This window comes from Rhizobium phaseoli (assembly GCF_003985125.1).
GTDB classification, from domain to species: domain Bacteria; phylum Pseudomonadota; class Alphaproteobacteria; order Rhizobiales; family Rhizobiaceae; genus Rhizobium; species Rhizobium phaseoli.
This window is the reverse complement of the sequence record NZ_ML133570.1, coordinates 112466-167944: the sequence shown is the minus strand read 5'-3', so window position 1 is coordinate 167944 and position 55479 is coordinate 112466. Positions and strand designations below refer to the sequence as shown.

General features: G+C 62.0%; 56 protein-coding genes and 1 pseudogene (2 of these 57 only partly in view). 24 read left to right on the top strand and 33 right to left on the bottom strand.

All coding sequences use genetic code 11. The annotated features are described in order from the left end of the window. Positions 1-522 carry the 3' portion of a KpsF/GutQ family sugar-phosphate isomerase gene (locus tag EFD56_RS12690; protein WP_004677791.1) on the top strand. The gene continues 474 nt to the left of window position 1, outside the view, so 522 of the gene's 996 nt are visible here — the last part of the coding sequence; the start codon falls outside the window, past its left edge; it ends in the stop codon at positions 520-522. Between the two features lie 14 nt (positions 523-536). Here the strand turns inward: EFD56_RS12690 and EFD56_RS12685 are convergent, their stop codons facing one another. From EFD56_RS12685 to EFD56_RS12635, 11 genes are all read right to left on the bottom strand, one after another. Continuing rightward, positions 537-992, bottom strand: a complete 456-nt coding sequence (locus EFD56_RS12685) for an NfeD family protein (protein ID WP_010018737.1) — start codon at positions 990-992, stop codon at positions 537-539. Between the two features lie 3 nt (positions 993-995). Beyond that, positions 996-2024 (bottom strand): SPFH domain-containing protein, encoded by a 1029-nt coding sequence (locus EFD56_RS12680; protein ID WP_012485187.1) that lies wholly within the window; start codon positions 2022-2024, stop codon positions 996-998. Between the two features lie 171 nt (positions 2025-2195). Next, a complete protein-coding gene (gene hemH, locus EFD56_RS12675) occupies positions 2196-3230 on the bottom strand; it encodes a ferrochelatase (protein ID WP_126905427.1) in 1035 nt (344 codons plus the stop codon). 124 nt (positions 3231-3354) lie between these two features. Next, positions 3355-5268 (bottom strand): bifunctional metallophosphatase/5'-nucleotidase, encoded by a 1914-nt coding sequence (locus EFD56_RS12670; RefSeq protein ID WP_126905426.1) that lies wholly within the window; start codon positions 5266-5268, stop codon positions 3355-3357. 166 nt (positions 5269-5434) lie between these two features. Then, positions 5435-5752 (bottom strand): hypothetical protein, encoded by a 318-nt coding sequence (locus EFD56_RS12665; protein WP_126905425.1) that lies wholly within the window; start codon positions 5750-5752, stop codon positions 5435-5437. Between the two features lie 29 nt (positions 5753-5781). Further along, positions 5782-6156 (bottom strand): outer membrane lipoprotein Omp10, encoded by a 375-nt coding sequence (omp10, locus tag EFD56_RS12660; RefSeq protein ID WP_126905424.1) that lies wholly within the window; start codon positions 6154-6156, stop codon positions 5782-5784. A gap of 171 nt (positions 6157-6327) precedes the next feature. Further along, positions 6328-7779 carry a homospermidine synthase gene (locus EFD56_RS12655; RefSeq protein ID WP_126905423.1) on the bottom strand — a complete coding sequence of 484 codons (1452 nt, stop codon included), beginning with the start codon at positions 7777-7779 and terminating at the stop codon, positions 6328-6330. A gap of 190 nt (positions 7780-7969) precedes the next feature. Further along, the gene (locus EFD56_RS12650; protein ID WP_126905422.1) at positions 7970-8254 is read right to left on the bottom strand and encodes a YciI family protein; all 285 of its coding nucleotides are present in this window, start codon (positions 8252-8254) and stop codon (positions 7970-7972) included. Between the two features lie 2 nt (positions 8255-8256). Further along, entirely contained in the window at positions 8257-8886 is a 630-nt protein-coding gene (locus EFD56_RS12645) for an aminotransferase class IV family protein (protein ID WP_126905421.1), read from the bottom strand. Then, positions 8883-9989: an aminodeoxychorismate synthase component I gene (locus EFD56_RS12640; RefSeq protein ID WP_245440585.1), complete on the bottom strand. Its 1107-nt coding sequence runs from the start codon at positions 9987-9989 to the stop codon at positions 8883-8885. The genes EFD56_RS12645 and EFD56_RS12640 overlap by 4 nt, the downstream gene beginning before the upstream one ends. A 185-nt stretch (positions 9990-10174) precedes the next feature. Next, positions 10175-12028 (bottom strand): M3 family oligoendopeptidase, encoded by a 1854-nt coding sequence (locus EFD56_RS12635; RefSeq protein WP_126905419.1) that lies wholly within the window; start codon positions 12026-12028, stop codon positions 10175-10177. Positions 12029-12235: 207 nt separating this feature from the next. On the opposite strand from EFD56_RS12635, the gene EFD56_RS12630 reads away from it, so the two are divergent. The 3 genes from EFD56_RS12630 (at position 12236) to EFD56_RS12620 (ending at position 16532) form a co-directional block, all read left to right on the top strand. Next, on the top strand, positions 12236-13777 hold the full coding sequence (locus tag EFD56_RS12630; RefSeq protein WP_126905418.1) for a sigma-54-dependent transcriptional regulator: 1542 nt from the start codon (positions 12236-12238) through the stop codon (positions 13775-13777). Positions 13778-13955: 178 nt separating this feature from the next. Next, positions 13956-15794 (top strand): peptidoglycan L,D-endopeptidase MepK, encoded by a 1839-nt coding sequence (locus EFD56_RS12625; RefSeq protein ID WP_126905417.1) that lies wholly within the window; start codon positions 13956-13958, stop codon positions 15792-15794. A gap of 189 nt (positions 15795-15983) precedes the next feature. Continuing rightward, the gene (locus EFD56_RS12620) at positions 15984-16532 is read left to right on the top strand and encodes a GNAT family N-acetyltransferase (RefSeq protein WP_245440583.1); all 549 of its coding nucleotides are present in this window, start codon (positions 15984-15986) and stop codon (positions 16530-16532) included. 57 nt (positions 16533-16589) lie between these two features. Here EFD56_RS12620 and EFD56_RS12615 read toward each other — a convergent pair whose 3' ends face one another. From EFD56_RS12615 to EFD56_RS12605, 3 genes are all read right to left on the bottom strand, one after another. Beyond that, complete coding sequence (locus EFD56_RS12615) at positions 16590-16853, bottom strand: DUF2312 domain-containing protein (RefSeq protein ID WP_003585771.1); 264 nt, start codon at positions 16851-16853, stop codon at positions 16590-16592. 88 nt (positions 16854-16941) lie between these two features. Continuing rightward, positions 16942-17247: a DUF1244 domain-containing protein gene (locus tag EFD56_RS12610; protein WP_037118048.1), complete on the bottom strand. Its 306-nt coding sequence runs from the start codon at positions 17245-17247 to the stop codon at positions 16942-16944. A gap of 15 nt (positions 17248-17262) precedes the next feature. Continuing rightward, entirely contained in the window at positions 17263-18051 is a 789-nt protein-coding gene (locus EFD56_RS12605) for an N-formylglutamate amidohydrolase (RefSeq protein WP_126905511.1), read from the bottom strand. 200 nt (positions 18052-18251) lie between these two features. Here EFD56_RS12605 and EFD56_RS12600 point away from each other — a divergent pair, with 200 nt between their 5' ends. From EFD56_RS12600 to EFD56_RS12590, 3 genes are all read left to right on the top strand, one after another. Next, positions 18252-18737, top strand: coding sequence for a DUF1036 domain-containing protein (locus EFD56_RS12600; protein WP_012485172.1), 486 nt, complete (start codon positions 18252-18254; stop codon positions 18735-18737). After that, positions 18737-20176 carry a pyruvate kinase gene (gene pyk / locus EFD56_RS12595; RefSeq protein WP_126905416.1) on the top strand — a complete coding sequence of 480 codons (1440 nt, stop codon included), beginning with the start codon at positions 18737-18739 and terminating at the stop codon, positions 20174-20176. The genes EFD56_RS12600 and pyk overlap by 1 nt, the downstream gene beginning before the upstream one ends. A gap of 124 nt (positions 20177-20300) precedes the next feature. Beyond that, complete coding sequence (locus EFD56_RS12590) at positions 20301-20936, top strand: LysE family translocator (protein WP_064818958.1); 636 nt, start codon at positions 20301-20303, stop codon at positions 20934-20936. A 2-nt stretch (positions 20937-20938) separates the two neighbouring features. Here the strand turns inward: EFD56_RS12590 and EFD56_RS12585 are convergent, their stop codons facing one another. From EFD56_RS12585 to EFD56_RS12575, 3 genes are read right to left on the bottom strand one after another with little or no spacing between them, the layout of a single operon-like run. After that, positions 20939-21490: a DUF4865 family protein gene (locus EFD56_RS12585; protein ID WP_126905415.1), complete on the bottom strand. Its 552-nt coding sequence runs from the start codon at positions 21488-21490 to the stop codon at positions 20939-20941. After that, the gene (locus EFD56_RS12580; RefSeq protein WP_126905414.1) at positions 21487-21891 is read right to left on the bottom strand and encodes a cupin domain-containing protein; all 405 of its coding nucleotides are present in this window, start codon (positions 21889-21891) and stop codon (positions 21487-21489) included. The genes EFD56_RS12585 and EFD56_RS12580 overlap by 4 nt, the downstream gene beginning before the upstream one ends. Beyond that, entirely contained in the window at positions 21888-22307 is a 420-nt protein-coding gene (locus EFD56_RS12575) for a tautomerase family protein (protein ID WP_126905413.1), read from the bottom strand. Before EFD56_RS12575 ends, EFD56_RS12580 begins: the two co-directional genes overlap by 4 nt. Positions 22308-22424: 117 nt before the next feature. On the opposite strand from EFD56_RS12575, the gene EFD56_RS12570 reads away from it, so the two are divergent. Further along, complete coding sequence (locus EFD56_RS12570) at positions 22425-23318, top strand: LysR substrate-binding domain-containing protein (RefSeq protein WP_126905412.1); 894 nt, start codon at positions 22425-22427, stop codon at positions 23316-23318. A 108-nt stretch (positions 23319-23426) separates the two neighbouring features. Here EFD56_RS12570 and EFD56_RS12565 read toward each other — a convergent pair whose 3' ends face one another. From EFD56_RS12565 to EFD56_RS12530, 8 genes are all read right to left on the bottom strand, one after another. After that, positions 23427-24401, bottom strand: a complete 975-nt coding sequence (locus tag EFD56_RS12565) for a threonine ammonia-lyase (protein WP_126905411.1) — start codon at positions 24399-24401, stop codon at positions 23427-23429. A 119-nt stretch (positions 24402-24520) separates the two neighbouring features. Further along, on the bottom strand, positions 24521-26257 hold the full coding sequence (ggt, locus tag EFD56_RS12560) for a gamma-glutamyltransferase (protein WP_126905410.1): 1737 nt from the start codon (positions 26255-26257) through the stop codon (positions 24521-24523). 73 nt (positions 26258-26330) lie between these two features. Then, positions 26331-27419: an alpha/beta fold hydrolase gene (locus tag EFD56_RS12555; protein ID WP_085743214.1), complete on the bottom strand. Its 1089-nt coding sequence runs from the start codon at positions 27417-27419 to the stop codon at positions 26331-26333. Positions 27420-27538: 119 nt separating this feature from the next. Next, positions 27539-28153, bottom strand: a complete 615-nt coding sequence (locus EFD56_RS12550; RefSeq protein ID WP_064822718.1) for a tetratricopeptide repeat protein — start codon at positions 28151-28153, stop codon at positions 27539-27541. Between the two features lie 109 nt (positions 28154-28262). Then, positions 28263-28388 carry a type B 50S ribosomal protein L36 gene (gene ykgO / locus EFD56_RS12545; RefSeq protein WP_003582204.1) on the bottom strand — a complete coding sequence of 42 codons (126 nt, stop codon included), beginning with the start codon at positions 28386-28388 and terminating at the stop codon, positions 28263-28265. A 165-nt stretch (positions 28389-28553) separates the two neighbouring features. Beyond that, entirely contained in the window at positions 28554-29630 is a 1077-nt protein-coding gene (locus EFD56_RS12540) for a 5-(carboxyamino)imidazole ribonucleotide synthase (RefSeq protein ID WP_126905409.1), read from the bottom strand. Then, positions 29627-30121, bottom strand: a complete 495-nt coding sequence (gene purE, locus EFD56_RS12535) for a 5-(carboxyamino)imidazole ribonucleotide mutase (RefSeq protein WP_004679370.1) — start codon at positions 30119-30121, stop codon at positions 29627-29629. Before purE ends, EFD56_RS12540 begins: the two co-directional genes overlap by 4 nt. Positions 30122-30159: 38 nt before the next feature. Further along, entirely contained in the window at positions 30160-30363 is a 204-nt protein-coding gene (locus EFD56_RS12530; protein ID WP_010028538.1) for a YdcH family protein, read from the bottom strand. Between the two features lie 228 nt (positions 30364-30591). On the opposite strand from EFD56_RS12530, the gene EFD56_RS12525 reads away from it, so the two are divergent. Beyond that, entirely contained in the window at positions 30592-30765 is a 174-nt protein-coding gene (locus EFD56_RS12525; RefSeq protein WP_008533139.1) for a YdcH family protein, read from the top strand. A gap of 300 nt (positions 30766-31065) precedes the next feature. Here the strand turns inward: EFD56_RS12525 and EFD56_RS12520 are convergent, their stop codons facing one another. Both EFD56_RS12520 and EFD56_RS12515 read right to left on the bottom strand, forming a co-directional pair. After that, positions 31066-31326 carry an ArsR/SmtB family transcription factor gene (locus tag EFD56_RS12520; protein ID WP_126905408.1) on the bottom strand — a complete coding sequence of 87 codons (261 nt, stop codon included), beginning with the start codon at positions 31324-31326 and terminating at the stop codon, positions 31066-31068. A 154-nt stretch (positions 31327-31480) separates the two neighbouring features. After that, positions 31481-32245: a sulfite exporter TauE/SafE family protein gene (locus EFD56_RS12515; protein ID WP_126905407.1), complete on the bottom strand. Its 765-nt coding sequence runs from the start codon at positions 32243-32245 to the stop codon at positions 31481-31483. Positions 32246-32352: 107 nt separating this feature from the next. Here EFD56_RS12515 and EFD56_RS12510 point away from each other — a divergent pair, with 107 nt between their 5' ends. Beyond that, entirely contained in the window at positions 32353-33006 is a 654-nt protein-coding gene (locus EFD56_RS12510; protein ID WP_126905406.1) for a thiamine phosphate synthase, read from the top strand. 10 nt (positions 33007-33016) lie between these two features. Further along, positions 33017-34099 carry a tetratricopeptide repeat protein gene (locus EFD56_RS12505; protein WP_126905405.1) on the top strand — a complete coding sequence of 361 codons (1083 nt, stop codon included), beginning with the start codon at positions 33017-33019 and terminating at the stop codon, positions 34097-34099. A 33-nt stretch (positions 34100-34132) separates the two neighbouring features. On the opposite strand, the gene EFD56_RS12500 is transcribed toward EFD56_RS12505, so the two are convergent. After that, the gene (locus EFD56_RS12500; protein ID WP_206513417.1) at positions 34133-35878 is read right to left on the bottom strand and encodes a chemotaxis protein; all 1746 of its coding nucleotides are present in this window, start codon (positions 35876-35878) and stop codon (positions 34133-34135) included. Positions 35879-36221: 343 nt separating this feature from the next. Here EFD56_RS12500 and EFD56_RS12495 point away from each other — a divergent pair, with 343 nt between their 5' ends. From EFD56_RS12495 to EFD56_RS12455, 9 genes are all read left to right on the top strand, one after another. Continuing rightward, positions 36222-36551, top strand: a complete 330-nt coding sequence (locus EFD56_RS12495; RefSeq protein ID WP_126905403.1) for an STAS domain-containing protein — start codon at positions 36222-36224, stop codon at positions 36549-36551. Further along, positions 36548-36916, top strand: a complete 369-nt coding sequence (locus EFD56_RS12490; protein WP_004679388.1) for a response regulator — start codon at positions 36548-36550, stop codon at positions 36914-36916. Before EFD56_RS12495 ends, EFD56_RS12490 begins: the two co-directional genes overlap by 4 nt. Next, positions 36913-38958 carry a chemotaxis protein CheA gene (locus EFD56_RS12485; RefSeq protein WP_126905402.1) on the top strand — a complete coding sequence of 682 codons (2046 nt, stop codon included), beginning with the start codon at positions 36913-36915 and terminating at the stop codon, positions 38956-38958. Before EFD56_RS12490 ends, EFD56_RS12485 begins: the two co-directional genes overlap by 4 nt. Continuing rightward, the gene (locus tag EFD56_RS12480; RefSeq protein WP_010001317.1) at positions 38955-39464 is read left to right on the top strand and encodes a chemotaxis protein CheW; all 510 of its coding nucleotides are present in this window, start codon (positions 38955-38957) and stop codon (positions 39462-39464) included. The genes EFD56_RS12485 and EFD56_RS12480 overlap by 4 nt, the downstream gene beginning before the upstream one ends. A 32-nt stretch (positions 39465-39496) precedes the next feature. After that, complete coding sequence (locus EFD56_RS12475) at positions 39497-41206, top strand: methyl-accepting chemotaxis protein (RefSeq protein ID WP_126905401.1); 1710 nt, start codon at positions 39497-39499, stop codon at positions 41204-41206. A gap of 459 nt (positions 41207-41665) precedes the next feature. Beyond that, complete coding sequence (locus EFD56_RS12470; RefSeq protein WP_126905400.1) at positions 41666-43474, top strand: methyl-accepting chemotaxis protein; 1809 nt, start codon at positions 41666-41668, stop codon at positions 43472-43474. Positions 43475-43476: 2 nt separating this feature from the next. After that, positions 43477-43953: a chemotaxis protein CheW gene (locus tag EFD56_RS12465; protein WP_004679403.1), complete on the top strand. Its 477-nt coding sequence runs from the start codon at positions 43477-43479 to the stop codon at positions 43951-43953. Between the two features lie 29 nt (positions 43954-43982). Then, complete coding sequence (locus EFD56_RS12460; protein WP_126905399.1) at positions 43983-44840, top strand: CheR family methyltransferase; 858 nt, start codon at positions 43983-43985, stop codon at positions 44838-44840. A 131-nt stretch (positions 44841-44971) separates the two neighbouring features. After that, positions 44972-46069 (top strand): protein-glutamate methylesterase/protein-glutamine glutaminase, encoded by a 1098-nt coding sequence (locus EFD56_RS12455; RefSeq protein ID WP_126905398.1) that lies wholly within the window; start codon positions 44972-44974, stop codon positions 46067-46069. A gap of 174 nt (positions 46070-46243) precedes the next feature. Here the strand turns inward: EFD56_RS12455 and EFD56_RS12450 are convergent, their stop codons facing one another. The 5 genes and pseudogenes from EFD56_RS12450 to EFD56_RS12430 all read right to left on the bottom strand — a co-directional run bounded on the left by EFD56_RS12450 (position 46244) and on the right by EFD56_RS12430 (position 51921). Beyond that, on the bottom strand, positions 46244-47992 hold the full coding sequence (locus tag EFD56_RS12450) for an acetyl/propionyl/methylcrotonyl-CoA carboxylase subunit alpha (protein WP_126905397.1): 1749 nt from the start codon (positions 47990-47992) through the stop codon (positions 46244-46246). A gap of 26 nt (positions 47993-48018) precedes the next feature. Further along, complete coding sequence (locus tag EFD56_RS12445; RefSeq protein WP_126905396.1) at positions 48019-49620, bottom strand: 5-oxoprolinase subunit B/C family protein; 1602 nt, start codon at positions 49618-49620, stop codon at positions 48019-48021. 7 nt (positions 49621-49627) lie between these two features. Further along, positions 49628-49714: pseudogene (locus EFD56_RS12440) on the bottom strand (DUF1445 domain-containing protein); the annotation flags it as partial. A gap of 162 nt (positions 49715-49876) precedes the next feature. Further along, the gene (locus tag EFD56_RS12435; protein ID WP_126905395.1) at positions 49877-50641 is read right to left on the bottom strand and encodes a LamB/YcsF family protein; all 765 of its coding nucleotides are present in this window, start codon (positions 50639-50641) and stop codon (positions 49877-49879) included. Between the two features lie 11 nt (positions 50642-50652). Then, complete coding sequence (locus tag EFD56_RS12430; RefSeq protein ID WP_126905394.1) at positions 50653-51921, bottom strand: NRAMP family divalent metal transporter; 1269 nt, start codon at positions 51919-51921, stop codon at positions 50653-50655. Positions 51922-52277: 356 nt separating this feature from the next. Between EFD56_RS12430 and EFD56_RS12425 the strand changes: the two genes are divergently transcribed. The 4 genes from EFD56_RS12425 to EFD56_RS12405 all read left to right on the top strand — a co-directional run. Beyond that, positions 52278-52952 carry a GntR family transcriptional regulator gene (locus EFD56_RS12425; RefSeq protein ID WP_126905393.1) on the top strand — a complete coding sequence of 225 codons (675 nt, stop codon included), beginning with the start codon at positions 52278-52280 and terminating at the stop codon, positions 52950-52952. 363 nt (positions 52953-53315) lie between these two features. Beyond that, positions 53316-54116, top strand: coding sequence for an inositol monophosphatase family protein (locus EFD56_RS12415; protein WP_012485142.1), 801 nt, complete (start codon positions 53316-53318; stop codon positions 54114-54116). A gap of 112 nt (positions 54117-54228) precedes the next feature. After that, entirely contained in the window at positions 54229-55332 is a 1104-nt protein-coding gene (locus tag EFD56_RS12410) for a MotA/TolQ/ExbB proton channel family protein (RefSeq protein WP_037118095.1), read from the top strand. Between the two features lie 3 nt (positions 55333-55335). Then, positions 55336-55479: the 5' portion of a peptidoglycan -binding protein gene (locus EFD56_RS12405; RefSeq protein ID WP_126905392.1), read on the top strand. It continues 888 nt past the right edge of the window; only the first 144 of its 1032 coding nucleotides appear in the window; its start codon is at positions 55336-55338; the stop codon falls past the right edge of the window.

Genomic DNA, 55479 nt, shown 5'->3' with positions numbered 1-55479 from the left:
TGCCCCAACGGTCTGGCGCCGACGACCTCGACGCTGATGCAGCTTGCGCTTGGCGACGCCTTGGCAGTGGCGCTTCTGGAGGCACGCGGCTTTACCGCCACCGATTTCCACGTCTTCCATCCCGGCGGCAAGCTCGGCGCCAGCCTGACGCATGTCGCCGACATCATGCATACCGGCGAGCGGTTGCCGCTCGTTGCCAAGGGCACGCCGATGCCGGAGGCGATCACCGTGCTGTCGCGCAAGCATTTCGGCTGCGTCGGCGTGCTCGACGAGGAGGGACGGCTCTGCGGCATCGTCACCGAAGGTGACATGGCGCGCAACCTGACCCGCAATCTCGCCGAGCTTGCCGTCGACGACATCATGACGAAGACGCCGAAGACGGTGAAGCCGACGATGCTGGCGACCGCCGCCCTCGCGCTGCTCAATCAGCACAGCATCGGCGCGCTGATCGTCATCGACGACGACAGACGGCCGCTCGGGCTGGTGCATTTCCATGACCTGCTGCGGATCGGCGTCGCCTGATCAGCACCGTTTGATTAGATCGGTTCGACCCGGAGGTCGCGACCGTTGCTCGCCACGACCTTGACCTGCGTCCCCACCGGCAGATCAGGCCCCATCACCTGCCAGAGCGTATCGTCGAGACGGATGCGGCCGCGGCCTTCGCGGATCGGCTCGTGCAGCGTCGCGGTACGGCCGACGAGGCTCGCGCCGCGCTGATTGAGGAAGGGTTCGTCGGTGGCGGCGTTGCGCAGCATCAGGCGGCGGCCGGCAAAGGTCGTGGCAACGGCGAGCAGCGCAAAAAGGATTGCCTGCAACTCCCAGACCCAGAAGGCGCTGTCCCAGAAGAGCAGCGACAATGCGCCGACGATCAAGGCGGCAAGGCCGATCCACACCAGGAAGAAGCCGGGCACGATCATTTCCGCGGCGAGCAGAACCAGGCCAACAACCCACCAGCTCCACGGACCGAGTTCGGCGATGATCTTCGCCAGCATGGCTCAGCGCTCCGGATCGGGGTTGAAGGGATTGGGGTTCGGCGGATTGATCGGCGGCGTCGAGCGGACCGGCGCGGGACGCGGACGCGGCGGCGGAGGCGGCGGGTTGCCGGCGTCGCCGAAGACCTCGCGGGCAATGGCGCCGATACCGCCGAGGGAGCTGAGAATAGACGAGGCTTCCATCGGCATCAGCACGATCTTGGAGTTCGGCGCCGAACCGACCGAGGCGAGTGCTTCGGTGTATTTCTGCGCGACGAAGTAGTTGATCGCCTGAACGTCGCCGGCGGCAATCGCCTCGGAGACCATCCTCGTCGCCTTGGCTTCGGCCTCGGCTAGCCGCTCGCGGGCTTCGGCGTTTCGGAAGGCGGCTTCGCGCTGGCCTTCGGCTTGCAGGATGGCGGATTGTTTGGCGCCCTCGGCTCTCAGGATCTGGGCATTGCGCGCGCCTTCGGCTTCCAGGACCTGGGCGCGCTTTTCACGCTCGGCCTTCATCTGGCGGGCCATGGCATCGACGAGGTCACGCGGCGGCTGGATGTCCTTGATTTCGACGCGGGTGACCTTGATGCCCCAGGGCTGCACCGCCTCGTCCACGACGCGCAGCAGCCGGTCGTTGATCGCATCGCGGTTGGAAAGCAGTTCGTCGAGATCCATCGAGCCCATGACCGAGCGGATATTGGTCATGGTGAGGTTGAGGATGGCGTTTTCGAGGTTGGAGACCTGGTAGGCGGACTGGGCAGCGTTCAGCACTTGATAGAAGGCGACGGCATCGGCCGATACCGAGGCATTGTCCTTGGTAATCACTTCCTGGGTCGGCACGTTCAGCACCTGCTCCATCACGTTTAACCGGGCGCCGACGCGCTCGATGAAGGGGGTGATGAGGTTGAGGCCCGGCTCCAGCGTGCGGGTATAGCGACCGAAGCGCTCGATCGTGTAGCGGTAGCCCTGCGGCACCGTCTTGATCCCGGCGAATAGGACCAGGATGACGAAGATGACCAGCACGATCACGACGATATCGAAACCGCCCAACAGCATGAAAAATCCCTCCCATTGGCGCATGCGCCCACACACTGATGTGGTGAGTTAGCATGTTCTTTGCGAGGAAGAAATGACCCGCGGATGCACCACCTCCGAGGGAAATAGAATGTGGGGTCTCGGCAGGATTCATCCTGGCGACCCGTCGGATGATGGGTCCGCGAAGGTCTCTCAGACCCAGCCTTGCAATTCGCGTCGGACGACCTTTTCCAGCACCTTCATGCCGTCTTCACTGTCGTTGAGGCAGGGAATGTGGGCAAACTTCTCGCCGCCGTTTTCATGGAAGGAGTGCGCGGCCTGTTCGGCGATCTCCTCGAGCGTTTCCAGACAGTCGGAGACGAAGCCGGGATTGATGACGGCGATGCGCTTGACGCCGTCGCGGGCGAGATTCTCCACCGTCTTGTCCGTATAGGGTTGCAGCCATTCCTCCGGCCCGAAGCGGGACTGGAAGGTGACCATGAAGTTTTCCTGGGTGAGGCCCAGGCGCTCGCGCAGCAGCCGGCCGGTCTTCTGGCACTGACAGTAATAGGGGTCGCCCTGCTTGAAATAGGACATCGGAATGCCGTGGAAGGAGGCGATCAGCATGTCTGGCTTCCAGTCGAGCGACGAAAGATGCTTTTCGACGGATTGGGCGAGCGCGTCGATATAAGTCTCGTCGTCATGATAATCTGGCACGGTGCGCAGCGCCGGCTGCCAGCGCATCGAAAGCAGCTTCTGGAAGGCCTTGTCGTTGACGGTTGCGGTCGTGGCCGCCGCATATTGCGGATAAAGCGGGAAGAGCACAATACGATCGCAGCCCTCCTGCTTCAGCGCCTCGATGCGCGAGGCGATCGACGGCGTGCCGTAGCGCATCGCCCAGTCGACCTTGACGTTATCAACATCCTTCAGCCGTTCGGCCATCAGTTCCGACTGATTGCGGGTATAGGTACGGAGAAAACTTTCGTTTTTCTCCTTGTTCCAGATCAGCTCGTAGGCCTTGCCGACCTTCTGCGGCCGCCTGTTGAGCACGATGCCGAACAGGATCGGATACCACTTCCAGCGCGACCATTCGATGACGCGGCGATCGGTCAGGAACTCCCTGAGATAGCGGCGCATCGAGGTGTAGTCGGTTCCATCGGGCGTGCCGAGATTGACCAGCAGGACGCCGACCTTGCCTGACTTGACGGCCGGATGATCGGCCGGACGGAGTGAAATATCTGCTGTCATTCTGGCCCCAACACTCATTGTCTCGTCGGCTCATACGCAGCCTCGAGATCATGGTTCACCCTATAGAAAGAAAAGCCGGCCCGGGAAACCCCCGGGCCGGCCGATGACATCGAGACAAATCGTCTTACTTGGCGGGAACCTGGATCTCCTTGCCGACCATCAGGTGATGCGGGTTCGGCTTGCCGTTGGCTTCCGAAAGCTTCCGCCACAGCGTACCGTCGCCATAGAAGGTCACCGCGAGATCCCAGAAGGTGTCGCCCGCGGCGATCACATGGGTCGATGGCGTCGTTGCTGCCGGCGCGGTGGCTGGGGCGGGTGCCGACGGCGCGGCAGGAGCAGGTTCGGCGGTTGGCGCCGGCGTTGCCGGAGCCGCGGGGGCGGGAGCAGGTTGGCTGGTTGGCGCCGGTGCTGCGGCCTGTGCCTGTGCGACAGTTGCGCCGATTTCGGTAACGCGGCCATCGGTATAGGGCTTATAGGGCGAGTGGGCAGCCAGATATTCGGCGGTCACGTCGGCGAGATCCGGGCCGAAATCATAGGCGTTCTTGCCGTCCTTGAAGATCGAATAGCCGTCACCGCCAGCCCGCATGAAGTTGTTGGTGGCGAGCTTGTAGGTCTTGGCTTGGTCGATCGGAGCGAAGTTGTCGCCGTCCTTGACCTGGACATCGCTGACGCGGCTGCCGACCGGCTTGGACTGGTCAAACGAGAATTTCAGGCCGGCGACCTGCGGAAAGCGGCCGGCGCCCTGATCAATCTGGCTGACGCCGTTTTCGAGCGCCTTGACGATGTCGGCGCCGGTGGCCTCGAACGTGGCGAGCGTGTTCTGGAAGGGCAGGACGGTGATGACCTCGCCCTGGGTAACGTCGCCGCCATCAATCGACGCGCGCAGGCCACCGCCGTTCTGAACGGCGATGGTGACGCCCTGGTTCTTCGTACGGTCCAGCATGGCGTCGGCTACCAGATTGCCCATCGAGCATTCCTTGACGCGGCAGACCTTGCGATCGCCCTCGATCGGGCCTTCGGAGGAGCCGATCACCTTTTTGCGCAATTCCTCGATCGGTTTTGCGAGTTCGGTGACGCGGGTGACGACTGCCGGATCGGGCGTGAAGGATGAGTCGATCAGGATCGGGTCGCCCTTGGCATCCTTGACGACGCCGTTATCGTCGAAATTGACGACGATATCACCGAGATATTTGCTGTAGGAGGCGGCCTGGACGACCGGCACTTTGTAGCCGCCGGGATTGTCGACCATCGTCGGGTATGGGCCTTCGGCCTTCGGATCGGTGTTGGACAGCAGGCTGTGGGAATGGCCGCCAACGACGACATCGACATCCGGAATCTTGGCGATGAAAGCGAGGTCGCGGGGATAACCGACATGGGTCAGCGCAATGATCTTGTTGACGCCCTGGCCCTTCAGATCCTGAACCGCTGAAGTAATCGACTGGACGTCATCGCCGATCGTGACGTTCGGGCCGGGCGACGACAATTCCGGCGTATCGTTGGTGACGGCGCCGACGATGCCGATCTTCTGGCCGCCGACATCGATCACCAGTGACGGCTTGATGCGGTCGCCGAGCTTGGAGGCAGCCGTCGCCTTGACGTTCGCCGTCACGACGGGGAATTGCACCTTGTCGAGGAAGGTGGCAAGCCCGTCTTCGCTGTCGTCGAATTCATGATTGCCGACGGTCATGGCGTCGAACTTCATCATGTTCAGGAATTCGGCTTCGGCTGCGCCCTTATAGGTGGTGTAGAAGAGCGAACCCTGGAAATTGTCGCCGGCATTCAGCAGAAGGACATTCTTGCCCGATAGCGCCTGGCGGCGCTGGTCGATCGCGGTCTTCAGACGGGCGGCACCGCCGAAGCATTCCTTCTTGCCTTCCTCTTCGGCCGAGCAGGTGGAATCGAACTTGTTGATCGATTCGATGCGGGAATGGAAATCGTTGATATGAAGAATATTGAGTTCGTAATCCGCAAATGCGGCACCCGCGCTCAGCGCCAGCATGGACGCGGTCAAAAGACCGAAGCTGAAAGACTTCGTCATCCCTGTTCTCCTGATTGAGGCGAAAGATCCCCCTCGCCGATCCCTTCCATAGTCCGCCGGGGCGGTACCCGGCATGCCGATGTTCCATGACACGACATATGACTGCAAGGGAAAGCTGGGCCAGACGGCACTCTTTCCAAGAGGGACGGGACAAAAAAGCCGGCTGCTATTCCCGGCATTCGCCGACGTTGTTTCGGTGGAGTTCGTGCACCGCGGCGACAATGTTCGGAACCGCGGAGAGTGCTGTAATCAGGCAGAGAAGGGAAACGAGGCGATGAAAGCGTCGCCCGGCTCGATAGAGAAGGAGTGCACCGACGCCATAGATCAGCACGACCGGCAGGGCGAAGATCAACACCTGCAGCGCTCCGTCGCAATCGGGGGCATCGATGCCCTGGGGGCGATAGACGTTGGCCAGCAAAACGACGGCCAACGCGGCAAGCGGCATTGCGAGCAGCAGGATGAGGTAACCGGCGACGGCCCGCATGGCGTGCTTTCGGCCTATCGCCTCACCCTTCAGCCGCGGCGGGAAAGGGTGAACTGGGACCCTGTTGCGGTGGTGCAATTAAGCTGGCTTGGGCTAATGAGGGCGCAATTGACGAGAGAGCTTGTCTTTTTCACATTCGAATAAAGGTTAATCTGAATAATTTGATCAGCTCCGACCGTATAAGTTCCCGATGCCATCTGCGTGTTTGTTCCGTCGCTTGTGCGCGTTACAAACTGCCCACCTGTGAAGGTGGAGGTTAAGCCATTGGCATCCGTCCATTCGCCTTCAACAGAATTCTTAACGGGTGGGGCGACTGCAATCGCCCTCTGTCGCGGCTCCGGTGAAACGCAGGCGGCAAGAGCGGCCGCGGCACCGACAAGAACGAGACCAGTTCTGATTTTCATAAGGCTTCTCCCGGCGATTCGGCGTGGCGGTCACCCGCCAAGTTCGGGCAAAACATGGCGTGCGCCCGCCATGATGGCAAGGCTTGGCGCGGCCGGGACGCCATTTATACAGCCAGCGTTACAAAAATGCCCGCCTTGCGGCGGGCATCATCGAGCTTATGCTGAGCACTCTCAGCGAACGAGAATGTTGCGGAACTGCCAGGGATCCTTGGTGTCGATGTCCTCGGGGAAGAGGCCCGGACGGCCGTCGAGCGGAGTCCAGTCGGTGTAATGGCCTTCGACCGGGCCGAGATAGGGCATCTGCACTTCGAGGCAGCGCTTGTAGTCGATCTCGTCGGCTTCGACGATGCCGGCCGTCGGGTTTTCCAGCGCCCAGACCATGCCGGCGAGAACAGCAGAGGTCACCTGCAGGCCGGTGGCGTTCTGATAAGGCGCGATGCGGCGGGTTTCTTCGAGCGACAGTCGCGAGCCATACCAGTAGGCGTTCTTCTCATGGCCGTAGAGCAGGACGCCGAGTTCGTCGATGCCGTCCTCCAGTTCGTCCTCGTCGAGAACGTGATGGACCGGCTGCGGCGTACCGCCATTGCCGAACATCTCGTGCAGGGAGAGCACAGCGTCATTGGCCGGATGGTAGGCGTAGTGGCAGGTCGGGCGGAAGGTCACTTCGCCGTCCTTGTCGCGGACCGTGAAATAGTCGGCGATCGAAATCGACTCGTTATGGGTGACGAGGAAGCCGTATTGCGGGCCGGGCGTCGGGCACCAGGTGCGAACGCGGGTGTTGGCGCCCGGCTGTTCCAGGTAGATCGCCGCCTTGTTGCCCTTCTTGTGCTTCTTGGCGTTCTTCGGCATCCATTCTTCATGCGTGCCCCAGCCGAGTTCGGCCGGCTGCATGCCTTCGGAGATGAAGCCTTCGACGGACCAGGTGTTCCAGAAGACGTCGAGCGGCTTCGGATGCTTGGTGCGCTGGGTGTCGCGTTCGGCGATATGGACGCCCTTGACGCCGAGCTTCTTCATCAGCTTGGCCCAGCCTTCGCGATCGTGCTGGTCCGGCTCGTCGAACTTGAGGCCAATGTCATTGGCGAGGTTGACGAGAGCCTGTTTGACGAACCAGGAGACCATGCCCGGATTGGCGCCGCAGGTGGAGACGGCGGTGGCGCCGCCCGGGTTCTTCGCCTTTTCCTTGCGCACGGTTTCGCGCAGCGCATAGTTGGTGCGGTCGGCGTTGCTCATGCCCTTGTCGAAGTAGAAGCCGAGCCAGGGCTCGACGACGGTGTCGATGTAGAGAACGTCGAGCTTGCGGCAGAGCTTGATGATGTCGAGCGAGGAGGTGTCGACCGAGAGGTTGACGCAGAAACCCTGGCCTTCGCCTTCCGTCAGGAGCGGCTTCAGCAGCTCCTTGTAATTGTCCTTGGTGACATATTCCTTGATGTGGCGGACGCCGTGCTTCTTCAGGATCTCCATGTCGGAGGGCTCTTCGCGCGGGTCGATGACGACCATCCGGCTCTTGTCGAATTTGAAGTGGCGCTCGATCAGCGGCAGGGTGCCGCGGCCGATGGAGCCAAAGCCGATCATCACGATCGGACCGGTAATTTCGGCATATACCGGGTGGTTCTTGTCCGTCATTCTTTTCTCCTGTGGAAGGGGACGAAGGCGATCAGCCTGAAGAATTCTTTTGAAATTGCCGCAGAAATTGCGAGGTGACCGGCTCTAACCACAAAACGCCGTCACAATAAAGAGCGTTGACCGGGAAAGGTCAAATATCGGGCGGGTGAGACCGGCAGGCGATGGATCATCCGTCCCGCCTCTGCAAAAATCAGCGTTTCAGGATTTCCAGCCCTTCGACCGTCGTCGTCACGGCAAGCTCGGTGATGTCATATTCGGCGACGCCATGGATGGTGAACGGATCGGCGGCGACATAGGCCTCGATCGCGGCGCGGTCGCCGATTGCGAGGATCGCGCCGCCGGTGCGCGGCACTTTTCGCCCGGAGGCGAGGAACCACCCTTTGGCATACCCCTCTTTCACCCAGGCCATGTGCGGCTCCATGTACCTGTCGGCTTCGTCATTGGATTTGCGATAGGTGAGGGAGAGAATGAACATGATCACGTCCTGACGAGATTGGCGCGGATCAGGCCGCGCAGCGAGTTGCCGATGTAAAGCGTGCCGGTATCGAGATCAGCAACTGTGAGGCGGCCGACACGCGCCTTGCGCGCGCAAATGAGCTCGGTGCGCAGCACGCCGGCAAGCAGGCCGCAGGATATCGGCGGAGTGCGCAGCATACCGGTCCCGTCATCGAGGAAGACGGAAGTAATGGTACCCTCGCAGACCTCGCCGCGCTCGTTCAACAGCATGACTTCATCGGCCTCATCGGGCGCATATTCGGCGCGCGCCGTCTCGTAGACGGCGCGGCGCGTGGTCTTGTGGCGCAGCAGCCTGTTGGTGGAATCGAGGCGGGTCTCGGCGATGCGGATCGTCCAAATCGTCTCCGGCGCCAGCGGCACGAAAGCCGCGCGCGTTACCTCGATGCGGCCCTGCCCGTCGGAGGCCAGTCGGATGCGCAGCGGACCGGCAGAACCAGCAACGGCGTGCTCGAGCTTGGCCGCCGCCTCGATCGGCTGCGGGAAGCCAAGGCGACGGGCGGAACGGGAAAGCCGGGCGAGATGCAGCCGCAGGCGGATGAAGCCGTCGCCGGGCTCCCAGCGCAGCGTCTCGATCAGCGAAAAATCGGTCATCGCGCGATCCATTGGTCACCGACGGCGAAGCGGGCCTTGAGTAGACATTCCTCATATTCGGCCTCGGCGGTTGAATCGAAGACGATGCCGCCGCCGACATTGAAGACGGCCCTGCCGCGCTCAAAAAGCGTGATGGTGCGGATCGCGACGGAAAAACGCATGGCGCCGCTCGGCGAGATTATGCCGATCGCGCCGCAATAGGCATCGCGGGGAGCATCCTCCAGCGCGTGGAGGATTTCCATCGCTCGCATCTTCGGTGCGCCGGTGATCGAGCCGCAGGGAAATAGGGCGGAGAAGATGTCGCGGATCGAAAGGCCGGGGCACAGCCTTGCCTGCACATGGCTGACCATCTGGTGGACGGTCGGATAAGTCTCGACATCGAAGAGCTTCGGGACATCGAGCGTGCCGACCTCGGTGATGCGGGAGATATCGTTGCGCAGGAGATCGACGATCATGCGGTTTTCGGCTTGCGTCTTGATGTCGTTGCGCATGGCCTCGATGATTTCGGCATCCTCGGCGGCGGTGGCGCCGCGTTTGGCCGTGCCTTTCATCGGATGGGTCTCGATCCAGCGTTGCTCATCGGTGCGGAAGAACAATTCGGGCGAGCGTGACAGGATGACGGGGCCGCCGAGATCGACCAGCGCACCGTATTTGACCGGCTGGCGTTCGATCAGCGACCAGAAGGCAGCGCGAGGATCGCCGTTCCAGCGAGCCTCCACCGGCATGGTGAGGTTCGCCTGATAGGCGTCGCCGAGCCTGAGATGCTCGTGAAGCCGGTCGAAACGCTCTTTATATATAGGGAAATCCCAGGCGGCTTTCGGGGCCGTGAGGAATTCCTCGTTTTCGAGACGTTGTTTCGGCTGGACAAGCGGGTGTGTGTCCGGCTGCGGAGCGTCGAAGACGCCGAAAAGGAGAAGCGGTGTTTCGCGGTTTTCGTCGGCGAAAGAGGCGAGTTTTTCCTCGAAGAGATATCCGGCCTCGTAGGCCATGTAGCCCGCAAGCCATTTGCCTGCGGCCTTGGCCTCTTCCATTCTGATAAGGCCGGCAAAGAATTCGGCGCTCGTTCGCGCGACAATGATGTCCGCCGGCTCAGCGAAAAGCATCACCTGGCCGGTCGTATCATCTCGGAAGAGGATATAGGGTTGGTCAGCCACGCAACGCTTTCAGTTTTGCTCCTGAGGGCGGGGTCTACTGTGCCGCCCCCTCATCCGCCTGCCGGCACCTTCTCCCCGCTGGGGAGAAGGAGACTCGTTGCGGCGGACTGCTCCAGTCCTATTCGAAACGAATTTCAGCCCTTATCCAGAGCTTCCAACTCGTCGATCAGCCCTTCGATCATCGACAGACCCTGGCTCCAGAACGACGGATCGGTGGCGTCGAGGCCGAAAGGCTTCAAAAGTTCCGAGTGATGCTTGGTGCCGCCGGCCTTCAGCAGCTCGAAATACTTCTCCTGGAAACCCTTCTCGGCCTTCTGGTAGACGGCATAGAGCGAATTCACCAGGCAATCGCCGAAAGCATAGGCGTAGACGTAGAAGGGCGAGTGGATGAAGTGGGGGATATAGGCCCAATAGGTCTCGTAGCCCTCGGAAATGCTTATCGCCGGCCCGAGGCTTTCGGACTGGACCGAGAGCCAGAGTTCGCCGATGTCGTCGGCGGTCAGCTCGCCTGATTTGCGGGCAGTGTGCAGCTTGCGCTCGAATTCGTAGAAGGCGATCTGGCGCACGACCGTGTTGATCATGTCCTCGACCTTCTGGGCGAGCATCGCTTTGCGCTCACGCCTGTCGGTGGTCTTTTCGAGAAGCGCGCGAAAGGTCAGCATCTCGCCGAAGACGGAGGCGGTTTCGGCAAGTGTCAGCGGCGTCTGGCACATCAGTGCCCCTTGCGCGCCAGCGAGAACCTGGTGCACGCCGTGGCCGAGTTCATGGGCAAGCGTCATCACGTCACGCGGCTTCCCCATATAGTTGACGAGCACATAGGGATGGGCCGAGGGGACCGTCGGATGGGCGAAGGCGCCGGGCGCCTTGCCGGGACGGACCGGAGCATCGATCCATTGCTCGTCGAAGAAGCGCCTGGCGATATCAGCCATCTCGGGGGCGAAATTGCCGTAGGCCGACAGCACCGTGTCCTTCGCGTCGGACCAGGAGATGACGGCGCTGGAGGTTTCCGGAAGCGGCGCGTTGCGGTCCCAGAAGTTCATCTGCTCCATGCCGAGCCATTTCGCCTTCATTTTATAATAGCGGTGCGAAAGGCGGGGATAGGCTTCCCGGACGGCGGCAGCGAGCGCATCGACGACCTCGCGCTCGACACGGTTGGCGAGGTGCCTGGAGTCGGCAATGTCCTCGAAGCCGCGCCAGCGGTCGGAGATATCCTTGTCCTTGGCAAGCGTGTTGGTAATCAGCGTGAAGATGCGGATATTGGCCTTGAAGGTTTCGGCGAGCGCCATGGCGGCCTTGCGGCGGACCTCCGGGTCCTTCTCCTGCAACATGTTCAAGGCCACTTCGAGCGGCACTTTCTCGCCATCGATCTCGTAGCGGAGTTCCGCCATGGTTTCGTCGAACAGGCGATTGAAGGCGGCGGCCGATGTCATCGACTTTTCGAGGAAGAGCTGCTCCAGCCTGTCGTCGAGCTGATAGGGCTTGTCTTTCCTGAGGTCGATCAGCCAGGGGCGATAATGGCCGGCATCGGGGTCGTTGGCGATGCAGGCGTCGATGACCGCGTCGTCGATGCGGTTCAGCTCCAGCGCGAAGAACAGGAGATGACCCGAGAATTCGGTGATCTTGGCCTGCACGTCGCCGTAGAGCTTGCCGTTGACCGGGTTTGTGGTGTCGGAGAAATAAGTGAGGCCGGCAAAGGAGCCGAGGCGGCCCATGATGTCGTCAAGCGCCTCATATTCCTTCAGCGCCGCGCCGATGCCCTCAGCGCCGGTTTTCGTCGCGGCGTCGGCGAGTTTGCCCTTCCACCTTTCCTCGAAGGCGATCGCGGCCTTGCCGGCCTTTTCCATGTCGGCGACGAAGGCGGTCGACGTGGCGGAGGGGTAAAGATCCTGCAGCTTCCAGACCGGCAGATCGCCGAGCGCCGGATCGGCAGGCCCCGCTGGCGCTGCAGGCGACAAACGAAGGCTGGCGTGCTGGAGCTTGATTTTCATAAACGCAATTCCTCTCCACTTTATAACAGATCTGTTTGAATAAGCGTGAGAAGGCGCCGCATCAAGGGCCTTTCGGCCCATCAAAGGCCTCGCTTCGGCACGAAAAACGGCCGTCGCAATCGTTAAAATGCAATTGTTTCTCAAAACTGGATGTTCAAGCCTTTCTGCCAGAGTGCCCTCCATGGTTTCGCATGAAGTGAGGCGACAATGACCGGTTACAATGAGCTCAAGGGAGCAGGGCAAATCCTCGTGGTCGAGGACGACCCGGTGCAGCGCCGCCTGCTCAAAAACGCAATCGAGCGTCACGGCCATGTCGTGCACCAGGCGGAAAACGGCCGGATCGGCCTTGAAATGGTCAAACGCGACAGCGGCCTTTTCAACGTCATCGTGCTCGACCTGATGATGCCCGAGATGACCGGCCTCGAATTCCTCGACGCGCTTCACGAATTCGGCACGCAGATCCCGGTCATCGTGCAGACGGGTCAAGGCGGCATCGAGACCGTCGTGCAGGCGATGCGCGCCGGCGCCTTCGATTTCGTCGTCAAGCCGGTTTCGCCCGAACGCATCGCCACGTCGATCTCCAATGCGATGAAGCTCGACCAGCGCGAGGTGAAGGCACGGGCCGGACGCCGGTCGCGTTCGGGCTCCGTCGGCTTCGACGATATCGTATCGGCCAGCCCGGCAATGATCCGTGTCATCGATCTTGCCCAGCGGGCGGCGCAATCCAACATTCCCGTCGTGCTCGAAGGTGAATCCGGCGTCGGCAAGGAACTGGTGGCGCGCGCCATCCAGTCCGGCGGCGAGCGCTCGAACAAGCCGTTCGTCACCGTCAATTGCGGGGCGATCCCGCACAACCTCGTCGAGAGCATCCTCTTCGGCCATGAGAAGGGCGCCTTCACCGGCGCGACCGAACGTCACATCGGCAAGTTCATGGAGGCCGACGGCGGCACCATCTTCCTCGACGAGATCGGCGACCTGCCGCTCGAAGTGCAGGTGAAGCTGCTGCGCGCGGTGCAGCAGGGCGAGATCGAGACCGTCGGTGCGCGCACCGCCCAGAAGGTCAATGTCCGGCTGATCTCGGCAACCAACAAGGACCTGATCGAAGAAGTCAAGAACGGTCATTTCCGCGAAGATCTTTACTATCGCCTCAACGTCTTCCCGATCACCATCCCGGCGCTGCGCAAGCGCAAGGAAGACATTCCGCACCTGGTGCGCGTCTTTGCCGACCGCTTCTCCGGCGAGCAGAAGAACGGCCGCCGCATGACTGTCAATTCAGGCGCGTTGGCGCTGCTGACCGCCTACGACTGGCCGGGCAATATCCGCCAGCTCGAAAACGCGATCTTCCGCGCGGTTGTTCTCGCCGAAGGGCCGGAGCTGACCGAGGCGGACTTCCCGCAGATCGCCGCCCAGCTTCCGGAATATGAAGTGGTGGATCACCTGGCGCTCGTCGCCGACAATACCGGTCTCGACGCGGACGAGGCATATAGCGAAGAATACCGGGCGCCGCCGGAGGTTCACCATCACCGCCTGTCCGAGGCCTTAGAAAATGCAATCGCCAGCGTCAACCCCTCGGGCGATGTGCGCAAGCTTGCCGATGTCGAGGAGGAACTCATCCGATTCGCGCTCAAATTCTATCGCGGACAGATGAGTCAAGTGGCGCGCAAGCTTGGCATCGGACGATCCACACTTTATCGCAAACTCAAAGATTACGGCATAGACCCCGATAATCCCCAGAAAGATGCGGCTTAAGCCTTATTTATTAAGACTCAGGCAACCACGATTTGTTACTGATCATAAACCACTTGTTAGTGGCTCGTTCACTATGTAAAGAAAAGGTTGATCATGTGTGGCATTTTTGCCATCGTGTGACCGCATTTGACAGTCATCTGAGACAGTACGGGACATTGTCTGTCTGACGGGGATCGAGTTGCCGAATCTGAATGGGATTTCCAAGCCTTCGCGCTTGAGCTGGCGTTCTTTGTGCGCCGACATCTGCGGAAAGGCAGTGAGGACGGCGGCGGCCGCCCTTCTTGCGCTTGCGGTTTCCTCGCCGGCATTCGTCAGTACGCCTTCCGAGGCCGCGGGCGAAACCCGCAGCCTCAAGCTCTATTTCATCCATACCGGCGAAAAGGCTGTCATCACTTACAAGCGTAACGGCAAGTTCGATCCCAAGGGTCTGGAGCAGCTGAACCGCTTCCTCCGTGACTGGCGCAAGAACCAGCCGACGAAGATGGATCCGCGCCTGTTCGACCTGATCTGGGAGGTCTATCGCCAGAGCGGTTCACGGGACTACATCAATGTTGTCTGCGGCTTCCGCTCGCCGGCGACCAACGAGATGCTGCGCGGGCGCTCGCGCAATTCCGGCGTCGCCGAGAAGAGCCAGCACATGCTCGGCAAGGCGATGGATTTCTTCATTCCTGATGTCAAGCTCGCAACCTTGCGCGGCATCGGCATGAAGATGCAGGTCGGCGGCGTCGGCTTCTATCCGAAATCCGGCTCGCCCTTCGTGCACATGGATGTCGGCGGTGTTCGCGCCTGGCCGCGCATGAGCCGCGACGAGCTCGTCCGGCTGTTCCCGAACGGCAATACCATCCATATTCCGGCCGACGGTAAGCCGCTGCCGGGCTATCAGCAGGCGATGGCCGACTACAAGCGCCGCGTCAGCGGCACACAGATCGAGATCGCCAGCGCTTCCGAATCGGCGCCGAAGCACAAAACGCTGTTTGCGGCGCTCTTCGGCGGCGGCGCGGACGAGCAGGAAGACGATACCGACGATTCGGCCCCGGTCGCCGTCGCCAAGGCGACGCCGCCGAAGGCCGAGCCTGCCCCTGCCGAGCCGCAACAGACTGAGGTCGCCGATGTCAACGCGCCGGTGCCGCAGGTTCGTCCGGCATTCAGCAATCAGCCGGCCGGTAGCGAAGTGGCAAGCGCCCTGGTGGCGCCGCCTTCGGGTAATGCCGCGCAGCAGGCCTTGGCCGCGCTCCCGGTCGATCAAGCCCAGCCGCAGCAATTCGCTGATCTCAGCGCCTACAGTATCCCGGTCCCCTCGCTTCTTGGTCAGCGCCGCGCGCCCGGCGATGCCGAAGTTGCGTCGACCGACCCCGCCATGCTGAGCGGAATGCCGGTTCCGACACCGGTTGAACGTCCTGCTCTGGCCGAAAAGCTTCTCGCTGCGGCCGATGCCGATCCGGAAGCAGAGGCCGACGAGGCCGATCAGGACGGCGGACTGTCTCCTGCCGTTGCCGATGCTCTCGACCAGCAGAACAAGGGTGACGAAAATCAGGTCGCTGCGCATGCTCCCGAGATGACGGTTGAGCAGGCGATCAACGCCGCGATGCCGCAACAGCCGCCTGCCCAGAAACCGTCGCTTCAACTCGCAGCCCTGGCGCCAGTCACGAAGTCGGCAAGCTTCGGCGACGCCTTCGACGAACCGGCCGCCGAAAACGCCGTGGCACCGGCTGTTCCCACCAAGGGTGGCCGCCCGACGCATAAGGAGGCCGCTGCGGCCGACGCCAGCCGCGCGACGGTGCGTACCGAGCCGAAGCTGACGCAGAAGATGATTTCGCAGTGGGCGCTGACCAATGCCCGCCTCGAAATGGCCTCCAAGCAGGTCAAGGCGCCGCGCTTCGTCAGCCAGACGATGCGTGCCCAGCCGACCGCCGTCTATGCCGAAGGCTTCAACGTCAAGACCGCCTCGGTCGATCCGGCCCGCTTCAGCGGTACGGCCGTCAACTTCATGGAAGTGCGCAAGTTCAATACGAACTGAGCGTGCCGATCATCGAAGTATCGGAAGCTGCCGATGCGATCGGCAGCCGCCAACCAATTGTAGATTCCCTAGACGCAACGGCGCTCGTCTCGCTCGGGCAGGCATATTGCGGCCATTATCCTTGCCGAAACTATCCTCCTGAAGCATTCTGCACGCTCTATCCGCTCGAGGATCAAGGGAGAGAATGTCGTGACAGAGGGTGCTTTGCCAGCCGCGTCGATGATTAGACGCGCGCGCCGATCTGATGCCGAAGCCTTGTCCGACTTCGCGGTACGACTATTCCGCGACACCTACAGCGGCGACACAGCAGCGTCCGATCTCGAATCCTATATCGACGAGCATTTCAGCACGGAACGCCAGGCTGCCGAGATCGACGATCCTTCAGCCGCCGTTTTTGTCGCGATGGCCGATAATCTGATCATTGGGTATGCGCATGTCGTCGTGCGCTTGGCCGATGAACGCTCTGCTCTTCTCAAGCGAATTTATGTCGATGCCGGGTGGAGGGGACGCGGATTGGCCGGCGGGCTTCTCGACGCCGTTGTTGGCGAGGCCGGGAAGCGCGGCGTTACACACTTGGAGTTGACGGTGTTCGAACGGAATAATCGAGCCTTGGCATTCTACAGGCGGGTCGGATTTGCTGCGATCGGCAGCACGACATTTATGGTTGGCGAGGACCCCCAGACCGACGTCGTGATGCAATTGGACTTGGTCGGACGGCTTAACGGCGGATTAGCCTGAGAAAAAAAGCCGCCGGATCGCTCCAGCGGCTTATCGACAACTGTGATGCGAGGCAGATCAGCCTTCCGGCGGGGACTCGATCATGCCGAGCGCGTGCAGGTAGGTGTCGAGGATCGCTTCCTCTTCCATGCGCTCCTGCTCGTCCTTTTTGCGCAGCGCCACGACCTTCTTCAGGATCTTGGTGTCGAAGCCCATTCCCTTGGCTTCGCCATAGACGTCCTTGATGTCGTCGGCGATGGTCTTCTTTTCTTCTTCCAGCCGTTCAATGCGCTCGATGAAAGCGCGAAGCTGGTCGCGGGCGACGCCATGAGCATCAGACATCGTGTTCTCCTGATTGGGATGATAATTTTGGATGCCCGTGACTGCCGCGAAGCGGCGCGAGGGTCAAGCCTATTCGCCGCGTGATGGGCTATTTGTGCGGATTGTTCAGTTCAAAAGCGGCCTTTTGCACAGGCGAGGCCTCGTTCTGGTGGAGATTTTTCCAGTCCTCGTAAGGCATGCCGTAGACCATTTCGCGCGATTCGTCCTTCGTCATCGCAACGCCCTCGGCTTCGGCAGCTTCGCGGTACCAGTTCGACAGGCAGTTGCGGCAGAAGCCGGCGAGATTCATCAAATCGATGTTCTGCACGTCGCTGCGCTTCTGAAGATGCGCGACGAGGCGGCGGAAGGCGGCGGCTTCGAATTCGGTCTGCTGTTCTTTGCTGAGCGCGGTCATCTCGCTTTCCTTCCTTCAATAGGGACCGGTGCGCGACAGATGGACGTCGTATTCGTGCAGGGCAGGATCGGCGTTCATCACCGCAAAGATCGGCGCCAGGCGTTCGGCCCATGCAGCAATCCCGGTCTCGTCTGTGATCAGATCCTGGCGCATTTCGAGTAGCGCGTGCGGGATGCCGGTCATCATGCAGTGCCGGTACATGGTATCGCCCTTCAGGGCGCCGTCATAGGGCTCGTTGTCGCCAACGAAGAGATCCGGATCGGCGCGCAGCATGTCGAGCAGCGGGCCGACGGCGCGCCGGTCGCTGTCCCAGAGGACTGCGGCATGCCAGGGGCGGGGAATTCCTTTCCACGCCGGCGTGAAGGAATGCAGCGACAGGACCAGCGGCGCCCGGCCGGTGGCGTTCGCGACCCTATCGATCGTTGCCGCCACCGCATGGTGATAGGGGCGATGGAAGGCCTCGATACGATGCTCCCATTCCTGCGGTGTGATCGGATGATTGCCCGAGATGACGGCGCCGTCGGAAATCCTCATGACAAGCGTCGGGTCATCTTCACCGCGGTTCGGGTCGATCAGCAGGCGCGAGAAGCCGCCAAGCACCGCGGGTACGCCGAGTCTGGACGAAAGCTGCCGCGTCAGGCTCTCGATGCCGATGTCATAGGCGATGTGGCGGGCAAAGGCCGCATCGGGCAGGCCGAGCCGGCCATATCGCGCGGGGAGGCGGTTCATCGCGTGATCGGCGAGGATCACCATGCCTTTGTCATGTTTGCCGGATAGGATTTCGAAGGATTGGAAGTCGTCCATGAAGGAATTGCCATTCGTCATTGCGCGGTCGGGCTCAGTGATCGCATGTGGCTGCCGACGGTTCAAGCACTACAGGCGGCAGGAACGGAGATGACCCTTGACGTACAGTTTATGAAAGGAAATATAATCGATTAGCATCGCGTTGACTTTCGCATGACGGCGGCGCAAGAAGACACGGATATGAATAACCGTGGAGCTATTTGGGAGCCGTGTTGATTCAAGCCGCGCCAAGTTTCCTCACGCGGTCCGGACCGCTGGTCCGACTCGCTCTGTTCGCTCTTGCAGCCTTTATGCCGTTCTTCATCGCAGATGCCGCACGCGCCGATTTTCGCGTCTGCAACGGAACACAGAATCTCGTCGGCGTCGCGATCGGGTACCGGGCCAAGGATGGCTGGGTTACGGAAGGCTGGTGGCAAGTGCCGGCAACAACCTGCGCCACGCTGATCGAGGGAGAACTGCAGTCGCGTTATTATTACCTCTACGCAGAGGACGCCGCCCGGGGAGGACGATGGACGGGGGACGTGCAGATGTGCGTGGCGGAAAACGAGTTCAAGATCTCGGGCGTCCAGGATTGTTATGCCCGCGGTTACCAGAAGATGGGATTCAAGGAATACGACACGGGCCGCCAGGGCAGCTGGATGGTCCAACTCTCCGACACCCCAGGGACGCAAGAAAGCCAGAATTGATGAAGCGTAATCGCAAAATTAAAATCCTCGCCACCCTCGGGCCCGCCTCCGCCGAGGAATCGATGATCGAGAAGCTGCACCAGGCCGGTGCCGATGTCTTCCGCATCAATATGAGCCATGCGAGCCACGACCTGATGCGTACGCTGATCCAGCGCATTCGCTCGGTCGAAGCCCGCTCCGGCCGGCCGATCGGCATTCTCGCCGATCTGCAGGGACCGAAACTGCGTGTCGGCAGGTTCGTCGACAGCAAGGTCGACCTGAAGCCCGGCCAGACCTTCACGCTCGACAACAACGAAGCGCTCGGCGATCAGAACCGAGTCTATCTGCCGCATCCCGAAATCCTGGAATCGGTGCAGCCCGGCCATCGCCTGCTGATCGACGACGGCAAGCTGGCGTTGCGCGCCGAAAAATGCGACGGCAAGAGCATCGTTACCACCGTTATTTCGGGCACGCGCATCTCCGACCGCAAGGGCGTCAGCCTTCCCGACACGCTGCTCGGCGTCGGGGCTCTGACGGATAAGGACCGCGCCGACCTCGACGCCGTGCTGGCCACCGACGATGTCGACTGGGTGGCGCTGTCCTTCGTCCAGCGTCCCGACGACCTTGCCGAAGTGCGTAAGATCGCCCGCGGCCGCGTCGGCCTGATGTCGAAGATCGAAAAACCGCAGGCTCTCGAGCGCATCGAGGAAATCATCGAGCTGTCCGATGCCCTGATGGTCGCCCGAGGCGATCTCGGCGTCGAAATGCCGCTCGAGTCGGTTCCCGGCATCCAGAAGCAGCTGATCCGCGCCTGCCGCCGTTCGGGCAAGCCGGTGGTCGTCGCCACGCAGATGCTGGAATCGATGATCTCGGCGCCGGTGCCGACGCGCGCCGAAGTGTCGGACGTCGCGACCGCCGTCTTCGAAGGCGCCGACGCCGTCATGCTTTCGGCCGAATCGGCCTCCGGCGACTATCCGGTCGAAGCCGTCTCGACCATGGCGTCGATTGCCACTGCGATCGAGCGCGAGCCGCATTATCCCGGCATCATCTATGCGCAGCGCGCCCAGCCGGAAGCGACCGGCGCCGATGCGATCTCGCTCGCCGCTCGCCAGATCGCCGAGACGCTGAAACTGTCGGCGATCGTCTGCTATACCTCCTCGGGTACGACAGGCCTTCGCGCCTCGCGCGAACGTCCGCAGGTGCCGATCCTGGCGCTGTCGCCGATCATCAAGACGGCGCGCCGGCTTGCCATCGTCTGGGGCCTGCATTGCGTCGTCACCCATGACGCCACCGATCTCGACGACATGGTCAACCGCGCCTGCCGCATCGTCGCCGATGAAGGCTTCGGCAAGCCCGGCGACCGCATCATCATCTCGGCCGGCGTGCCGCTCGGCACGCCCGGCGCCACCAACATGATCCGCATTGCCTATATCGGCTCCGACGGCCAGAGCGGCATCTGATCCGATCGCATCCCTACAAGAGCCCGCTGCCTCAAGGAGGCGGCGGGCTTTTTCGTTGATGGCAAGGCATTGCCACGGGTTGCGGCCTGTGCAAGTTTCACCCTCCGGGCTTGGAGGGATCATCATGGACATCGTCACGCTTCTGGCTTTTGCAGCCGTTTCCTTCGTCGGCATCGCCACGCCGGGGCCGACGGTGCTGCTGGCGCTGACAAACGGTTCGCGACATGGGCTGCGCCGAGCGGTTGCGGGCATGATCGGCGCCGTACTTTCCGATTTCGTGCTGATCGGTGCCGTGGCAATCGGTCTCGGCGCGGTGCTGGCGGCATCGGAATTCTGGTTCTCGACGCTCAAATGGGCCGGGGCTGCCTATCTTGCCTTTCTCGGCATCATGCTTTTGCGCTCGAAGGGCACGATCGATGCGGCGCTCCAGCCGGGGGCGCCGGCGGGTGCGTCTTCGATCTTCTCGATCGGGTTGAAGAGCTTTATGGTCGCTGCGACCAACCCGAAGGGCTATCTGTTCTTCTCTGCCTTTCTGCCGCAATTCATCGACCCGGCCCTGCCGCAGGCTGGGCAATACGCGCTGCTCGCGCTCACTTTTGCCGCGCTCGATTTTCTCATCATGTTCGGCTACGCCTTCTTCGGTTCGCAGGCGGTGCGCCTTCTGAAAACATCGGGCACCCTGTGGCTGGAGCGCGCCTGCGGCGGTGCGCTGCTGGCGCTTGCCGGTTCGCTCGCCTTCTATCGGCGGGCGACCGTTTGACGTCAGGGCAGGGACAGGTGACCGACGCGATAGGCCTGGGTGCGGGCGTCAATTGCAGGCATTTCCGGCCATAATCTGAATCGCACTCGTGTCCATGTCGTCGGTTCGAAACCGGAGACGGAGGCAAGCGCGCCGCCTGCCGCAACGTCGGCTCCAGCGGCAGCACTTTCGGCCTCGCGGATATCGGCGAGCGGCGCGTAGGGCTCCGTCGACAGGATGTCGCGTGTCGCAAACCTGGCCGCGGCGATATGAGGTGAAGCCTCCGCATGCCAGACGATCCAGGTTCTGACCTGTGGCCAGCCGAAGGCGCTGGTCAGGGTTTCGAAGCCCGGGCTGCAGAGGAAGTCGCTCGCCCCTTCCGGCTTCTGCCAGAGATAGAAGGGCGCATAGAGATTGTCGCGGCCGGCGATTTCATCCCTGCGGGCGCTGAGGTAAGCCTTGAAACCGAGATTGGGAAAGCCGTCGAGCAGCGGCCCCTTGTCACGGATGCGGCGGTCGACGATCGACATGTCGTAATCGGCGGGCAGAGTGAAACTATACTGCATGGCGATCATGAGCGTTCCTCCACGGGCTGCAGCCATTCGACAATGCTGCCGTTTTCCGCCGCCTGGATGCTGAGATAGCTGAAGGGGCTGTCGTCGGCGGCGCCATGCCAATGGCGCTCGCCGGGCGCAAACCAGACGGCATCGCCGGCACGCAGCGTCTCGACGGCACCGCCTTCGCTCTGCGCCAGCCCATGGCCGGAAAGCACATAGAGCAACTGGCCCCTGGGATGTGTGTGCCAGCGCGTGATGGTGCCGGGATCGAGCGTGGCGCGCATGGCGGTGTTTTCGCCGTCAGCGCTGCTTTCGAGCAGCATCTCGACCCAGAACGGCGCTGTTGAGACGCCCTCCGGCGAGCGCACCGCCCTGCCGGGACGGCTGACGGTCATCGCCCTCGGGTTCGAAGCGCTCATTGCCGGCCCCCGAGCGCCCGCGCCCGCCAGTCGGGGTCCGTCATCTGGGCGACGCCGTTGCCGAAGGACCAGTCTTCCGGGGCGCTGGTGCTGATGACAACCATCACGTCCTCCGGTCGCAGGCCCGGCGATTGCGCCAGGAGATCGACAAGCCGTCGGTAGAGTGTCGCCTTCATCTCGGCCGTGCGGGGGCGGCCGATCGTGATCGAGATATAGACGAAATCGTCGGAGCGCGGACCGGCGAGATAGTTGCGGTCGAAGATCAGCTCGTGCTCATCATGCTGATGGATGGTCTGGAAGCGATCATTCTCGGGCACGTCGAAGGTCTCGACGAGGGCGTGTTGAATGCTGTCGGCGACTGCTGCGAGATAGTCCGGCGCCTTGCCTTTGCGAAGAGAAATGCGAACGAAGGGCATAGAAAACTCCAGGATAAAGGCCGCCCGTCGGCCTTGACAAGGAAACCATCGCACGCCACGATAATGCTGAAAATCAGAATTTTATGAACAAATGATCCTGAAAATTGGAACTGTGTGGTGCGGCGGACGATCTTCGATCTTGATGTGCTTCGAACCTTTTCGACTGGCATGGAGCTCGGCAATTTCGCCAAGGCGGCCGAACGGCTCGGGCGTTCGACCTCGGCTGTCAGCGCCCAGCTGAAGAAGCTGGAGGAGCAGGCGGGAACGCCGATCTTCCGCAAGGCGGGGCGCGGACTGGCGCTGACCGACGCCGGCGAGACGTTGCTCGGCTATGCCAGGCGGCTCCTGGAGCTCAACGACGAGGCGGCCGCGGCCGTGCACAGCATCGAGCTGGAGGGCTGGGTGCGGCTCGGGCTGCAGGAGGATTTCGGAGAGACCTTGCTGCCCGAGGTGCTCGGCCGTTTCGTGCGCGCCCATCCGAAGGTCCGCATCGAGGCGCGGGTGGTGCGCAATACCGAACTGCTCGAGCGCGTCACCTCAGGCAAGCTCGATCTGGCGCTCGCCTGGAGCGCCGGCGCGCTGACGGCGCATTGCGAGCGGATCGGCGAAGTGCCGATGTGCTGGATCGGGCCTGCCGGGGGGCCGATCGGCTGGCATGCGGCAAGTGGCGAGCCGATGCCGCTCGCCACGCTGGAGGCGCCGTGCCTGTTGCGCAGCGCGGCGACAAAGGCGCTTGACGAGGCCGGTATTTCCTGGCGGCTCGCCTTCGTCAGCTCCAGTCTCGGCGGCCTGTGGGCGGCGACGGCGGCCGGCCTCGGCCTTACCATCCGCACACCGATCGGCCTGCCGGCGAAGCTTCGGCCGCTGACTCCGAAGGCGGTCGGCCTGCCCGACCTGCCGAAGCTTGACCTGGTCCTGCATCGGGCCGAAGCCGAACTGCAACCGGCTGCGGCGCGGCTTGGCGAGCTCGTGCTGCAGTCCGTACACGGCGCGCTACAGGGAAGGCGCTAAAGCCCGTCGCATCAAGTTTGACTCACGCAACGCGCTTTAGTTCTTTGTCTTTATGCGTGTCGTTGTCCCAGAACCGCTGCATACTTCCGGGCGACATGCATCAAAATCTCAGCCGAAGCGTTCGAGCGCCATGGCGAAGAGATCGGCATCGACGTTGCCGCCGGAGGTGACGGCGATAACCGCGTCGCTTTCCAGTGCCTCGCCATGGAAGATGGCGGCGGCGAGGGCCACGGCGCCGCCGGGTTCGACGACGATCTTCAGTCGGGTGAAGGCGAGCGCCATGGCGCGCAGCGCCTCTTCGTCGGTGACGACGATGCCGGCGCCGGCAAGGCGCTTGAGGATCGGGAAGGTGATGTTGCCCGGCTGCGGCGTCAGGATCGCATCGCAGATCGAGCCTGATATCGACGCGTTGCGCTCGATCCTGCCGGAGGCGAGCGAGCGGGTGGTGTCGTCGAAATCCCTGGGCTCGCAGGGGCGGACGCGAAGGCCGGGAGCGCTGGCTTCGAGCGCAAGGGCGATGCCGGAGGTCAGTCCGCCGCCGCCGCAGGGCACGAGAACGTCGGCGGATGTCACGCCTTCTTCTTCAATCTGCTCGGAAATCTCGAGGCCGGTCGTGCCCTGGCCGGCGATCACCAGCGGTTCGTCGAAGGGCTTGATCAGCGTCAGGCCGCGCTCGGCCGAAAGCCGGGCGCCGATTGCGTCGCGATCCTCGTTGGCGCGGTCGTAGAGCACCACTTCAGCGCCGAAGGCGCGGGTGTTGGCGATTTTCAGCTTCGGCGCATCGCTCGGCATGATGATGACGGCCGGCACGCCGTGCAGCTTGGCGGCCAACGCCACACCCTGCGCATGATTGCCCGAGGAGAAGGCGATGACGCCGCGGGCGCGCACGGCCGGATCGAGGCCGGAGACGGCAGACCAGCCGCCGCGAAATTTGAAGGAGCCGGAATGCTGCAGACATTCCGCCTTCACGAACAGGCGCCGACCGGCGATCTCGTTCAGGAACGGGGAGGAAAGAAGCGGCGTGCGGCGCGCATGGCCGCGCAGACGGGCGCGGGCGGCGACAATCATTTCAATGCTTGCCATTCGGGAATCGTCCTGCTTGGAGAGTTCTGACATGCATAGGACGCGGCACGCCGTTTGTGAACGTCGACTTTGTCACCGTGACATGAATGGATTTCCGCCGCGCTACCATTTTGGCGCCATCAATAGCCGCCGGCCGAACCTTCTGCCGCCCGAGCATCCATGGCGCCGTTATAGCGGGCGCCGCCGCCCTTTTCGATGGCGGCGAAGCTCTTGCCGCCGACCAGGATGCCGGCAGCCTGGCCCCAGAGCGGCGCGTCGTTGCCGCCGTCGAAGCTATAGCCCATGGCGGCAAGCGTCCTTTCCGTATCCGGCGAAAGCGCATAGGGCTCGAGAAAGATCTTATCAGGCTGCCATTGGTGATGGAAACGCGGTGCATTGACCGCCTGGCTGATATCCATGCCGAAATCGACGACGTTGAGGAATGCCTCCAGCGTGATGGTGATGATGCGCGAGCCGCCGGGGCTGCCGATCACCATGAAGGGCTTGCCGTCGCGGGTGATGATCGTCGGGCTCATCGAGGAGAGCGGCGTCTTTTTCGGGGCGATGGCGTTCGCCTCGCCCTGTACCAGACCGTAGAGGTTCGGCACGCCGGGTTTGGAGGTGAAATCGTCCATCTCGTTGTTGAGCAGGACGCCGGTGCCCGGCGCCACGACGGCGGCGCCGAAGGAGCCGTTCAGGGTATAGGTGACGGCAACCGCATTGCCTTCGTCGTCGATGATCGAATAATGCGTCGTCTCGTTGCTTTCCTTACCGCCCAGCGGTTTCAAATTCGCCGACGTGCCGGCTTTGTAAGGGTCGATCTTTGCGGCGATCTCCTTGGCGTAGTTCTTGTCGAGCAATTTTTCGACCGGATTCTCGACGAAATCGGGATCGCCCAGCGCCGCATTGCGGTCGACATAGGCATAGCGCATCGCCTCGACCATCACGTGCACCGTTTCGGCTGAGGCGTAGCCGAGATAGGAGAGCGGATAATCTTCGAGAACGTTGAGGATTTCGCAGATGATGATGCCGCCCGAGGAGGGCGGCGGCGAGGAGATGATGTCGTAGCCGCGGTAATTGCATTCGATCGGCTTCAGTTCGCGCACGGCATATTGCTCGAAATCTTGCCTGGCGAGAATGCCGCCCTTGGACTGGCTCGCCGTGACGATCGCCTCGGCGGGCGCGGCCTTGTAGAAGGCGTCGGGGCCTTTTTCGGAGATGGCGGCCAGCACTGCGGCGAGATCCGGTTGCTCAAGTTTTTCGCCGGTTGCGTAGGGCTTGCCATCCGGCTTCAGAAAGATTTTCGCCGCCGCCTCATCCTTGGCGAGGCGTTTGGCGCTGCCAGCGAGGATGGCGGCGTCACCCTGTTCCAGCGTGAAGCCCTCCTTGGCGAAGCGGAGCGCCGGCGCGATCAGATCCTGGCGTGAGCGGGTGCCGTATTTCTCGCGCGCGGTTTCAAAACCCATGACCGAGCCGGGAACGCCGACGGCGAGATAACCGTCGAGGCTGGCACGCGGCACGATATCGCCCTTGGCATCGAGATACATGGTCTTCGTCGCGGCGAGCGGCGCGCGTTCGCGGAAATCGAGGAAGGTTTTCGTGCCGTCTTTCAGGCGGATGGTCATGAAGCCGCCGCCGCCGAGATTGCCCGCCGAGGGATAGACCACCGCCAGCGCGTAACCGACGGCGACAGCCGCATCGACGGCGTTTCCGCCGCTTTTCAGCACCTCGACGCCGACATCCGTCGCCAAATGCTGGGCCGTGACCACCATGCCGTGTTCGGCTTCCACAGGCGCCGGTGACGCGGCGAAAGCCGTGGTCAGGCTCAGCGACAATGCCGATATGACGGAGATCGTCCCGATATGCAGGCGGCCCATGATTTCCCCTCCTATGACAACAACGGAAAAACATATGGGGCTGCGCCGGCTCGAGGCAATGCAGCGATCGGCTTTATGCGAGACGTTCGATCGAGTTTCCTGCTGCTGAAGGATCACGCCCGGGCGGAGCGCCAGGCTCCAGCGACGGCAGCGTCGTCCGATCGGCTGAAGCCGCGGCGAGCCGCTCTTCGGCCTTGCGGGCGATTGCCTGCAGGTCGCGTGGCTTGCCGGCGATCTTTTCCATGGCAGCGATGGCGACATCGGTCGCGAGATAATCCGGCTTGTGGCCGACGCCGCGGACGGTGATGAGTTCGGACCCTGCTATGTCGCGGGCAAGGCCGCGTGAATGCAGGTGTTCCCAGACGATCTCGTCGCTATCGCCTGTTATGATGACGGTCGGCGCGGTGATCTGCGAATAGAGCGGCGATTGCTCTTTCAAATAGGCGAGCAGCCGTTTGAAATCGGTGGCGTTGTTGCGGAAGGTGCGGGGCCGCAGCACCAGCGATGGGCCGGTCCTTTCGATGTAATCGAGCGGGCGCGGATTGGGACGGAAGACATTCAGCGTGCCGCGCTCCAGCCGGCTGAGCCCCAGCGGCACGACGATGGCGTGATTGAACAGCCAGCCGACGACCGGCGCCGTCGCGACATGATAATACCAGTCGATGCCGCCCGGCCAGGGATGGGTGGCGGGTGCCAGAAAGAGCAGGCCGGCTGTCTTTTCGGGATGGCGCAGGCCGAAGGTTGCGGTGATCGCGCCGCCGAAAGAATGACCGACAATGATCGCCCTCTCGATGCCGCGCGCCTCCATCAGCCGGGCGATCGCGTCCGCCTGGCCGGAAGGCACCGCATTTTCGGGGCCGCCGCGTTCGGAATAGCCGTGACCGGGACGATCGACGAAGAGCATTTCGGCCCGGCCCTCGAGTGCGGTGCGGAAGGCGACGAGCTGGTCGAGCAGATTGCCGCTGGCGCCGTGAATGAAGACGAGAGGGGGCAGATCCGCCTGTTCCGGACGCCTGATATGGACGGCATTCATGCGGTAGCCGCCGATATCCGTCAGTTCACCGATATTGGGATAGGCCTGTTCGAATCGCCGTGCCTTGTAAGAGGAGTAGCCGATGGCGGCGGCGAGGGGAGCGAGAAGAGCGGAAACTTCTGCAAGCATGATCTTTACGGGCGATGGTTGCGGCGGTTCTCGAGAAGGGGGGGCGAAGTGCCACGTGGCCCTTCGAGAATTCTAAAATTGTGCGGTCCGGCCGGGCTTCAAGATCGGGGTGAGCGACATCAGGTGCGGTTGCCGGCAAGTTTTTCCGACAGCGTATTGACCTGTTCCTGGGCGGTGCGCTCGGCTGGATAGATGTCGAGGAACCGCTCCCAGGCTTTCAACGTCAGCTCATCGTTGCCGGCATTGCTGAGGATCGCGGCCATGCCGGAGAGGGCGCCGAAATGGCGCGGCTCGAGATCCAGCACGTGTTCGATGTCGGACATCGACTTGCGGTAATTGCCCATGACGAAATTCAGCGTGGCACGGCGATTCCAGCTTTCGGCGTAATCGGGCTTCAGCGCTATTGCCTCGTCGAGGAAATCGAGAGCGGCGGGATTGCGCTTTTCCTCAATCGCCTTGTCGGCCCATTGCATCAGCAGATTGACGGTCGCGCTGCCGGAATCATTCCATTGCAGGCGAATTTCGTTGGCGATGCTGCTGGCCTTGTCGGGATCGCGCTCACGCTTCAGCTGGCTGAAGAGCTGGTCGAGACGCTGCTTCGGCGAATTGTCGGCGTTGCTCTGCTCGACGATGACATCCTTTTCCGCCGCGATGGCCGGAAGCGGAGAGGTGGAGAGGACGAGGAAGAGCGGCAAGGCCGCCGGCATCAAAGCAAAAAAGCGCATGGCGGACATATTAGCCCGCCAGCGCCGAAGATCAAACAAATTAGACGTGATCACCACAGCGACCCTCCGGATATCCGCCGGCGCAATCTGCGCGGCGCAGCAATCCGGATGCGCGCAATCAGCCCTGACGAGCCTTGTAGCGCGGGTTCAGCTTGTTGATGATGTAGATGCGGCCCTTGCGGCGAACCAGACGGTTGTCACGGTGGCGAGCCTTGAGCGACTTGAGCGAATTCTTGATCTTCATTTTTCTGATCCGCGATCTCTATGGGGGAATTCACATTCGCCCGTATCTTTAACAATCAAAAGCGCGCCGTCGGGGCGCGCTCTTTAGGTGGGGGAGCAGATACCCCGTCGCCCTTTCCGTGTCAACCACGTGACGGTGTTTTTCCCAAGGCGAGAGGGTGTTTTCTCACCGGGAAAGTGGCGATTTCAGCGCCAATGTGGTGACATGGCCCATCTTGCGGCCGGGACGCCACTCGGTCTTGCCGTAGAGATGGACCAGCGTATCGGCACGTCGCAGCCAGTCGGGAACGGCAAGGATATCGTCGCCGATCAGGTTCTGCATGACGCAGTCGGAATGCCGCTCGCCATTGCCGAGCGGCAGGCCGGCGACGGCGCGGATATGCTGCTCGAACTGGCTGACGGCGCAGGCGGCCTCCGTCCAGTGTCCGGAATTGTGCACGCGCGGAGCCATCTCGTTGGCGATCAGGCTGCCGTCGGCAAGCACGAAGAATTCGATGCCGATGACGCCGACATAGTTCAATGCTGCGAGGATTTTTTCCGCCGACCGGCGTGCGGCTTCACCCGTCGTTGCGGAAATCGCGGCGGGAACGGTCGAGGTATGGAGGATGCCGTTGCGGTGTACATTCTCGGCGGGATCGAAGCAGACGACCGTGCCGTCGGCGGTGCGCGCGGCGATGATCGAAACCTCGCGTTCGAAGGCGACAAAGCTTTCGAGGATCAGCGGCACGGCGCCGAGCGCGGCATAGGCGCCGTCTGGGCAGTCGGCCGCCGAGCGGAAAACCTTCTGTCCCTTGCCGTCATAACCGAGACGGCGGGTCTTCAATACGCCCTGACCGCCGAAATCCTTAAGTGCCGCCTCGAGATCGGCCTGGCTGTCGATCGCGTGAAAGCGGGCGGTGGTGATGCCGCAATCGTTGAGGAAGCGCTTTTCGACCAAGCGGTCCTGGGCGGCTTCCAGCGCCTTCGGCGGCGGATAGACGGGAATGCTTGCCGAAAGCGTTTCTGCGGCTGCGACAGGCACGTTCTCGAATTCGTAGGTGACGACATCGCAGGCGGCGGCAAGTTCGGCCAGCGCCGTCGGATCATCATAGGCGGCGGTGATTTGCCTGTTGGCGAGCTGGGCAGCCGGGCAGTCCGCCTGCGGCTCGAGAATGATCGTGCGGAAATTCAGTCTGGCGGCAGCGATGGCCAGCATGCGGCCGAGTTGGCCGCCGCCGACAATGCCGATCGTTCTTACAGTCATTGGTCGTCCATTGGGTATTCGGCGATGCTGGCACTCTGACGTTCGCGCCATTCGTCGAGCCGCTCGGCGATTTCTTCGTCGGAAAGCGCAAGCACGGCGGCGGCGAGCAGGGCGGCGTTGACGGCGCCCGCTTTGCCGATGGCGAGCGTTCCCACAGGAATACCGGCCGGCATCTGCACGATGGACAGAAGACTGTCCTGGCCGGACATGGTTTTCGACTGGACCGGGACGCCGAAGACCGGCAGCGGCGTCATCGATGCGGTCATGCCCGGCAGATGGGCGGCGCCGCCGGCGCCGGCGATGATGACCTTGAAGCCCTCGGCGCGCGCGCCCTTGGCGAAATTCGCCATGCGGTCGGGCGTGCGGTGCGCGGAGATGATGCGCGCATCATAAGGGATTTCCAGGGCTTCCAGCGTATCGGCCGCATTCTTCATGGTTTCCCAATCGGATTGGCTGCCCATGATAATGGCGACGGGTGGTCTGTCTGTCATCGTTGCCGCTATTCCTCTCAAGCGATCGGGCGATACGATCAGGCGATGATATCAGGGACGATCTGATCTTCCAGCTTGGAAAGCTTGTCCTTGATGACGAGCTTCTTCTTTTTCATGCGCTGGATTCGCAGAGCGTCGCATCCGGTCTCGATCATGGCGTTGATCGCGGCGTCGAAATCCTCATGCTCCTGACGCAGACGCGCCACCATGAGCCTGATTTCCGCCTGTTCCTGATCGGCCATATGCATTCCCCGTTATCGTCTTCGGATCTTGTCCGATCTGCCGATGATTTCCGCAAGCTCCTATCACCAAATACGGGTAACGGCTAGTTAGTCTTGATCATGAATTTGCCATCTCATCTTCATCTTTTCGCCTTCGACAAGCCGTCAAAAATATGTCACAGTCCGGCGCGTTGACACCTTGATCCCCGACGATGATGGCCGGGGAGGGTAAGAGGAAGGAAGGGTCAAATGACAGTTGAAGCTCATCTTGAATCACTCCAGAAAAAGCATGTCGCTCTCGAGGAGGAGCTGCATGCACTCAGAACAGCTCCTTCGATCTCCGATACGGAAATTGCTGAATGCAAGCGCCGCAAGCTGCGCATCAAGGACGAGATTCAGCGTCTCAAGTCATCCGTCCATTAAATCTTCCCAAGGGTCGCCGGACGATCTTCTTGCGTAAGAGGTAAACCATCCATTCCGCCTAAAATTTGCAAGACCCGGTGATTTGACACCAGAATTGCGCCAGCCCGATGCTCGCGGCATCGCGGCTGGCGCTTTTGCATCCGGCGCCGCAGTTCGTGCTCGCATGACTGAGCCCGGGGTCTTAGAGCATGTGTCCCGCAAAATGTGCCGCGGTTTTGCGATAAAAACATGCGTGAAAACAAAGACCGAAAGCGTGTGAAGCGAATCTGAAAGATCGCGACACGCTTCAGGGGAGGGCGATCAGGCCCAGAACTGATCCAGCCAAAGATTGAGCTTGTCGAAGCCGCGGTTGTTGACCGCGTAGATGCGTTTCGTGCCTTCCGACGTCACCGAGACGAGGTTGCTATCGAGCAACGCCTTCAGGTGTTGCGAAACAGCGGGACGGCTGATCGGCAGGCCCTCGGCAAGCTCGTTGACCGTCCGAGGCGCGCGTCGCAATTCCTCCAGCAGAAACCGCCGGTGCGGATCGGCAATCGCAGAGAAGGGGTCCGTGTTCGACATGGCGGGAACGCTACGTCAAACCGGCCGCGGCGGCAAGAAAATTGTGCGTTGCAGCGTACGAGAGCGCTGCGCGTCTTTTGAGCCGCGCTCGGGACGCTGTTCCACCTAGAATTGCTGCATAATTCCTCAGGTCGAGTATGCATCAGCGCCGCCCTTACCCGCCAAGGCCTTCGCGCACGATCAGCAAGGCGGCGATGAAGGCCATCGCATACATGAAGGGATAGAATATCTCCGGCTTCATGCGGCGCACGCACCAGGCGCCGGCAAGCGTGGCAAGCGGCGCGAAAGGCAGCAACGTCGCCGAGGTCGCGAGATTCTGCGTGTCGAGCTGGCCGAGCGCGAAATAGGGGATGAGCTTGACGGCATTGAGGATCGCGAAGAAGCGCACGCTGGTGCCGGTATATTCGCGCGGCTGGAGCTTGAGCGGCAGGGCATAGACCTGGAAGGGGGCGCCGCCGGCATGGGCGACGAAGCTGCCGTAGCCCGAGAACGCGCCCCAGAAACCGGCAGCGATCGGCCGCTGGCCGCGCGGCGGGATCACCCGGCCGGCGCCGGGGCCGAAATTGTTCCAGAAATAGCGCAGGCAGAAGAGGATGGTCACTGCGCCGATGACGATGCGCAGGATGTTGCCCGGAACGAGCGCCGAGGTCGCCCAGCCGAGGCCGATACCGAAGATGGCGCCGGGCAGCATGATCTTCAGCGTCGTCCAGTCGCCGTGCTTGCGCCAGACGACGAGCGAGATCGTGTCCATGAAGACCAGGATCGGCAGAAGGATCGCAGCCGCCTCGACCGGCGAGACGACCAAGGCGAGAAAGGGCAAGCCGATCAGCGACAAAGCGTCGCCCATGCCGCCTTTTGCGAGGCCGACCAGCAGAACGGCGGGCACGGCGGCGTAGTAGAATGACAAATCCTGCGGCATGCTTTCGGCGTCCTCCTCTTGCAAGCCTCCTCTAACGGAACTACTCACACAAAACGAGTGCGGATCCGTCCTTCGAAGAGGGATTTCGCAAGAAACGGAAAGACCTCATGACCGAACCCGAAAACCGCTGCCGCCTGGTGCTCATCGCCCCTGATATCGCCGACGCCGATGAACAGGCAAGGGTCGTCGCCGATGCCCTAAAGGGCGGCGATGTCGCCTCGGTGATCGTGCCGCAATACGGTCTCGACGACGGCATCTTCCAGAAACACGCCGAAAAGCTGGTGCCTGTCATTCAGGATGCCGGCGCGGCCGCGCTGATTGCGGGCGACAGCCGCGTGGCGGGACGGGCGAAGGCCGATGGCCTGCATCTTTCCGGCAATGCCGAGGCGCTTTTGGAGGCGATCGACAAGCACGCGCCGAAGCTGATCGTCGGCGGCGGCAATGCGGCCGACCGGCATACGGCGCTGGAGATCGGCGAAGTCCGGCCGGACTATATCTTCTTCGGCAAGCTCGATGGCGATATCAAGCCGGAGGCGCATCCGAAGAACCTTGCGCTTGGCGAATGGTGGGCTTCGATGATCGAAATTCCCTGCATCGTCATGGGCGGCACCGACCCGGCTTCGGCGCTCGCCGTTGCGGAGACCGGAGCGGAGTTCGTGGCGCTGCGGCTGGCGGTCTTCGACGATCCCGCCCGGGCGCCATCAATCATTGCCGAGATCAACGCGTTGCTTGACGAAAAAGCGCCACGGTTTGAGGATTGAAATCGCGCTCATGCCGATCCCGCCCGCCCGCCTTTTGAAATATTGTCTTGCAAGCATGGCCGTCCTCGCTGCGGCCGGACCGGATATTGCTCTGGCGCAGGCGCCCGACAGCGTCATCAGCCAGCCGGGCACGGCGCCAGCTTCGACCTTCCGCACCGATCGGCTGACCGGCGAGGACGTAAAGCCCTCCGATGGTGTCGGGGTCTTCGACCGGATGGGCGCGAAACTGCCGGACCTGCCGCCGGAGAAGGATTACAAGGGGCCGATCGACGAGGCTTACGGCGCCTATCAGCGCGGCTATTACCTGACAGCAATGGATAAGGCGCTGCCGCGCGCCCAGCTCGGCGATCCGGCCGCGCAGACGCTGATCGGCGAAATCCTCTCCCAGGGTCTCGGCGTCAAGAAGGACGTGAAGAACGCCGCCTTCTGGTATGGCAAGGCGGCCGAAGGCGGCGATGCGGCGGCGATGTTCAAATATGCGCTGATGCTTATGGAAGGCGAAGGCGTGCCGCGCGACAAGGTCAAGGCCGACGACTACATGCGCAAGGCAGCCGAGGCCGGCAATCCTTCAGCGGAATTCAACTGGGCGCAGATCCTCGTGGCCGACAATCCCGGCGAGAAGGGGCTGAAGCTGGCGCTGCCATTCTATGAGAAATCCGCCGAGCAGGGCATTGCCGATTCGCAATATGCGGTGGCGCAGCTTTACGCAACGCTGAAAGACCTGCCGGAAGAAAAGAAGCGACTCGCCCGCGAGTGGATGGCGCGTGCAGCGCGTGCCGGCTTCGACACGGCTCAACTCGATCTCGGCATCTGGCTCGTCAACGGCGTCGGCGGTCCGAAGGATTATGTCAAAGGTTTCGAATGGCTGAAACTTGCCGCCAATGGCGGCAATGTCGCGGCGCAAAACAAGCTCGCCCACCTCTATGTCAATGCCATCGGCACGGCGCCCAATCCGGTCGAGGCGGCGAAGTGGTACGTGCTGTCGCGCCGCGCCGGGCTTGCCGATCCGGCGCTCGAGGATTTTTATCTAGGCATCGAGGACGACCAGCAGAAGGCGGCGATCGAGGCCGCCAACAAGTTCCGGCGGCGCTAAATAAGTGCGCCGCGCCTCTCAACCGGGGCGACTTTAAAACAGCGCATCGGCGAAAAGATCCTCATCGTTTTCGATTTTGGCAGGCTCGGCGGAAGCCGGGGCAGCAGCGCTTTCCGCGCAGGCGGGGATGATGTCACGATGAATGTTGCGCTCCTGAACCATCGTATAGTGCTTGAAGATCTTGCGGTCGAGCGGCGCGATCGCCTCCGCGAGATCGGAGATATCGGCGACCTCGGTGCCGGCGGCCTCATCAAGCACATCGGCGCAGCGGGCAAAGACCTCGCCGAGGTCACGCTGGAAATCGAGCTTGCCGATCAGCAGACCGATCTTGGTGGCGACCTCGCGGCCGTTTTCGGCGAGCACCTTCAGCTCCTTTTCCATCATATCGGCTGCGGAGCGGATGTTGCCGACGGCCGACGTCAGGCTTTCTCCCAGGCCCGCCCCGGCATCCGTGGCCGGAGCGACGCGCCCGGCCGCGGCTTCGAGCGCCGGCAGGCCGGTGACGATGGCATCGGCGGATTCGTCGAGCTTGCCGGCGAAAATGCGCAATTCAGCCGTGACGACGTTGATCGACCTGCCTTCCTCGCCGAGACGGCTGCAGCGCAGGTTGGTGTTCAAGGCCATATAATGGATGTCGGTTTTGACGGCGCGGATGTTGGCAATCGCTTCGGAGAGCTTGGCGGCGGTGCCGATCGTCGACTGGCTCACTTGGTCGGCTTGCCGGCTTGCCGTATCGACCTGCCGGACGATTTCATGGGCGGCCGAAACACTCGATTCCAGCGCGCGCATGAAATTGCTGCCGGATTCGCCGCTCGCGCCGCTCATCTGGTCGCGCAGCTTGAGGATCTCCCGCATGTCGTGGTCGAAACTGGCGATCGTCGTGACGACGTTTTCCGATTCCCGCTGGAAATTTACGCACATGTCGCTCATCTGCGCGGCGGTCAGATGGTGAATGACGTTCTGAAGACGCTTGCGTGCGCCGGCATCGAGCTTCGCGCCCTCCTCGCCGGCAAAGAACTCCTCAAGCAGCGAAAGGGTGGCCTGTACATGCTCGATGCGTTGGCGGGTGATGTCGCCAATCTGCAGGGCAGAGAGCGTCGAGGCGACCTTGCTCTGGACGCCGCGTGCAATCGCGCCGACCTCGCGGGCGACGACGCCGAGATGCTTGCGATGTTCGGCAATCTTGGCGGCGTCGTCGCGCAGGGCGGCGGCAACGGCCGGGACGGTATCGGCGTAGCCCTTGGAGACACTGGCGCCGAAGGCGGCTGCGAGTTTGACCTCCTTGTCGAGGCTGTCGAGATGCGCGGCGAAACGGTTGACTTCATCGGTGCCGGAATAGATCCGCTCCAGGATCTCCTGTGCGAAGCCGGCGAATTCGGCAAGGCCGGCGCCGGTGATCTTCACGGTCACGGCGAAGGTTCTGAGATAGCGCATCGTCTCCTGCATGTCGGAGACGTATTTGCGCAGATCCCGGCCGGTCTGGGCCAGTGAGACGAGCGCCTGCTGACGATTTTCTTCGGTGAGCGGCAGCGCCGTCAGGCTCTCCACCGTGGCACGGAGATCGGCGCCGGTATCGCTCTGCTCCCCATTGTCCAGCGCCGCGGTGACACCCTCAAGGGAATTCAACAAGCGGTTGAGGACATCCATCACCGAGAGCAGCACCGTGCCGCCTTCGAGAAAACGTTCCTCGACCCGGCTGCGGGCGGATTCCAGGGTTCGGCCAATGTCCCGCCCGGAGGCGTAGGCTGCAGCGGTCGGCGATACCAGAGCGTGTGCCAACATTTATACCTTTTCTTAAAACACAGGCTTATCTGACTCTATTTCTACGGGAAGGATGGAAACGTCCGGTAAACGCGCCGGACTCGTCAACGTTGTGATTAACGAAAGATGTGGAGGGCGCGCGGCCCAAACCTGGTGATTGGTTAATATTGCTTAACCCGTTGCTTTTATTTTATTTGTTTCTAATTTTGAAGAAGAAAATACAACTTATCCCGGATGAGAAATTGGGAGTCCAGGGACTCGTAATACGACAGTTTCATACAACCTCTGTTTACCCTGCATTAAGGCTGCCGTGAGAGTCCTCTAAAGGTCGTCAAGTATTTCTCGGGCCGGGGAGGCTGTGTTGGACACTCCTAAACAATATTGCGAATCTATAAATTTGCCGGAAGCGCTGAGTATTCGCACTGTGTCTGAACTATATTCAAAGTTTGCCGACGCATTTCAGGGTCGCGATACAATCGTTATCGGCATTCCCGAAAGTGCGGAGGCGGATCTGAGTTTCATTCAACTCATAGAGTCATCGCGACGCCAAGCAAAAGCTGAGGGGAAGACATTCAAACTTTCCGCACCTGCCCGCGGCTCGGTCCTCAAGGTACTTGATCGGGCAGGTTTTATAGATTCATTCGATCAAGAAGATTCCAAGTTCTGGTTGCATAAAGAGGTAACGTTATGAGTGCAAACATCCTGACTGTTGACGATTCCGCCAGCATCCGCCTGACCACCAAGGTCACGCTGAGCAATGCCGGTTATAACGTCACCGAGGCCGCAGATGGGGCCGAGGGCCTCGCGACGGCCAAGAGCGGCCGCTTCGATCTGATCGTGACCGACCTCAACATGCCTGTCATGGACGGGCTGACGATGATCGAGGAACTGCGCAAGCTGCCCGGGCAGGCCGGCGTTCCGATCATCTTCCTGACGACGGAATCGGATGCCGATCTCAAGGCGCGTGCCAAGGCCGCCGGTGCTACGGGTTGGCTGACCAAGCCGTTCGATCCGGAAAATCTCGTGAAGATCGTGAAGAAGGTTCTCGGACGATGAGCACGCTCGATCCCGTTGCCGTGTTCCGCATGGAGGCCGCCGAATGCCTTGAGGCGATCGAGGCCGGTCTTCTCGACCTGATCCACCAACTCGACAACAAGGATCTCGTCGACGCCGTCTTCCGCGGGCTCCATACGCTCAAGGGCTCCGGCGCGATGTTCGGTTTCGAGGCGCTCGCCGCTTTCACCCATCATTGCGAAACCGCCTTCGACCGCGTTCGCAAGGGCGAGGTTGCGGCGACCAGCGAACTCGTCGCCGCCGTCCTGGCCGCCCAGGACCATATGCGCGCCCTCGTCGACCGGCCGGACGCCGATCACGGTGATACCGGCAGCAAGCTTCTGGCGCAGCTGCAGGCTGCCGTCGGCGGCAAGCCGGCGGCGCCTGCGGCCGCAGCGGCCGCCGTTGCCGCATCCGTGGTCGTGCGTGAGGTATCGGCGAAGAAGAACAGCTGGCGGATCCGCTTCAGTCTGCCCACCAATTCGATGGCCAACGGCACCAATCCGCTCGGTCTGCTGGACGAGTTGCGCGATCTCGGCGAATGCACGGTGCGCGCCAACACCTCGGCCATCCCGCTCCTTAACGAGCTCACGCCGACGGAGCTCCATATTTCCTGGGAGGTGACGCTGACCAGCGAGCAGGATCGCTCGGCGATCGACGACGTCTTCATCTTCGTGCTCGACGATATGGAACTCAGCGTCGAGGAGATCGACGGTGCGGCAACCGCCGCTCCGACCGCGGAGAAGGCTGCTGCTGCGCCGGCCGTCCCCGTATCGGTGGCCGTTCCACCGGCTGCCGTTCCGGAGTTTCGCCCGGTTGAGGCGGTCCCGGTCCGGCGCGAAGCGCCCGCAGCCGCCAGCCAGGCGAAGTCGGCCGAGAATGTCCGCGTTCCGGCCGAGCGTCTCGACGAGCTGATGGACCGGGTTGGCGAGCTTGTCATCGCGCAATCGCGTCTCAGCCAGCTCGCCAGCGCCAGCGCCGATATTGGGCTGCGCTCCGTCTCGGAGGAAATCGAACGCCTGTCCGGTGAATTGCGCGACACGATGATGGTGCTGCGCATGGTGCCGGTCGCAAGCCTGTTCTCCCGCTTCCGCCGCCTCGTCCACGATCTCGCCCGCGAGACCGGCAAGGTGATCGAGCTGGTGATGGAGGGCGAGACCACCGAAGTCGACAAGACGGTCATCGAGCGCCTGGCCGATCCGCTGGTGCATCTGGTGCGCAATTCGATCGATCATGGCCTCGAGATGCCTGCCGACCGCGTTGCAGCCGGCAAGACCGAAGCCGGCACGGTGATCCTTTCGGCCCGCCAGGCCGGCGGTGAGGTGATTATCTCGATCAAGGACGATGGCCGCGGCATCAATCGCGAACGGGTTCGGGCCAAGGCGGAATCCTCCGGCCTCATTCATCCCGGCCAGCCCCTTTCCGATTCCGAGCTGCTGCAGCTGATCTTCGCTCCCGGCTTCTCGACGGCTGCGGCGATCACCAATCTGTCCGGACGCGGCGTCGGGATGGACGTGGTCAAGAAAACGGTCGAAGCGCTTCGCGGCGCGATCGACATCGTCAGCGTCCCTGGACAGGGTTCGGAAGTGTCGCTGCGCATCCCGCTGACGCTTGCCATCATCGATGGACTGCTGGTGCGTGTCGGTTCCGGTCGCTACGTCATTCCGCTTTCGGCAGTCGAGGAATGCCTCGAATTGTCTCTCGAGGAAGATCTCCGCTCGCGCGGCCGCAGCTTCATCTCGCTGCGCGACAGCCTGGTGCCGTTCCTGCGCCTGCGCGACCTCTTCCGTACCGGCACGAAACCCGACGTGCACCAGAAGGTCGTCGTCATCTCGACCGGCACGGAGCGCGTCGGCCTGGTCGTCGACCAGATCATCGGCGACCACCAGACGGTCATCAAGTCGATGTCGAAACTGCATAACGACGTCGCGACTTTTTCGGGCGCTACCATTCTCGGCGACGGCAGCGTCGCCCTCATTCTCGACGTCGGGCACCTGGTTGCCGCGGGTCAGCAACAGGAGGCGCAATTGCGGGTGGCAGGATGAGTGCAGCAGCAACAGCGGAACGGTTCGACAATCACTGGAACTATGCCGAGGAGGTCGAGGTGCTGACCTTCGATCTCAACGGCGAAACCTTCGCGCTCGAAGCGGTCATCGTCCAGGAAATCCTGGACCTGCTTCCGGAGACCGCGGTGCCGGGTAGCCAGCCCTTCGTCGCCAGCGTCATCAACTTTCGGGGCAAGGTCATTCCGCTGGCCGATCTGCGTCTTGCCTTCGGGATGGAGGCGGCGGAGGCCACGATCGACAGCCGTATCATCGTTATCGAAATCGATCTGCAGGGCGAGCAGACGCTCGTCGGGCTCAGAACCGACAAGGTGAACGAGGTGACGACGCTTGCAAAATCCGCGAGCGAGGCGCCGCCAAGCGTCGGCATGCGCTGGCGCGCCGACTACATCAACTGCCTGGTGAAGCGGGGCGTGGAGTTCATCATTCTCCCGAATCTGCAGGCGATATTTTCGTCGAGGCACAAGGCGGCGGGAGCCGTCAGCTGACGTCGGATGAATTCAAACGTGGGGGTTTGACGATGCGCTTGACAATAAAGACGAAACTGGTGACGGCGTTCACCTTCATCATTCTGATGCTGGTGGGCACCGCCGCCTACGGTGTCCTCAGCCTTGGATCGCTGAACGATACGATCGATAAGCTTCTCTCCGGCCCGGCAGCCCGCCTCGATCTGGCGCAGCAGATCAACATTGCCCAGCTCGAAGCCATTCGCCAGCAGAAGAACCTGCTCACTGCCCACACCGCGGAAGAGACGGCGGGTTCGATCGCGAAGGGTAATCAGGCCCGCAAGGACTTCGCCGACGCCTTCAGTCAGGTGCTGGCGCTGGCGACGGAAGAAGGCAAGGCGCGCTGGGCGCGCATCGCCGAACTTTCCAAAACCTTCAATGCGGCCGACGATCAGATCCGCGAATATGTGAAAGCCGGCAATGCCGAAGGCGCAAATAGCATCTCGGTCACCACGGCGCGGGCCGCCGCCAACGACATCGACGCGACACTCAGCGAAATCCTGACACTTGAAAAGCAGCGCATGAAGGCTGCCGACGACGGTGCCGAAGCGCAGTATGTGACGACACGCACGACGATGGTTGCGGTGGCCGCCGCCGCTTTGCTGATTGCCGCGGTCACCGCCTTCTTGATCGCCAGCTCGATCAGCAAGGGCCTCAACCGTGCCAACACAGTGGTTCGCGAAGTATCGGAAGGCGATCTGACGAAGATGGCCGATATCACCAGCCATGATGAGATCGGCGAGCTTCTCGGCAACGTCAACACGATGATCGAACGCCTGCGCGGCGTTGTTGCCGATGCCTTGTCGGCTGCCGACAACGTTTCTTCTGGCAGCCAGCAGCTTTCGGCGAGTTCGGAGCAGGTATCGCAGGGTGCCAGCGAGCAGGCGGCTTCCGCCGAAGAGGCTTCCGCCTCGATGGAGGAGATGGCTGCGAACATCAAGCAGAACGCCGACAATGCCGCGCAGACCGAGAAGATAGCCCGGCAGTCCGCCAAGGATGCGGAAGCGAGCGGCGAGGCAGTGACGCGCGCTGTCGACGCCATGCGCACGATCGCCCAGAAGATCAGCATCGTCCAGGAAATTGCTCGCCAGACGGACCTGCTGGCGCTCAACGCCGCCGTCGAAGCGGCGCGTGCCGGCGAGCACGGCAAGGGATTTGCGGTCGTCGCTTCGGAAGTGCGCAAGCTTGCCGAACGGAGCCAATCGGCCGCTGCTGAAATCAGCTCGATGTCGAGCGATACGGTCAAGGCTGCAGCCGATGCCGGCGAAATGCTCGGCCGGCTGGTGCCCGATATCCGCAAGACGGCCGAGCTGGTTTCGGAAATCAGTGCGGCCTGCCGCGAGCAGGATATCGGCGCCTCGCAGATCAACGAAGCGATCCAGCAGCTCGACAAGGTGACGCAGCAGAATGCCGGTGCCTCCGAACAAATGTCTGCGACCTCGGAAGAACTCGCAAGCCAGGCGGAGGAACTGCAGACGTCGATCGCCTTCTTCAAGGTCGATATGGCAGGCAGCGCCCGGCCTAACGCCCACAGGGCGCAGCCGAGCGCTTCGGCGAGGGGGATCAAGGTTCCGGCGGCGGCCCGCAAGGCCGCCCCGCAGGCCCGCAACCAGAGCCACGGCCAGACGGTTTCTGTTCAGCAGCAGCGTCTCAAAGGCTTTGCTCTCGACATGTCGATGGGCGGTCCGGACGCCGGCGACGATGATTTCAGGGAGAGCGCATAAGCGCTCCCCTGGGGAGAGCGCATAAGCGCTGCCTCCGGGGAAGAAGCCCAGGCGTCTTCGCCCCCATGTGATCCCTCGGGCTGCTTCGGTGGCCCGAGGCGGAATATCCCCAACGCGTGTAGGCGTTGGCGCTGCGACCGATAGATGTCCGGCTGCCGGGAAGTGAATGTAGTCGCCTCCCCCTTTCAGACACATCACTTGAAGTTCGACGTTTCGACACCGTTGGTGACGAGTTTCGGGAGAGCGCGTGAGCGCTCCCCGGGGGAGCTCAAGGGTTCACCTACGCCATTGTTGTGGGCCGGCTGGCACGGCCCGCGACCAAGCTTTTCGCCGCTTGGGGAAGCGATATGGAAGCTTATTCATTCTGCCATCGGCTTTCGCGGGTGGAATTTCTTTGCTGCATGATGCCGCGATACTTGGACCATATTTATTGCTTCGCTCTCTGAGAGGAATATTGAGATGCGTATTACGATCAAACTCAAACTTGCGGCTGCATTCGGCTTTGTCATATTGTTGCTGGTGGGCAGCGCGGTTTATGGGATCTTCAGCCTCAGCTCGCTGAACGATGCCGTCAGCGACCTCATTTCCGGTCCTGCAAAAAGACTGGAGCTGGCTCTCGAAGCGAAAACTGCCGAACTCGATGCCGTTCGCTGGCAGAAAAACGCGCTTCTGGAAACCGATCCCGAAGCGGTCAAGAAGTACTATCTGAATTCGGCGAGAAGCGTGGATGAGATGCTCGCTCTCGCGACAAGCGGCCAACAGCTCGCCACCGCCGAGGGCAAGCCCACCTGGGATAGGCTGATTGAACTGGCCAAACGTTTCGCCGAAGAGTCGACCGAGGTCGCCTCCATCCAGGAAGGCGGCGATAGGGCAGGTGCCACCGCATTTTCTCTGGGGGAAGTTCGCGCTCTCGTGGCGGAAATAGAAGAAGTTTTCGAGACGCTCGTCACGCTGCAGCAGAAGGCGATGACGCAAGCCGACAGTGACACCGACGTTCTTTATAGTTCGACCAGGAACATGCTGGTCGGTCTCGCGATCGGCGCTTCCCTCATTGCTTTCGCTGCTGCACTTTGGATCGCGCTTGGCGTGAATAGCGGTCTGCGCAAGATCATGAACGCTGCCAGCGCTGTTGCGATCGGCGACCTGAACCAGAAGGTCGAGATCAGGACCAACGACGAGATCAAGGATCTGGTCAACACGATCAATGTCATGACGGATAACCTTCGCGTCACCGCCGGCATTGCCAGGCAGATCGCCGACGGCGACCTGACGGTGTCTCCGAAGCCGCTTTCGGAGAAGGATACGCTCGGCATCGCCCTCGAGCAGATGGTCGAGCGTCTGCGTGGCGTCGTCGCCGATGCGATCTCTGCCGCCGAGAATGTCTCCGCCGGCAGCCAGGAACTTTCGGCAAGCTCGGAACAGGTATCGCAGGGGGCCAGCGAACAGGCGGCTTCCGCCGAAGAGGCCTCCGCCTCGATGGAGGAGATGGCGGCCAACATCAAGCAAAATGCTGACAATGCCGCGCAGACCGAGAAGATCGCCCGCCAGTCGGCCAAGGATGCGGAGATGAGCGGCGAAGCGGTGTCGCGCGCCGTGCAGGCAATGCGGACCATCGCCGAAAAGATCAGCATCGTCCAGGAAATCGCCCGCCAGACCGACCTGTTGGCGCTCAACGCCGCGGTGGAAGCGGCGCGGGCCGGCGAACACGGCAAGGGGTTTGCGGTCGTCGCTTCGGAAGTGCGCAAGCTTGCCGAACGCAGCCAATCGGCTGCCGCCGAAATCAGTTCGATGTCGAGCGATACGGTCAAGGCCGCCCAGGATGCCGGCGACATGCTCGGTCGCCTGGTGCCCGACATCCGTAAAACGGCCGAGCTGGTTTCGGAAATCAGCGCCGCCTGCCGTGAACAGGATATCGGCGCCGGCCAGATCAACGAAGCGATCCAGCAGCTCGATCGGGTGACGCAGCAGAATGCCGGCGCCTCCGAACAAATGTCTGCGACCTCGGAAGAACTTGCGAGCCAGGCCGAAGAGCTGCAGACGTCGATCGCTTTCTTCAAGGTCGATACTACAGGCGATCGCCAAGCCCGCATGCCGGCCGCCAGGGTGACGGTCCGCAGCTCGGCGCCCTCCGCCGGCCGCAGCCTCGGCGGCAGGAAGCTCGCCGCCAACAGCGTCGCCGGTCAGCAGGCGCGGGCAAAGGGCTTCGCTCTCGATCTCTCAATGGGCGGTCCCGATGATGGGGACGTCGAATTCAAGGAAAGCGCCTGATCATGGCTCCAACACCTCTGGAAGCACAGTTCGTGACCTTCAGCCTCGGCGAGGAGATATTCGCCGTGCCGGTCGAGGTCGTCCGGGAGATCCTCGACTATGCGGAAGCTTTCAAGATTCCGAATGGTCCCGACTATCTGCTCGGCCTGCGCGATGTGCGCGGGCAGGGCGTGCCGACCATCGATCTTCGATTGAAGCTCGGCATGACGAAGACCGAGCCGACCCCACATACTCGGGTGCTCGTCCTCGACGTGCCGATTGAAAATCGCCTTCTCACTCTCGGCCTCGTTGCCGACCGCGTCTTCGAGGTCACGCCGTTTCGGCGTGACCAGATCGAGGCGGCGCCGGATATCGGCGTGCGCTGGCGTTCGGACTATATCGCCGGCGTTGTTCGCCGTGAAAACGGCTTTGTCGTCATCATCGATCTCGCGCGGCTGCTGTCGCGCGAGGACGCCTCTGCACTGCAATCGGCGGCCTGACCGCGCGTCAACCCGGAGTACTGCGTCTTATGAGTATGGCAACAGCGGTGGAAACCCAATTGCCGGGCGACCGGATCAGCAAGCGCAATTTCGAGCGGCTTGCCCGGTTCATCTACGACTATAGCGGCATTAAGATGCCGCCGACCAAGCTGACGATGCTCGAGGGGCGGCTGAGGCGCCGTCTTCGGGCAACCAATCATGCGACCTTCGACGACTATTGCGACTTCCTGTTCAATCAAGACGGTCTTGCCCAGGAAACCATTTACCTGATCGACGTGGTGACGACGAACAAGACCGACTTCTTCCGCGAAGCCAAGCATTTCGACTATATGCAGAGCGTGGCATTGCCGGCTATCGCCGGCAGCGGCGTCCGCACGATTCGCACCTGGAGCTCGGCCTGCTCGACGGGAGCCGAACCCTATACGATGGCAATGGTGCTGGCGGAATTCGCCGAAGGCCGCAACGACGTCTCCTACAGCGTGCTGGCGACCGATCTTTCCACCGACGTGCTGCAGACGGCGCGCCGGGGCATCTATCCGGAAGATCTCATCGCACCGGTGCCCCGCGACCTGCAGCGAAAATATGTGCTGACGGCCAAGCAGCCGGATCGGCGGGAGGTGCGCATCACGCCGAAACTGCGCAGCAGGATCGGATTTGCCCGCATGAATCTGATGGACGAGAAATATCCGATCGGCGAGCCGATGCACGTCATCTTCTGCCGCAATGTGCTGATCTATTTCGACAAGCAGACACAGGCGGGCGTGCTCAACCGTCTGTGCGATTGCCTGGCGAAAGGAGGGTACATGTTCATCGGTCACTCCGAATCGATCACCGGTTTCGATCTGCCATTGAAGCAAGTCTCCAATACGGTATTTCAGCGTATCTAGTGCGTGTCGGTTTTCCCGAGCAACTCCCGGCAAAACCGCTTATGCGCGTCGCGCTTTGCCTGGCAAAACCGCTTTGCGCTTTGCTTGGGAAAACCGCTTCACACTTTTCTGGAATTGCTCCAGGGGCATCCATGGCTAAGAAAATCCGCGTTCTCATCATCGACGATTCCGCCAGCATCCGTCAGACGCTGGCGCATGTGCTGGAGCAGGATCCCGATATCGAGATCATGGCGGTGGCCTCGGATCCCTTTGTAGCGGCGCGCAAGCTGCTGGAGGAGGTTCCCGACGTCATCACGCTCGATGTCGAGATGCCACGCATGGACGGCATCACTTTCCTGCGCAAGCTGATGGCGCAGCGGCCGATCCCTGTCGTGATGTGCTCGTCGCTGACGGAAGCGGGTTCGCAAACGCTGATCCAGGCGCTGGAGGCCGGTGCCGTCGACGTCATTTTGAAATCGAAGATCGGGGCCGCCGACAGTCTTTCCGATGATGCGATACGCATCCGCGAAATCATCAAGAGTGCCTCGCATGCACGGCTTCCCACCGTCCGCCGCGCCGCCGGAACCGTGCGCTCGGCTTCGGCCGACGGGCCGGCCAAGAAGCTGACGGCGGATGCGATGCTGCCGCCGCCGACAGGACAGGCCATGGCGAAGACGACCGAGATGGTCGTCTGCGTCGGCGCCTCCACCGGCGGCACGGAGGCGCTGCGTGAATTTCTGGAGGAATTGCCGGCCAATGCGCCTGGCATGGTGATCGTCCAGCACATGCCGGAAAAATTCACCGACGCCTTTGCCAAGCGGCTGAACGGGCTCTGCGAGGTCGAGGTCAAGGAGGCGGTCGACGGCGACCCGGTGCTGCGCGGGCATGTGCTGATTGCGCCTGGCGACAAGCACACGCTGCTCGAACGCCAGGGCGCGCGCTATCATGTCAGCGTCAAGACCGGGCCGCTGGTGTCGCGCCACCGGCCTTCTGTCGACGTGCTCTTCCGCTCGGCGGCGCGTTCCGCCGGCTCGAATGCCATGGGGATCATCATGACCGGCATGGGCGATGACGGCGCCCGCGGCATGCTGGAAATGCATCAGGCCGGCGCCTACACGGTGGCGCAGGATGAGGCGAGCTCGATTGTTTTCGGCATGCCGAAGGAGGCGATCGCCAAAGGCGGCGTCGACCGCGTCTTGCCGCTCGATCAGATCGCTCGCGAAGTGATGCTGACGCAGCAGAAATTCTGAGATCTGTTTCAGCGGAACCGAAGCAAAGTGCTAAGCAGGACACTGCCACCGGGCAACCTATTCGGCATAATCGGCGATGCATCGATCCGAAGTCGTTGAGAACAAGCGTTGGGACGACCTGCTGTCGATTGTCGCTAAGCTGCCTCGAAGGCTTTGACCCCGTTGCTTGAAAGATCAATCGTTGATGACTGCCGCTGGGGTCTCAAGGCGCGCGATTTCGGCGCCGGCTTGTAAAGAGCTGCCGGTCTCAACCTTGAAGCGGACCCTGCCGGCCTGCTGCGCCGTCACCTGGGTTTCCATCTTCATGGCTTCCACGACGGCAACTAGATCGCCGGCCGCCACCTCGGCGCCATCCTCGACCTTGAAGGCCTGCAACGTACCCGAAATTGGCGCCGTAATGCTCAAGGGGTCGTGCCCCGCAATAGCAGAAGCCGGAGCGGCAGCGGTCGGTAAGCTCCCCAAGCTGGCGAGAAGCGCAGATGGAATACCGACCTCGTGGCGTCTGCCGTCTATTTCGACATGGGCGCGGATGAGCGTGTTATCGAAGCTTGCTGCCGGCCGAGCTTCCGCCTCAAGACGGGCGGCGAAGTCCGTTTCGATCCAGCGCGTATGTACCTTGAAGCCATCCTCTCCAGTGAAATCGCGGCTTTCCATCACCGCGCGGTGGAACGGCAGCACGGTCGCAATGCCTTCGATCCTGAATTCGCTCAAGGCGCGCCGGGCACGAGCGAGGGCCTGTTCGCGGGTGGCGCCGGTGACGATCAGTTTTGCCATGAGGGAATCGAAAGTGCCCGGCACGGTCGAACCGGAAACCACGCCGCTGTCGAGACGGATGCCAGCGCCCGCCGGAGCATCGAAGCGCGTAATCGTCCCCGGTGTCGGCAGGAAGCCGCGGCCTGGATCCTCGGCGTTGATGCGAAATTCGATTGAATGGCCACGTGGCGCAGGCGTCTCGGTGACAAGCAGCGGCAGGCCGTCAGCGATGCGGAATTGTTCGATGACCAAGTCGATCCCCGTCGTCTCTTCGGTCACGGGGTGTTCGACCTGCAGGCGGGTATTGACCTCGAGGAAGGAGATCGTACCGTCAACGCCGAGCAGGAATTCAACTGTGCCGGCGCCGGAATAGCCGGCGGCGGCACAGATGCGCTTGGCCGCATCATGGATCTGTTGCCGTTGGGCATCCGAGAGGAAGGGGGCAGGAGCCTCTTCGACAAGCTTCTGGTTGCGTCGTTGCAGCGAGCAATCGCGCGTACCGAGAACCAGAACATTGCCGTGTCTGTCGGCCAGAACCTGCGCCTCGATATGGCGCGGACGGTCCAGGAAACGTTCGAGGAAACACTCGCCACGGCCGAAGGCGGCCTTGGCTTCACGCACTGCGGATTCGTAGAGTTCGGCGATGTCTTCGATCTTCCAGGCAACCTTCAAGCCGCGGCCGCCGCCACCATGGGCTGCCTTGATAGCGACTGGCAGGCCATGTTGTTCGGCAAAGGCAATGACTTCGGCTGCGCTCTCGACCGGGCCATCGCTGCCTGCGACCAGGGGGGCGCCGACCGAGGTCGCGATTCGCCGCGCTTCGACCTTGTCGCCGAGCGCGTCGATGACATGCGGATCGGGGCCGATCCAGATCAGTCCGGCTTCCTGCACGGCGCGGGCAAATTCGGCCCGTTCGGACAGGAAGCCATAACCCGGATGGACGGCATCGGCGCCCGAGCGTTTGGCAATGGCGATCAGCTTTTCGATGTCGAGATACGTCTCAGCCGGCCGGCTGCCGTCCAGCCCGTAAGCTTCGTCTGCCAGCGTGACATACGGCGCATCAATATCCGGATCGGCATAGACGGAAACCGATTTCAGGCCATGATCGCGGCAGGCGCGGATGATACGGACGGCGATTTCACCGCGATTGGCGATCAGCACTTTTTTCATTGGCGTCTCCTCACTGGTTTTCTCGCTCAGACCGTGGCGGGCTTGATATCGCCGAAATCTCTCACGGGTCTGAAGCGTATCTGGGCATTGACCGGGATCTGTCCGGCGAGATCGAGATGATATTCGGCAACCGTGCCGATGACGGGATAGCCGCCGGTCAAGGGATGGTCGGCGAGGAAGAGTACCGGTTGACCACTGTGCGGCACCTGAATGGCGCCGGTCGCTGTTCCCTCACTCGGCAGTTCCGCAGTATCCTTGCGCTCGAGTGCTGTTTCACCGGAAAGTCGGATGCCGACGCGATTTGACTGCGGTGTGACATGAAAGAGCTGACTGGACAGCATTCCGATGGCAGCCTCTGTGAACCAGTCGCTGCGCGGCCCCATGATCACGTCAAGGGTCACGACATCGCCGGAGGCCGGATGATCGAAAGCCGGCGCTTCGGTGAGCGAGACGCTGGTGAGGTCCGATGCGTCATTGTTGACGCCCAGAACCATGCCCGCCGTCACGGGATCAGGCCCGACCACGGCGAGCGTATCGGTCGAGGCACTGCCGAGCACCGGCTTCACATGAAAGCCGCCACGAATGGAAAGGTAGCTGCGCATACCCTTCGGCGCCTGTCCAAGGGTCACGACATCGCCGGCTTCGAGCGAGATCGGCTGGTAGGTTGCGGCAGCGAATACTCGGCCCGACGCGTCGCGGATGCTGATCGGGCAGGGGGCGCCCGCCACGCCGATAACAGTACGGCCGGATACCTCGAAGGAGAAACCGCCGAGGACGATTTCGAGACAGGCTGCGCCGACAGGATTGCCGACAAGGCGATTGGCGGTTTTCAGGGCGCCTTGATCGAGTGCACCGGACGACGACACACCTTGTCCTGCCTGGCCGAAGCGGCCGAGATCCTGAAACAGCGCCGGCATAGGGGCAAGCAGCACCTTCAGCGTGAGGGCATCGGTTTCCGTCTGGGCCGATGCGGAGGTTGCGGTCTTTGCCGGTGTGGTTGAAACAAGGACCGATTTTTTTGCAAGATCGAAAAATCGCACCCGGTAACCGGGCTGAAACAGCGCCGGCGGATCGCGCGACAGATCCCACATCTTTGTCGTCGTCGTGCCGATGATCTGCCAGCCGCCAGGGCTCGCTTGCGGGTAGACGCCGGAAAATGCACCGGCCAGCGCGACCGAACCCGCCGGAATTTTTGTCCGCGGGCTCTGGCGGCGTGGCACCTGCAGGGCGATATCGCCGCCGACAAGATAGCCGAACCCCGGAGCAAAACCACAAAAGGCGACCGTAAAGGTGCTCTCTGTATGGCGGCGGATGACCTCTTCCACGGAAAGGCCACTGAGTTTGGCCACGTCGGAAAGATCCTCTCCGTCATATTGCACGGGAATTTCCACCAGCATGTCCGAAGGCGCGATGCGGGCGGAAAGATCGCGCGTGGCGATATTGGCGGCCAGCGCCTCCGCAGTCAGCTTTTCCGGACGAAACCGGATCATCAAGGTGCGGGCGGCGGGCACCGTATCCACGACGCCCTCCACGGGCTCTGCCTTGAGAGAGGCAAACAGCGCCAGGGTCTCGTCGAGATCGGCGAGTTCGACCAGGATAACCGTCAGGCTGACAGGCAGGAAACGCATCGGAACCTCAGGCGTGATAGGCTGAATCAGGGATATTAGTGACGAACATATGCCCCGGCGCATGGGTGATGGCAAAAGGCACGCCAGATGCGGTAGAGCGGCAAATCCTTGCGCAGGTCGGCCCCGGCGCCAGAAGTGTTGCGTGTGAGCCCGGGTCCACTGCGCGACAGCGCACGCTGGCGGTGCGCGCCGATTCGACATTGACGTGGCGAAGATGGTCGATGGCGATCACGATGTTCCTCCCGTGGACGCCTGATCAGGCGGATAGGAATGAGCGGACAGTGATGCCGGCGGCTTCGAAGGCGCGACGAATTTCCCGGGCGATGGCAACGGCACCGGGACTGTCGCCATGTACGCAGATCGATTGCGCGTCGATCCGGATGGTCGAACCGTCAATAGCCTCCAACGTGCCCTCGTTGGCAAGCTGCAGCATGCGCTGGGCGATGACCTGCGGATCATGCAGGACCGCGCCTGTGTCGCGGCGCGAGACAAGCTGACCGTCGGGCGTGTAGGCACGATCGGCGAAAGCTTCGGCAATGACCTGAAGGCCGGACTTCCGCGCGAATTCCAGAATGGGTGCGCCGGCCAATCCCATCAGGACCAGCGAGGGGTCCACGGCCTTGATGCCGTCGATCACCGCCTGGCCCTGTTTCGGATCGTGGGCAATGCGGTTGTAAAGCGCACCATGCGGCTTGACGTAGCCGACGGTGACGCCGGCCGCTGCGGCAATGCCTTTCAACGCGCCGATCTGGTAAATGACGTCGGCGATCAGTTCGTCGTGTGCGACGTCCATGTCGCGCCGGCCGAAGCCGACGCGATCCGGGTATGAGACATGCGCCCCGATCGACACACCTTTTTCAGTGGCTGCCCGGACGGTCTTCAGGATGCCGCGCGGATCGCCGGCATGGAAGCCGCAGGCGACATTGGCGCTGGAAATGACGGCAAGCATCGCCGCATCATCACCCATGCCCCAGGCGCCATAGCTTTCGCCGAGGTCGCTGTTCAGATCGATGGCAGTCATGTCTGTTCTCCTCAAGCAGCTGTCAGCAGAGCGAAGATCGGGCCGATCGACTTGTAGCCCATATACCAGGTGAGCACGCACGTCAGTACGCCCAGCACCAGGAGCCAGCGCGGATAACGATACCCGCCCAACAGATCGGAACGAGCCCAGACCGCATACATGAAGATCGACAGGCCGACCGGCAGGACGAGGCCGTTCAATCCGCCCACAAAGACCAGCATGGCGGCCGGCGGGGTGGTGATCAGCATGTAGGCGATTAGAGAGATGGCAATGAAGCCGACGGTGGCGAAGTTGCGCTGCCGCTCCGACATATCCTTCTTGAACGCCGTCAGGAAGGAGACCGACGTGTAGGCAGCGCCGATGATGCTTGTCATCGCCGAGGCAAGGAAGACTGCGCCGAATAGACGCAAGCCGATATCGCCTGCAGCTGCATGAAACGCTTGGCCGGCCGGATTTGCGGCTTTGCCCGACAGGTCAATGACGGCACCACTTGCGACGACACCGAGGACGGCGAGGAAGAGAATATAGCGAAGCATGCCGGTGATCGCGATGCCGCTCAATGCTGCCCTGTTCACAGCGCCGAGATTTTCAACGCCAACCGTGCCCTTGTCCAGCAGGCGATGCGCCCCGGCATAGGTGATGTAACCGCCAACAGTGCCGCCGACGATCGTCGTGATCGTCGCGAAATCAATGACGTCGGGCAGGACGGTCTGGCGCAGGGCTTCGGCGATGGGCGGACCTGATACGATTGTCGCATAAAGAATAAGAGCGAGTTTGATGAAGGCTGCCACATAGACCACGCGATCCATGGCCACGCCCGCGCGCCGCGACAGGAAAATACCGATCGCCGCGAGCGCGCCGATCAGGCCGCCGATCTTCGGATCGAGGTCGATCATCGCGTTGAAGCCGAGGCCAGCTCCGCCGATGTTGCCGATATTGAAGAACAGTCCACCAATGATGACGAGGGCGGCGAGGAGATAGCCGGAGCCGGGTATCGCCGCATTGGCGATATCGGAGGCGCGCATGCGGGTGATGGTGACGATCCGCCAGATGTTTGCCTGGACGATGAAGTCAATCAGGATCGAAACGATAATGCCGAAGGCAAAGGCCGCGCCCAGCTTGACGGTGAATGTGGCGGTCTGAGTGATGAAGCCGGGGCCGACGGCAGACATCGACATCAGGAAGATGGCGGCCATCAGAGCCGAGCGGCGCGACTTGACCGATATTCCAGACGGCACGGGCGATGCGATGCCGGTGGACGAAATAGCTGGCTGTTCCAAGAAACCTCTCCTTATGTGTGGACGGCCCTGAACTCCCCCGGGTCGGCCCACTTGATTATCGACAGGGCTAGCGTCGTCTTGTTCGACAATTATGTCAAGATTGTTCAACGATTTTATTTGTATCGTTCAAAGGAAATGTGCATATGTTGAGCGATCTGGTATGTGATTGGGCACGAAAATGCCTTATTTTGCGCAGATTTGGACCGCGGTGTAGCCTTGCCTGCCGCCTTCCGGTCGTTACGTGGCTGCGATCTGCCTGGTCGCGTCGTGCAGCCATTGTCCCCATGGGGCGAGAACCGCTATATCGATCGCCACACGGGCGGATGTTTGGTCCGTGTGCGTGCATAGGGGTTTCGATGACTGAGCAGGATACCACATTGGCGCTTGCGCCGCGGCTGGCGGAGGAGCTCCGCGACAAGCTGATTGCGGGCGAATTGAAGCCCGGTCAGCGCCTCTCCGAGGCGGCGCTCAGCGTCGGCATGGATGTGTCTCGCAATTCGTTGCGCGAGGCCTTCCGACTTCTGACCAAGGAAGGCCTTTTGCGGCACGAGCATAATCGTGGCGTCTTCGTCGCCACGCCCAGCGTGGCCTCGATCATCGACATTTACCGGGTGCGCCGCACGATCGAATGCCAAGCGCTCGCCAAGGCCTATCCCAATCATCCGGCGGTAGCGAGAATGCGCTTGGCTGTTGAGCGGGCTAGGGCCGCGCGCAGCGACAAAGATTGGGGCACGGTCGGCAGCCAGAACATGGTCTTTCACGCAGCGATCGTCGATCTTGCTGACAGTCAGCGGCTGAATGCCTTCTACGCTCAGATCGCCGCAGAACTACGCCTTAGCTTCGGTCTGCTCGCCGATCCGGAGCTGTTGCACGCACCCTATGTCGACCTGAATGCGGCGATAGTCGAAAAGCTCGAAGCTGGGATGACGGCTGAGGCTTCCGCGGCGCTCGAGGCTTACCTAACGCAGTCTGAGCGCACTGTTCTCGCTGCCTTTTCGCGAATTGATGAGAGGAATCCTTCCGGGAAGTAAGTGCGTACGGCACACAGCACGAGCAGCAGAATCTCCGGCCACGGTCAAACCACCCGCCAACATTGCCGAGGATCGAAAAGCGCCGAAATGATCGGAAATGGCACGTGAAGATGCGGCAGAGGCTGGCATGAACGGCTCCGTCGCTCGAAGTGCCTCATGAATCACAATCCTACCGCTCCACGCCACGGCAATTTCCAACGCTGAAGCGATTGCTCTGCAGCCATGCGTGCGTCCCCTTGAAATTTCCGTGATTTTGTGGTCTTGAGGCCGCCAATCTTTGCAGCGCTGCCTGTCATGCATGTTCAGGGACAATTCCCGCCCCTGGCAGCGCGCGTCCCGTATCAGTCCCAAGGAAATGTGCCGATGGCCCGTTCAGCTCTTCTCAATGTCATGGTTCAGGCTGCCCTCAAGGCAGGAAAATCGCTGGGGCGTGATTTCGGCGAAGTGCAGAACCTGCAGGTTTCGGTGAAGGGGCCGGGCGACTTCGTTTCCGCCGCCGACCGCAAGGCCGAAAAGATCGTTCGGGAAGAGCTGCTCAAGGCGCGCCCGACTTATGGTTTCCTCGGTGAGGAGAGCGAGGAGATCAAGGGCACCGACGGCGCGCATCGCTGGATTGTCGATCCGCTCGACGGCACCACCAACTTCCTGCACGGTATCCCGGCTTTCGCCGTCTCGATCGCGCTCGAACGCAACGGCGAGATCGTTGCGGCCGTCGTCTTCAACCCGGCGACCGACGAACTCTATACTGCCGAGCGCGGCGGCGGCGCCTTCCTCAACGACCGGCGCCTGCGCGTCGCTGCGCGCCGCGTGCTGTCGGATTGCGTCATCGGCTGTGGCGTGCCGGCGCTCGGCAAGCGCAATCACGGCAAATTCCTGGTCGAGCTTCGCCACGTGATGGGCGAAGTGGCGGGCATTCGCCGTCTGGGCTCGCCGACGCTTGATCTCGCCTATGTTGCCGCCGGACGTTTCGATGGTTTCTGGGAAGCGGAGCTTGCGCCCTGGGACATGGCGGCGGGCATCCTGCTCATCCGCGAAGCCGGCGGCTTTGCCAGCGATTGGGACGGCGGAGCGGCCATTCTGGAGGGTGGCGCGATCGTCGCCGGCAACGAACACATCCACAAAGCGCTGATCGAGGTTATCAAGCGACCGATTCCCGCCAAGTAGGCGGGAGAAAACGCGGCTGTTGTAAAGTCACGGTTTTCGCCTCCGGATACTTCAATTCGGCACAATGTTGCTCTAGTCTCCGCCAGCAATGAGTTCGGAGGCTGCTGAACCTATGGAAAATGTGAATGTGGCGGAGCTCGGCTCCACCGAAAAGACGCCGGGCGGTTATGCCTACAGGCTTTCGAGCCCGATGCCCTTCCTCTGGACGATGCTGCTTTTCCTCGTCATCGTCGGGTTCATTGCCGCCATCCTCTTCCGGCAGACGCAGACCGCCTTCATGCACAATCCGGGCCTCAACGGCCTGATCGTCGGGGTTCTCGCGGTCGGCATCATCCTTGTTTTCAGTCACGTGCTGGCGCTTCGCCCCGAAGTGCGCTGGTTCAACTCCTTCCGCGCCGCCGGCAGTGCCGACAAGGTCAATCGCAATCCGCGGCTTTTGGCGCCGATGCGGGCACTGATCGGCAATCGCAAGACCTCGTTGGCGCTGTCGACGACGGCGCTGCGTTCGATCCTCGATTCGATCGCGACCCGCCTCGATGAATCGCGCGACGTCTCGCGCTACCTGATCGGCCTGCTGGTTTTCCTCGGCCTGCTCGGTACGTTCTGGGGCCTCATCGGCACGATCGGTTCGATCAGCAGCGTCATCCAGTCGCTCGATGCCGGCTCGAACGGCACGGGGGACGTGCTTTCGGCACTGAAGGAAGGGCTGTCCACGCCGCTTTCGGGCATGGGCCAGGCCTTCTCATCCTCGCTGCTCGGCCTTTCCGGTTCGCTCATTCTCGGCTTCCTCGACCTGCAGGCCGGCCGCGCGCAGAACCGCTTCTACATGGAGCTGGAAAACTGGCTCTCCTCCGTTACCGATGTCGGCTCCGACCTTGCGCCAGCACTCGACGCCGTGTCCGGTTCGTCGTCGGAGGACATGCGTGCGCTCTCCGAATATCTGCGCAAGGCCTCCGAAGAAGGGGGTGTCGGCAGCCAGCGCTCGGTTGCCGCCATGGCGAGCCTTGCCGAAGGCATCCAGGGACTGGTCAAGAACATGCGCAACGAGCAGCAGATGTTGCGCGACTGGATCGAGGCACAGCAGGACGAGGCCAAGGCAATGCGCCGCACGCTCGATCGGCTGGCCGAACGCATCGGCTTGCAGGAGCGGGCCGGTGAGAAACCCGAACGCCACCGCGACCGCGCAAGCCACACAGAGAAGAGCGAGGGCAAGTAAGCCATGGCTCTTGCCCGCAACCGCCGCCGCGAACGCACGGTCGACTATTGGCCGGGTTTCGTCGATGCGCTATCGACGCTGCTCATCTCGATCATGTTCGTGCTGACGGTGTTCGTCGTCGGGCAGTTCATTCTCAGCCGCGAGATT

Coding starts and splice junctions, on each gene's coding strand:
- EFD56_RS12565 (WP_126905411.1), bottom strand. CDS start 24,401: ATGGCAAGCATTGAAATGATTGTCGCCGCCCGCGCCCGTCTGCGCGGC.
- EFD56_RS12510 (WP_126905406.1), top strand. CDS start 32,353: ATGACCGAACCCGAAAACCGCTGCCGCCTGGTGCTCATCGCCCCTGAT.
- EFD56_RS12415 (WP_012485142.1), top strand. CDS start 53,316: ATGGCCCGTTCAGCTCTTCTCAATGTCATGGTTCAGGCTGCCCTCAAG.
- EFD56_RS12635 (WP_126905419.1), bottom strand. CDS start 12,028: ATGAAAATCAAGCTCCAGCACGCCAGCCTTCGTTTGTCGCCTGCAGCG.
- EFD56_RS12475 (WP_126905401.1), top strand. CDS start 39,497: ATGCGCTTGACAATAAAGACGAAACTGGTGACGGCGTTCACCTTCATC.
- ggt (WP_126905410.1), bottom strand. CDS start 26,257: ATGGGCCGCCTGCATATCGGGACGATCTCCGTCATATCGGCATTGTCG.
- EFD56_RS12585 (WP_126905415.1), bottom strand. CDS start 21,490: ATGATCGCCATGCAGTATAGTTTCACTCTGCCCGCCGATTACGACATG.
- EFD56_RS12630 (WP_126905418.1), top strand. CDS start 12,236: ATGACCGGTTACAATGAGCTCAAGGGAGCAGGGCAAATCCTCGTGGTC.
- EFD56_RS12590 (WP_064818958.1), top strand. CDS start 20,301: ATGGACATCGTCACGCTTCTGGCTTTTGCAGCCGTTTCCTTCGTCGGC.
- EFD56_RS12465 (WP_004679403.1), top strand. CDS start 43,477: ATGGCTCCAACACCTCTGGAAGCACAGTTCGTGACCTTCAGCCTCGGC.
- EFD56_RS12490 (WP_004679388.1), top strand. CDS start 36,548: ATGAGTGCAAACATCCTGACTGTTGACGATTCCGCCAGCATCCGCCTG.
- EFD56_RS12580 (WP_126905414.1), bottom strand. CDS start 21,891: ATGAGCGCTTCGAACCCGAGGGCGATGACCGTCAGCCGTCCCGGCAGG.
- omp10 (WP_126905424.1), bottom strand. CDS start 6,156: ATGAAAATCAGAACTGGTCTCGTTCTTGTCGGTGCCGCGGCCGCTCTT.
- EFD56_RS12530 (WP_010028538.1), bottom strand. CDS start 30,363: ATGGCCGATCAGGAACAGGCGGAAATCAGGCTCATGGTGGCGCGTCTG.
- EFD56_RS12550 (WP_064822718.1), bottom strand. CDS start 28,153: ATGTCCGCCATGCGCTTTTTTGCTTTGATGCCGGCGGCCTTGCCGCTC.
- hemH (WP_126905427.1), bottom strand. CDS start 3,230: ATGACAGCAGATATTTCACTCCGTCCGGCCGATCATCCGGCCGTCAAG.
- EFD56_RS12460 (WP_126905399.1), top strand. CDS start 43,983: ATGAGTATGGCAACAGCGGTGGAAACCCAATTGCCGGGCGACCGGATC.
- purE (WP_004679370.1), bottom strand. CDS start 30,121: ATGACAGACAGACCACCCGTCGCCATTATCATGGGCAGCCAATCCGAT.
- EFD56_RS12505 (WP_126905405.1), top strand. CDS start 33,017: ATGCCGATCCCGCCCGCCCGCCTTTTGAAATATTGTCTTGCAAGCATG.
- EFD56_RS12615 (WP_003585771.1), bottom strand. CDS start 16,853: ATGTCTGATGCTCATGGCGTCGCCCGCGACCAGCTTCGCGCTTTCATC.
- EFD56_RS12520 (WP_126905408.1), bottom strand. CDS start 31,326: ATGTCGAACACGGACCCCTTCTCTGCGATTGCCGATCCGCACCGGCGG.
- EFD56_RS12455 (WP_126905398.1), top strand. CDS start 44,972: ATGGCTAAGAAAATCCGCGTTCTCATCATCGACGATTCCGCCAGCATC.
- EFD56_RS12525 (WP_008533139.1), top strand. CDS start 30,592: ATGACAGTTGAAGCTCATCTTGAATCACTCCAGAAAAAGCATGTCGCT.
- EFD56_RS12555 (WP_085743214.1), bottom strand. CDS start 27,419: ATGCTTGCAGAAGTTTCCGCTCTTCTCGCTCCCCTCGCCGCCGCCATC.
- EFD56_RS12610 (WP_037118048.1), bottom strand. CDS start 17,247: ATGACCGCGCTCAGCAAAGAACAGCAGACCGAATTCGAAGCCGCCGCC.
- EFD56_RS12575 (WP_126905413.1), bottom strand. CDS start 22,307: ATGCCCTTCGTTCGCATTTCTCTTCGCAAAGGCAAGGCGCCGGACTAT.
- ykgO (WP_003582204.1), bottom strand. CDS start 28,388: ATGAAGATCAAGAATTCGCTCAAGTCGCTCAAGGCTCGCCACCGTGAC.
- EFD56_RS12645 (WP_126905421.1), bottom strand. CDS start 8,886: ATGACCGATTTTTCGCTGATCGAGACGCTGCGCTGGGAGCCCGGCGAC.
- EFD56_RS12540 (WP_126905409.1), bottom strand. CDS start 29,630: ATGACTGTAAGAACGATCGGCATTGTCGGCGGCGGCCAACTCGGCCGC.
- pyk (WP_126905416.1), top strand. CDS start 18,737: ATGAAGCGTAATCGCAAAATTAAAATCCTCGCCACCCTCGGGCCCGCC.
- EFD56_RS12670 (WP_126905426.1), bottom strand. CDS start 5,268: ATGACGAAGTCTTTCAGCTTCGGTCTTTTGACCGCGTCCATGCTGGCG.
- EFD56_RS12485 (WP_126905402.1), top strand. CDS start 36,913: ATGAGCACGCTCGATCCCGTTGCCGTGTTCCGCATGGAGGCCGCCGAA.
- EFD56_RS12410 (WP_037118095.1), top strand. CDS start 54,229: ATGGAAAATGTGAATGTGGCGGAGCTCGGCTCCACCGAAAAGACGCCG.
- EFD56_RS12435 (WP_126905395.1), bottom strand. CDS start 50,641: ATGACTGCCATCGATCTGAACAGCGACCTCGGCGAAAGCTATGGCGCC.
- EFD56_RS12650 (WP_126905422.1), bottom strand. CDS start 8,254: ATGTTCATTCTCTCCCTCACCTATCGCAAATCCAATGACGAAGCCGAC.
- EFD56_RS12470 (WP_126905400.1), top strand. CDS start 41,666: ATGCGTATTACGATCAAACTCAAACTTGCGGCTGCATTCGGCTTTGTC.
- EFD56_RS12445 (WP_126905396.1), bottom strand. CDS start 49,620: ATGCGTTTCCTGCCTGTCAGCCTGACGGTTATCCTGGTCGAACTCGCC.
- EFD56_RS12480 (WP_010001317.1), top strand. CDS start 38,955: ATGAGTGCAGCAGCAACAGCGGAACGGTTCGACAATCACTGGAACTAT.
- EFD56_RS12655 (WP_126905423.1), bottom strand. CDS start 7,779: ATGACGGACAAGAACCACCCGGTATATGCCGAAATTACCGGTCCGATC.
- EFD56_RS12605 (WP_126905511.1), bottom strand. CDS start 18,051: ATGGACGACTTCCAATCCTTCGAAATCCTATCCGGCAAACATGACAAA.
- EFD56_RS12640 (WP_245440585.1), bottom strand. CDS start 9,989: ATGCTTTTCGCTGAGCCGGCGGACATCATTGTCGCGCGAACGAGCGCC.
- EFD56_RS12680 (WP_012485187.1), bottom strand. CDS start 2,024: ATGCTGTTGGGCGGTTTCGATATCGTCGTGATCGTGCTGGTCATCTTC.
- EFD56_RS12515 (WP_126905407.1), bottom strand. CDS start 32,245: ATGCCGCAGGATTTGTCATTCTACTACGCCGCCGTGCCCGCCGTTCTG.
- EFD56_RS12685 (WP_010018737.1), bottom strand. CDS start 992: ATGCTGGCGAAGATCATCGCCGAACTCGGTCCGTGGAGCTGGTGGGTT.
- EFD56_RS12665 (WP_126905425.1), bottom strand. CDS start 5,752: ATGCGGGCCGTCGCCGGTTACCTCATCCTGCTGCTCGCAATGCCGCTT.
- EFD56_RS12450 (WP_126905397.1), bottom strand. CDS start 47,992: ATGAAAAAAGTGCTGATCGCCAATCGCGGTGAAATCGCCGTCCGTATC.
- EFD56_RS12425 (WP_126905393.1), top strand. CDS start 52,278: ATGACTGAGCAGGATACCACATTGGCGCTTGCGCCGCGGCTGGCGGAG.